54 protein-coding genes, 1 other RNA gene and 1 pseudogene (1 of these 56 cut by a window edge) are annotated in these 57,671 nt (G+C 34.5%); 32 read left to right on the top strand and 24 right to left on the bottom strand.

Annotated elements, in window-relative coordinates; translation table 11 throughout:
* From gap to KI338_RS04870, 8 genes are all read left to right on the top strand, one after another.
* Window positions 1-843 carry the 3' portion of a type I glyceraldehyde-3-phosphate dehydrogenase gene (gene gap / locus KI338_RS04905; RefSeq protein ID WP_212919830.1) on the top strand. It extends 165 nt beyond the left edge of the window, so 843 of the gene's 1,008 nt are visible here — the last part of the coding sequence; its start codon lies off the left edge, out of view; its stop codon occupies window positions 841-843.
* Window positions 844-1,012: 169 nt separating this feature from the next.
* A complete protein-coding gene (locus tag KI338_RS04900) occupies window positions 1,013-2,194 on the top strand; it encodes a phosphoglycerate kinase (protein WP_212919829.1) in 1,182 nt (393 codons plus the stop codon).
* Between the two features lie 28 nt (window positions 2,195-2,222).
* On the top strand, window positions 2,223-2,981 hold the full coding sequence (tpiA, locus tag KI338_RS04895; protein ID WP_212919828.1) for a triose-phosphate isomerase: 759 nt from the start codon (window positions 2,223-2,225) through the stop codon (window positions 2,979-2,981).
* Window positions 2,978-4,516: a 2,3-bisphosphoglycerate-independent phosphoglycerate mutase gene (gene gpmI, locus KI338_RS04890; protein ID WP_212919827.1), complete on the top strand. Its 1,539-nt coding sequence runs from the start codon at window positions 2,978-2,980 to the stop codon at window positions 4,514-4,516. The genes tpiA and gpmI overlap by 4 nt, the downstream gene beginning before the upstream one ends.
* Window positions 4,517-4,531: 15 nt before the next feature.
* Window positions 4,532-5,821, top strand: a complete 1,290-nt coding sequence (gene eno / locus KI338_RS04885) for a phosphopyruvate hydratase (RefSeq protein ID WP_212919826.1) — start codon at window positions 4,532-4,534, stop codon at window positions 5,819-5,821.
* Window positions 5,822-6,103: 282 nt separating this feature from the next.
* Complete coding sequence (locus KI338_RS04880) at window positions 6,104-7,075, top strand: nucleoside hydrolase (RefSeq protein ID WP_212919825.1); 972 nt, start codon at window positions 6,104-6,106, stop codon at window positions 7,073-7,075.
* A 204-nt stretch (window positions 7,076-7,279) separates the two neighbouring features.
* Window positions 7,280-7,546 (top strand): hypothetical protein, encoded by a 267-nt coding sequence (locus tag KI338_RS04875; protein ID WP_212919824.1) that lies wholly within the window; start codon window positions 7,280-7,282, stop codon window positions 7,544-7,546.
* Window positions 7,547-7,586: 40 nt separating this feature from the next.
* The gene (locus tag KI338_RS04870; protein ID WP_212919823.1) at window positions 7,587-8,162 is read left to right on the top strand and encodes a nitroreductase family protein; all 576 of its coding nucleotides are present in this window, start codon (window positions 7,587-7,589) and stop codon (window positions 8,160-8,162) included.
* Between the two features lie 55 nt (window positions 8,163-8,217).
* Here the strand turns inward: KI338_RS04870 and ptsP are convergent, their stop codons facing one another.
* A complete protein-coding gene (ptsP, locus tag KI338_RS04865) occupies window positions 8,218-9,930 on the bottom strand; it encodes a phosphoenolpyruvate--protein phosphotransferase (protein ID WP_212919822.1) in 1,713 nt (570 codons plus the stop codon).
* Between the two features lie 101 nt (window positions 9,931-10,031).
* Window positions 10,032-10,976, bottom strand: coding sequence for an alpha/beta hydrolase (locus KI338_RS04860; RefSeq protein ID WP_212919821.1), 945 nt, complete (start codon window positions 10,974-10,976; stop codon window positions 10,032-10,034).
* A gap of 162 nt (window positions 10,977-11,138) precedes the next feature.
* Here KI338_RS04860 and secG point away from each other — a divergent pair, with 162 nt between their 5' ends.
* The 13 genes and pseudogenes from secG to KI338_RS04795 all read left to right on the top strand — a co-directional run bounded on the left by secG (window position 11,139) and on the right by KI338_RS04795 (window position 22,323).
* Window positions 11,139-11,372 (top strand): preprotein translocase subunit SecG, encoded by a 234-nt coding sequence (gene secG / locus KI338_RS04855; RefSeq protein ID WP_212919820.1) that lies wholly within the window; start codon window positions 11,139-11,141, stop codon window positions 11,370-11,372.
* A gap of 172 nt (window positions 11,373-11,544) precedes the next feature.
* Window positions 11,545-12,000 (top strand): IS200/IS605 family transposase, encoded by a 456-nt coding sequence (tnpA, locus tag KI338_RS04850; RefSeq protein WP_212919819.1) that lies wholly within the window; start codon window positions 11,545-11,547, stop codon window positions 11,998-12,000.
* Between the two features lie 283 nt (window positions 12,001-12,283).
* The gene (locus KI338_RS04845) at window positions 12,284-13,030 is read left to right on the top strand and encodes an alpha/beta hydrolase (RefSeq protein WP_212919818.1); all 747 of its coding nucleotides are present in this window, start codon (window positions 12,284-12,286) and stop codon (window positions 13,028-13,030) included.
* A 52-nt stretch (window positions 13,031-13,082) separates the two neighbouring features.
* Window positions 13,083-15,344: a ribonuclease R gene (gene rnr, locus KI338_RS04840; RefSeq protein ID WP_212920052.1), complete on the top strand. Its 2,262-nt coding sequence runs from the start codon at window positions 13,083-13,085 to the stop codon at window positions 15,342-15,344.
* Window positions 15,345-15,516: 172 nt separating this feature from the next.
* Window positions 15,517-16,326 (top strand): zinc transporter ZupT, encoded by an 810-nt coding sequence (zupT, locus tag KI338_RS04835; RefSeq protein WP_212919817.1) that lies wholly within the window; start codon window positions 15,517-15,519, stop codon window positions 16,324-16,326.
* A 97-nt stretch (window positions 16,327-16,423) separates the two neighbouring features.
* Entirely contained in the window at window positions 16,424-16,891 is a 468-nt protein-coding gene (gene smpB, locus KI338_RS04830) for an SsrA-binding protein SmpB (RefSeq protein WP_212919816.1), read from the top strand.
* Window positions 16,892-17,111: 220 nt separating this feature from the next.
* Window positions 17,112-17,474, top strand: a transfer-messenger RNA (tmRNA) gene (gene ssrA / locus KI338_RS04825).
* Window positions 17,475-17,910: 436 nt separating this feature from the next.
* Entirely contained in the window at window positions 17,911-18,417 is a 507-nt protein-coding gene (locus tag KI338_RS04820; RefSeq protein ID WP_212919815.1) for a GNAT family N-acetyltransferase, read from the top strand.
* A gap of 119 nt (window positions 18,418-18,536) precedes the next feature.
* Window positions 18,537-18,998 carry a GNAT family N-acetyltransferase gene (locus tag KI338_RS04815; RefSeq protein ID WP_212919814.1) on the top strand — a complete coding sequence of 154 codons (462 nt, stop codon included), beginning with the start codon at window positions 18,537-18,539 and terminating at the stop codon, window positions 18,996-18,998.
* Between the two features lie 89 nt (window positions 18,999-19,087).
* Window positions 19,088-19,372 (top strand): hypothetical protein, encoded by a 285-nt coding sequence (locus KI338_RS04810; protein ID WP_212919813.1) that lies wholly within the window; start codon window positions 19,088-19,090, stop codon window positions 19,370-19,372.
* 316 nt (window positions 19,373-19,688) lie between these two features.
* On the top strand, window positions 19,689-19,904 hold the full coding sequence (locus KI338_RS04805) for a hypothetical protein (protein WP_212919812.1): 216 nt from the start codon (window positions 19,689-19,691) through the stop codon (window positions 19,902-19,904).
* A 1,132-nt stretch (window positions 19,905-21,036) separates the two neighbouring features.
* Window positions 21,037-21,351, top strand: a pseudogene (locus KI338_RS17920) (VOC family protein); the annotation flags it as partial.
* A gap of 210 nt (window positions 21,352-21,561) precedes the next feature.
* Entirely contained in the window at window positions 21,562-22,323 is a 762-nt protein-coding gene (locus KI338_RS04795) for a DUF3888 domain-containing protein (protein WP_212919811.1), read from the top strand.
* A gap of 253 nt (window positions 22,324-22,576) precedes the next feature.
* On the opposite strand, the gene KI338_RS04790 is transcribed toward KI338_RS04795, so the two are convergent.
* A complete protein-coding gene (locus tag KI338_RS04790; RefSeq protein ID WP_306345296.1) occupies window positions 22,577-23,107 on the bottom strand; it encodes a DUF1259 domain-containing protein in 531 nt (176 codons plus the stop codon).
* A gap of 602 nt (window positions 23,108-23,709) precedes the next feature.
* Here KI338_RS04790 and KI338_RS04785 point away from each other — a divergent pair.
* The 3 genes from KI338_RS04785 (at window position 23,710) to KI338_RS04775 (ending at window position 26,175) form a co-directional block, all read left to right on the top strand.
* Window positions 23,710-24,744, top strand: a complete 1,035-nt coding sequence (locus KI338_RS04785) for a serine hydrolase domain-containing protein (protein ID WP_212919810.1) — start codon at window positions 23,710-23,712, stop codon at window positions 24,742-24,744.
* Between the two features lie 243 nt (window positions 24,745-24,987).
* Window positions 24,988-25,437, top strand: a complete 450-nt coding sequence (locus KI338_RS04780) for a DUF1569 domain-containing protein (protein ID WP_212919809.1) — start codon at window positions 24,988-24,990, stop codon at window positions 25,435-25,437.
* 246 nt (window positions 25,438-25,683) lie between these two features.
* Window positions 25,684-26,175, top strand: coding sequence for a DinB family protein (locus tag KI338_RS04775; protein ID WP_212919808.1), 492 nt, complete (start codon window positions 25,684-25,686; stop codon window positions 26,173-26,175).
* Window positions 26,176-26,449: 274 nt separating this feature from the next.
* Here the strand turns inward: KI338_RS04775 and arr are convergent, their stop codons facing one another.
* Window positions 26,450-26,866 (bottom strand): NAD(+)--rifampin ADP-ribosyltransferase, encoded by a 417-nt coding sequence (gene arr / locus KI338_RS04770; protein WP_212919807.1) that lies wholly within the window; start codon window positions 26,864-26,866, stop codon window positions 26,450-26,452.
* Window positions 26,867-27,031: 165 nt separating this feature from the next.
* Between arr and KI338_RS04765 the strand changes: the two genes are divergently transcribed.
* Both KI338_RS04765 and KI338_RS04760 read left to right on the top strand, forming a co-directional pair.
* Window positions 27,032-27,526 (top strand): RDD family protein, encoded by a 495-nt coding sequence (locus tag KI338_RS04765; protein ID WP_212919806.1) that lies wholly within the window; start codon window positions 27,032-27,034, stop codon window positions 27,524-27,526.
* Window positions 27,527-27,755: 229 nt separating this feature from the next.
* Window positions 27,756-28,310, top strand: coding sequence for a nucleotidyltransferase domain-containing protein (locus KI338_RS04760; RefSeq protein WP_244853340.1), 555 nt, complete (start codon window positions 27,756-27,758; stop codon window positions 28,308-28,310).
* Window positions 28,311-28,501: 191 nt separating this feature from the next.
* On the opposite strand, the gene KI338_RS04755 is transcribed toward KI338_RS04760, so the two are convergent.
* The 3 genes from KI338_RS04755 to KI338_RS04745 all read right to left on the bottom strand — a co-directional run bounded on the left by KI338_RS04755 (window position 28,502) and on the right by KI338_RS04745 (window position 29,044).
* Window positions 28,502-28,696: a hypothetical protein gene (locus KI338_RS04755; RefSeq protein WP_212919805.1), complete on the bottom strand. Its 195-nt coding sequence runs from the start codon at window positions 28,694-28,696 to the stop codon at window positions 28,502-28,504.
* A 71-nt stretch (window positions 28,697-28,767) separates the two neighbouring features.
* Complete coding sequence (locus KI338_RS04750; RefSeq protein WP_212919804.1) at window positions 28,768-28,890, bottom strand: YjcZ family sporulation protein; 123 nt, start codon at window positions 28,888-28,890, stop codon at window positions 28,768-28,770.
* 76 nt (window positions 28,891-28,966) lie between these two features.
* Window positions 28,967-29,044: a YjcZ family sporulation protein gene (locus KI338_RS04745; RefSeq protein WP_244853401.1), complete on the bottom strand. Its 78-nt coding sequence runs from the start codon at window positions 29,042-29,044 to the stop codon at window positions 28,967-28,969.
* A gap of 594 nt (window positions 29,045-29,638) precedes the next feature.
* On the opposite strand from KI338_RS04745, the gene KI338_RS04740 reads away from it, so the two are divergent.
* The 5 genes from KI338_RS04740 (at window position 29,639) to KI338_RS04720 (ending at window position 35,547) form a co-directional block, all read left to right on the top strand.
* Window positions 29,639-30,691: a DUF3231 family protein gene (locus KI338_RS04740; RefSeq protein ID WP_212919802.1), complete on the top strand. Its 1,053-nt coding sequence runs from the start codon at window positions 29,639-29,641 to the stop codon at window positions 30,689-30,691.
* 216 nt (window positions 30,692-30,907) lie between these two features.
* Window positions 30,908-31,363, top strand: a complete 456-nt coding sequence (tnpA, locus tag KI338_RS04735; protein WP_212919801.1) for an IS200/IS605 family transposase — start codon at window positions 30,908-30,910, stop codon at window positions 31,361-31,363.
* 226 nt (window positions 31,364-31,589) lie between these two features.
* Window positions 31,590-33,119: an FAD-dependent oxidoreductase gene (locus KI338_RS04730; RefSeq protein WP_212919800.1), complete on the top strand. Its 1,530-nt coding sequence runs from the start codon at window positions 31,590-31,592 to the stop codon at window positions 33,117-33,119.
* A 258-nt stretch (window positions 33,120-33,377) separates the two neighbouring features.
* A complete protein-coding gene (locus tag KI338_RS04725) occupies window positions 33,378-34,022 on the top strand; it encodes a uridine kinase family protein (RefSeq protein WP_212919799.1) in 645 nt (214 codons plus the stop codon).
* A gap of 541 nt (window positions 34,023-34,563) precedes the next feature.
* Window positions 34,564-35,547 carry a phosphotransferase enzyme family protein gene (locus KI338_RS04720; RefSeq protein WP_212919798.1) on the top strand — a complete coding sequence of 328 codons (984 nt, stop codon included), beginning with the start codon at window positions 34,564-34,566 and terminating at the stop codon, window positions 35,545-35,547.
* A 485-nt stretch (window positions 35,548-36,032) separates the two neighbouring features.
* On the opposite strand, the gene KI338_RS04715 is transcribed toward KI338_RS04720, so the two are convergent.
* The 4 genes from KI338_RS04715 to KI338_RS04700 all read right to left on the bottom strand — a co-directional run bounded on the left by KI338_RS04715 (window position 36,033) and on the right by KI338_RS04700 (window position 39,024).
* The gene (locus KI338_RS04715; protein ID WP_212919797.1) at window positions 36,033-36,326 is read right to left on the bottom strand and encodes a hypothetical protein; all 294 of its coding nucleotides are present in this window, start codon (window positions 36,324-36,326) and stop codon (window positions 36,033-36,035) included.
* A 276-nt stretch (window positions 36,327-36,602) separates the two neighbouring features.
* Window positions 36,603-37,286, bottom strand: a complete 684-nt coding sequence (gene modB / locus KI338_RS04710) for a molybdate ABC transporter permease subunit (RefSeq protein ID WP_212919796.1) — start codon at window positions 37,284-37,286, stop codon at window positions 36,603-36,605.
* Window positions 37,267-38,061 carry a molybdate ABC transporter substrate-binding protein gene (modA, locus tag KI338_RS04705; RefSeq protein WP_212919795.1) on the bottom strand — a complete coding sequence of 265 codons (795 nt, stop codon included), beginning with the start codon at window positions 38,059-38,061 and terminating at the stop codon, window positions 37,267-37,269. The genes modB and modA overlap by 20 nt, the downstream gene beginning before the upstream one ends.
* A gap of 84 nt (window positions 38,062-38,145) precedes the next feature.
* Window positions 38,146-39,024 (bottom strand): LysR family transcriptional regulator, encoded by an 879-nt coding sequence (locus tag KI338_RS04700; protein ID WP_212919794.1) that lies wholly within the window; start codon window positions 39,022-39,024, stop codon window positions 38,146-38,148.
* A 110-nt stretch (window positions 39,025-39,134) separates the two neighbouring features.
* Between KI338_RS04700 and KI338_RS04695 the strand changes: the two genes are divergently transcribed.
* Window positions 39,135-40,205 carry a citrate/2-methylcitrate synthase gene (locus tag KI338_RS04695; RefSeq protein WP_212919793.1) on the top strand — a complete coding sequence of 357 codons (1,071 nt, stop codon included), beginning with the start codon at window positions 39,135-39,137 and terminating at the stop codon, window positions 40,203-40,205.
* 632 nt (window positions 40,206-40,837) lie between these two features.
* Here KI338_RS04695 and speD read toward each other — a convergent pair.
* The 13 genes from speD to KI338_RS04630 form a co-directional block, all read right to left on the bottom strand.
* Window positions 40,838-42,343: an adenosylmethionine decarboxylase gene (gene speD, locus KI338_RS04690; RefSeq protein ID WP_212919792.1), complete on the bottom strand. Its 1,506-nt coding sequence runs from the start codon at window positions 42,341-42,343 to the stop codon at window positions 40,838-40,840.
* Between the two features lie 791 nt (window positions 42,344-43,134).
* A complete protein-coding gene (locus KI338_RS04685; protein WP_212919791.1) occupies window positions 43,135-43,602 on the bottom strand; it encodes a GNAT family N-acetyltransferase in 468 nt (155 codons plus the stop codon).
* A gap of 71 nt (window positions 43,603-43,673) precedes the next feature.
* The gene (locus tag KI338_RS04680) at window positions 43,674-43,958 is read right to left on the bottom strand and encodes a hypothetical protein (protein ID WP_212919790.1); all 285 of its coding nucleotides are present in this window, start codon (window positions 43,956-43,958) and stop codon (window positions 43,674-43,676) included.
* Window positions 43,959-44,083: 125 nt separating this feature from the next.
* A complete protein-coding gene (gene lepB, locus KI338_RS04675; protein WP_212920049.1) occupies window positions 44,084-44,635 on the bottom strand; it encodes a signal peptidase I in 552 nt (183 codons plus the stop codon).
* Between the two features lie 311 nt (window positions 44,636-44,946).
* Window positions 44,947-45,177 carry a hypothetical protein gene (locus tag KI338_RS04670; protein WP_212919789.1) on the bottom strand — a complete coding sequence of 77 codons (231 nt, stop codon included), beginning with the start codon at window positions 45,175-45,177 and terminating at the stop codon, window positions 44,947-44,949.
* A 390-nt stretch (window positions 45,178-45,567) separates the two neighbouring features.
* Complete coding sequence (locus tag KI338_RS04665) at window positions 45,568-46,833, bottom strand: MDR family MFS transporter (RefSeq protein WP_212919788.1); 1,266 nt, start codon at window positions 46,831-46,833, stop codon at window positions 45,568-45,570.
* A 703-nt stretch (window positions 46,834-47,536) separates the two neighbouring features.
* Entirely contained in the window at window positions 47,537-48,304 is a 768-nt protein-coding gene (locus tag KI338_RS04660; protein ID WP_212919787.1) for a methyltransferase domain-containing protein, read from the bottom strand.
* A 740-nt stretch (window positions 48,305-49,044) separates the two neighbouring features.
* The gene (locus KI338_RS04655) at window positions 49,045-50,370 is read right to left on the bottom strand and encodes a glycoside hydrolase family 18 protein (RefSeq protein WP_212919786.1); all 1,326 of its coding nucleotides are present in this window, start codon (window positions 50,368-50,370) and stop codon (window positions 49,045-49,047) included.
* A 315-nt stretch (window positions 50,371-50,685) separates the two neighbouring features.
* A complete protein-coding gene (locus KI338_RS04650; RefSeq protein WP_212919785.1) occupies window positions 50,686-51,480 on the bottom strand; it encodes an SDR family NAD(P)-dependent oxidoreductase in 795 nt (264 codons plus the stop codon).
* 482 nt (window positions 51,481-51,962) lie between these two features.
* A complete protein-coding gene (locus tag KI338_RS04645; protein WP_212919784.1) occupies window positions 51,963-53,162 on the bottom strand; it encodes a M1 aminopeptidase family protein in 1,200 nt (399 codons plus the stop codon).
* 983 nt (window positions 53,163-54,145) lie between these two features.
* A complete protein-coding gene (locus KI338_RS04640; RefSeq protein ID WP_212919783.1) occupies window positions 54,146-54,487 on the bottom strand; it encodes a hypothetical protein in 342 nt (113 codons plus the stop codon).
* A 208-nt stretch (window positions 54,488-54,695) separates the two neighbouring features.
* Window positions 54,696-56,159, bottom strand: a complete 1,464-nt coding sequence (locus KI338_RS04635) for an Msr family ABC-F type ribosomal protection protein (protein ID WP_212919782.1) — start codon at window positions 56,157-56,159, stop codon at window positions 54,696-54,698.
* The gene (locus KI338_RS04630; protein ID WP_212919781.1) at window positions 56,159-57,052 is read right to left on the bottom strand and encodes a putative RNA methyltransferase; all 894 of its coding nucleotides are present in this window, start codon (window positions 57,050-57,052) and stop codon (window positions 56,159-56,161) included. The genes KI338_RS04635 and KI338_RS04630 overlap by 1 nt, the downstream gene beginning before the upstream one ends.
* Window positions 57,053-57,671 lie beyond the last annotated feature (619 nt).

Here is a 57,671-nt window from a genome sequence, read left to right as displayed (position 1 = left end):
GAAGAAATTACCGTTAATGGTTCCAATATTGTTGTAAATGGAAAAGAGATAAAAGTTCTTGCTGAGCGTGACCCAGCTAATCTTCCATGGGGAGAGTTAGGTGTGGAAGTTGTTGTTGAATCTACTGGTCGTTTTGTAGACCGTGATTCTTCTCAAAAACATATTGATGCTGGTGCGAAAAAGGTAATTATTTCAGCTCCTGCAAAAAATGAAGACCTTACAGTAGTTATGGGTGTTAACCATAATCAATATGATCCTAGCAAGCACCATATCGTTTCTAACGCATCTTGTACTACAAACTGTTTAGCTCCATTTGCTAAAGTATTAAATGATAAATTTGGTGTGAAGCGTGGTTTAATGACAACTGTTCACGCGTATACAAATGACCAACAAATTTTAGATTTACCACATAAAGATTATCGTCGTGCACGTGCGGCTGCTGAAAACATTATTCCAACTACTACTGGTGCAGCTAAAGCAGTTGCTCTAGTATTACCTGAATTAAAAGGTAAATTAAATGGTATGGCAGTACGTGTTCCAGTTCCAGATGGATCAATGGTTGATTTAGTGGCAGAGCTTGAAAAAGAAGTTACAGCTGAAGAAGTGAACCAAGCATTTAAAGAGGCTGCAGAAGGTGAACTTAAAGGTATCTTTGAATACAGCGAAGCTCCTCTAGTATCTAGTGATATTGTTGGAAACACTCACTCTTCTATCCTTGATGGCCTATCTACTATGGTTATGGAAGGTAACCTAGTAAAAGTTCTTTCATGGTATGACAACGAAATGGGTTATTCTACTCGTGTTGTTGACTTAGCTTCATACATGGGACAAAAAGGTCTATAATATAAAGATGAATTAGTGAAAAGGCGGAGGAGCAAATTCTCCTCCTTTTCTCATGTTTGTCGCAAGGTATTACTTCCATTCCTTTATGGCTTTTTATAAAATGAGTATGGACGTAACTTAAGGGAAACCTATCAAGTAATGCTTACATAATGTTGGGAGGTAAATCGAAGTGAATAAGAAGACAATACAGGATCTTGACCTTAATGGGAAGAAGGTTTTTTGTCGAGTTGATTTTAATGTACCGATGAAAGATGGAGAAGTAACAGACGATACAAGAATTAGAGCAGCATTACCTACCATCAAGTATTTATCTGAACATGGAGCAAAAGTAATTTTAGCAAGTCATCTTGGTCGACCAAAAGGCCAAGTAGTAGAAGAATTACGTCTTGATCCTGTTGCGAAGCGTTTAAGCGACCTAATCGGAAAAGAGGTTTCCAAAACGGATTCCGTTTATGGAAAAGAAGTAGATGAAGCTATTTCTGAACTTCAAGCTGGTGGCATTTTACTGTTAGAAAATGTTCGGTTTGAGGCTGGTGAGGAGAAGAATGACCCAACTTTAGCGGAAGCATTTGCTAACATGGCAGATATTTATGTAAATGATGCATTCGGTGCCGCTCACCGTGCACATGCATCTACTGCAGGTATTGCTGAAAAGCTTCCATCTGCAGCTGGTTTTCTGATGGAGAAAGAATTATCTGTATTAGGTAAAGCACTAGAAAATCCAGATCGTCCTTTTACAGCCATCATTGGTGGTGCAAAGGTTAAGGATAAAATTGGTGTTATCGATAATCTTTTAGATAAAGTTGACAATCTTATTGTCGGTGGCGGTCTTGCCTATACTTTTGTTAAAGCCCAAGGGTATGAAATCGGGAAGTCATTATTAGAAGAAGATAAAATTGAGTTAGCAAAAGAGTTTATGAAAAAAGCAGAAGAAAAAGGTGTTAATTTTGTATTACCAATCGATGTCGTTGTTGCAGATGACTTTTCCGAGAGTGCTAATACAAGGATAGTGCCTATTTCTGAGATTCCTGCTGATTGGGAAGCACTTGATATTGGTCCCGAAACGAGGGCAAAATACAGTCAAATCGTAAAAGATTCGAAGCTCATCATTTGGAATGGCCCTATGGGAGTATTTGAGTTGAATGCATTTGCCAATGGTACGAAAGCTGTTGCCGAAGCATTGGCAAATACAGATGGTTATACCGTAATTGGTGGAGGAGACTCTGCAGCTGCAGTAGAGAAATTTGATTTAGCTGAAAAAATGGATCATGTATCTACTGGTGGAGGAGCTTCTTTGGAATTTATGGAAGGTAAGACTTTACCAGGGGTCGCGGCATTAAGTAATAAGTAATGAAAATGATAAATATAGAGGTGAGAACATGCGCAAGAATATAATAGCTGGTAACTGGAAAATGAATAAAACACTTGCAGAAGCAACGCAATTTGTTGCTGAAGTAAAGAACAAAATTCCAGCAACTGATCAAGTAGAAGCAATTGTTTGTGCACCATTTCCTTATTTGGCGTCTTTAGTAGAGCAAGCAAAAGGCAGCAATGTTAAAATAAGTGCGCAAAACATGCACTTTGAAGATAACGGTGCTTTTACAGGAGAGGTTAGTCCTGTGATGTTGAAGGATATTGGTGTATCCCATGTTGTTTTAGGTCACTCTGAGCGTCGTGAATATTTTGCTGAAACAGATGAAACAGTTAATAAAAAAGCACATGCTGCATTTAATCATGGCTTAACACCAATTATTTGTGTGGGTGAAACACTTGAACAACGTGAAGCCAATGAAACGAAATCACTAGTTGGTGAACAAGTGAGAAAAGCACTAGAAGGACTTTCTAAGGACCAAGTGACTCAATCAATTATTGCTTATGAACCGATTTGGGCAATTGGTACTGGAAAAACTGCATCAAGCGAGGATGCGAATGAAGTATGCGCACATATTCGCCAGGTTGTAAAAGAGTTAACAGATGCTGCAACTGCTGAAGCAGTAATCATTCAATATGGTGGTAGTGTGAAGCCTTCCAATGTTGATGAATTATTAGCACAATCTGATATTGATGGAGCATTAGTTGGTGGCGCAAGTCTTGAGGCTGATTCTTTCTTACAGCTTGTGGAGGCTGGTGCAAAATGAGTCAAAACAAACTTGCTGCATTAATAATCCTAGATGGCTTCGGGATTCGTAATGAAGTAAAAGGTAATGCCGTAAAACAAGCGAATAAACCAAATTTTGATCGGTATTGGAATAGCTATCCACATAATCAATTGAAAGCAAGTGGAGAAGCGGTTGGACTTCCTGAAGGACAAATGGGAAATTCCGAGGTAGGGCATCTAAATATTGGTGCTGGGCGAATTGTATATCAGAGCCTCACCCGTGTAAACCTGTCCATTAGAGAAGGGGACTTTTTCGAAAATGAAGCGTTCTTAAAATCAATGCGAAGTGCGAAAGAAAAAAATAAGGCATTACATATTTTCGGACTATTATCTGATGGTGGCGTGCATAGTCATATTGATCATATGTTTGCCCTATTAAAATTAGCCAAAGATGAAGGCTTAGAAAAGGTCTATCTCCATGCATTCTTAGATGGTCGTGATGTAGGTCCACAAACTGCTAAAGCCTACATTAAAGAAACCGAAGAGAAAATGCAGGAATATGGTGTTGGAAAAATTGCAACCGTAAGTGGGCGCTACTATTCTATGGACCGAGATAAGCGCTGGGATCGAGTGAAGAAGGCATATGATGCAATGGTTTATGGAGAAGGTCCGAAATATCCAAATGCAGAAGCTGTTGTTGACGATTCCTATGCGAATGGTATTTACGATGAATTCGTTATTCCATCTGTTATTGTGGATGAGAATAATGAACCAGTTGGAAAAGTAGAGGACGAAGATTCCATCATTTTCTATAACTTCCGTCCTGACCGTGCCATCCAAATTTCACGTACATTTGCCAATGAGGATTTCCACGACTTTGATCGTGGCCCGAAAGTGCCAAAAAATCTAGATTTCGTTATGTTAACGAACTTTAGTGAAACAGTAGACGGTTTCGTTGCATATGAACCGGTAAACTTAGATAATACAGTAGGGGAAGTTCTATCACAAAATAATTTAAAACAGCTTCGTATTGCGGAGACTGAAAAATACCCTCATGTCACTTTCTTTATGAGTGGTGGACGTGAAAAGGAATTTCCTGGTGAAAAGCGTATCCTAATTAATTCTCCTAAAGTAGCAACCTATGACTTAAAACCAGAAATGAGTGCATATGAGGTCACAGATGCACTTCTTGCAGAGCTGGAAAAAGGAGAAATAAATGCAATTATCCTAAACTTCGCAAACCCTGATATGGTTGGTCATTCTGGTAAATTAGAGCCAACTATTAAAGCAATCGAAGCAGTGGATGAATGTCTAGGAAAAGTAGTGGATAAAATAATCGAGTTGGGTGGTCATGCGATTATTACTGCAGACCACGGGAATTCAGATGAAGTCGTGACATTGGAAGGAAACCCAATGACCGCACATACTACGAATCCTGTACCGGTTATTGTAACGAAAGAAGATGTGGAATTACGTGATGGCGGTATTTTAGCTGATCTAGCACCGACATTACTTGATTTATTAGATGTTGAAAAACCAAAAGAAATGACAGGTTCATCATTAATTAAAAAGTAAAAGGAGAGAGTAAGAATGCCATACATTACAGATGTATATGCACGCGAAGTATTAGACTCACGTGGTAATCCAACAGTTGAGGTAGAGGTTTACACAGAATCAGGAGCTTTCGGTACTGCAATGGTACCTAGTGGAGCTTCCACTGGGGAATATGAAGCAGTTGAGCTTCGTGACGGTGATAAGAGCCGTTACCTAGGTAAAGGCGTAGAGAAAGCTGTTCACAATGTGAATGAGATTATCGCACCAGAAATAATTGGAATGGATGTTACTCGTCAAAACATTATTGATGCACTTATGATTGAACTTGATGGAACTGAAAACAAAGGAAAACTAGGTGCGAATGCAATTCTAGGAGTATCCATGGCAGTTGCACGTGCAGCAGCTAACTTCTTAGAAGTTCCTTTATACAACTATTTAGGTGGATTTAATGGTAAAACATTACCAACACCAATGATGAATATTGTCAATGGTGGAGAACACGCAGATAACAACGTTGATATTCAAGAATTCATGGTTATGCCTGTTTCAGCTCCTACGTTTAAAGAGGCATTACGTATGGGAGCAGAAATCTTCCATTCCTTGAAAAACGTACTTAAATCAAAAGGCTATAATACAGCTGTTGGCGATGAGGGTGGTTTCGCACCTAACCTAAGCTCTAATGAAGAAGCTCTACAAACGATTGTAGAAGCAATCGAAGCAGCTGGCTACAAGCCTGGCGAAGAAGTAAAACTAGCGATGGATGTTGCATCTTCTGAAATGTATGAAGATGGTAAATATGTTCTTAAAGGAGAAGGCGTAACACGCACTTCTGAAGAAATGGTAGCTTGGTATGAAGAAATGGTAAGTAAATATCCAATCATCTCTATTGAAGATGGTCTTGATGAAAACGACTGGGAAGGTCATAAGCTATTAACAGAACGTCTTGGAAACAAAGTTCAGCTTGTTGGTGATGATTTATTCGTGACCAACACGAAAAAACTTGCTCAAGGTATTGAACAAGGTGTTGGCAACTCAATCCTTATTAAAGTAAACCAAATTGGTACACTTACTGAAACATTTGATGCTATTGAAATGGCTAAACGTGCTGGTTATACAGCAGTTATTTCTCACCGTTCTGGTGAAACTGAAGATTCCACAATTGCTGACATTGCTGTTGCTACAAACGCAGGTCAAATTAAAACTGGTGCACCATCCCGTACTGACCGTGTAGCTAAGTATAATCAATTACTACGTATTGAGGATGAATTAGCTGGCATGGGTGAATATGCTGGATTAAATGCATTTTATAATTTGAAAAATAAATAAGATATCATAGAAGTAGTCTGTGCCCTAAAAGTTGGAGAAATCTAATTTTTAGGGTGCTTTTTTTTTTATAAAGTAGTTCTTAGCTTTTTGAAGGAATGCCTTAGTAATTGTTGTAGAGAATAAAAAGGGAAGAGGAAATACAAATAAATGACTGGAGAAATTAAGAAGAAAGAACAAAGGATGAGTTTTAAGCAAAACTCCACCCCAAATATAATTGTCACGGGACAATTTCTCCAAACAATAGGTTATAAAAAGAACAATTTCCTGAGAGGAAGAAAATATGTGGGCAAGAAGGTATTACTATTTGGAGACATTGGTATTGATGATATAGTTGCATTAATATATGGCTACCTTAATGAAAATATTGATTTAGTTGGAATTGTCACCGATTATGGCAATATTCCACGTGAAAAGGCACTTGCCACCGTTCAATATTTACAGGAACAGATTTTTTCTTCGAGTGAAGCACAGAGGACAGCTATTATTGCAGGTGCGAAAAATCCGATGACAGCCGAGACAGTTGAATACTTTCCAGAGATTCATGGGGAGTATGGACTTGGACCAATTATCCCACAAAACATCCAGGATGGTATTACTTTTGAGAACTTTTTTCGAATCATTGATATTATTAATCAATATGGTGAGGAACTATATATTGTCAATATTGGCAGGTTAACTTCTCTTGCTACCATGTTTCTACTATATCCAGATACTATGAATAAAATAAAAGAAATAATTGTAATGGGTGGTGCCTTTTGGGTTCCGGGAAATGTGACCGCTGTATCGGAGGCTAATTTCCATGGTGATCCAGTAGCAGCTGAGATTGTGTTAACGTATTTTGATAAAGTGACAATCATCCCTCTAAATGTTACCGAACGGGCTATTGTCACACCTGAAATGGTTGATTATATTGATCGAATGGGAAGTATTCCTATCTTTAAACCAATGATTGATTATTACTATAACTATTATAAGAAGCGGGATCCGAATGTCCAAGGAAGTCCAATGCATGACGTGCTTACGCTGATGGCTGTCAATCTAGAGAATATGTTCACATTTGAAACATATCCTGTTCATGTTGTCCAAGCTACGAAAGGCACAGAAAGAGGGCAAAGCATTGCCGATATCCGTTCATTTGGAAATCTTGCTAAAGAAACGGAAAAAGAAATTAAAAAACACCGAATTGCCTTTGATTTTGATTATAAACTATTTTTTACAAATTTCATGACGACAATGACAGGACAACGATTTTAAAAAGTGTACTTGTAAACCTAATTATCAAAACGATATTAGAATGACTCTCCAATCACTATCATGATGGAGGTCATTTTTTGGTGGATTCTAAGTATATTTTAGATAAAATTAAAATTTATAATAACTAACCTTTATTTAGAATGGTACTATTAATATAGTTGATGGATTGTAGGGAGAATAGAAGGTATAACAAGGAGGCTGAATATGAAAACGGAGAGATTTAATGGATTAATGTCTTTATTTTCAATACTAGGAATTGTTGGGTTAATATTCATATGCTTCAGCGATAACTTCGGTATTTCTATTGCTGATGGTTGGCTGGCAAAATATGATTATGTTGACTCTTCTTTATATGAATTTAAAATAAAGGCGAATACGATTAAATTTGTAGTAACTGGTGGAATTCTTTTCAGTATTAACCTTATTGCTATCTTTCTAGTTTATTATAAAATGCTAAACAGTAGGGAGTAGATAACTCTTTGAATCTACTATGGAGAAAGGGAATGGGGACATGACAGTACTAAGAACAATAAAAGAACGGCGTAGTATTCATACTTTTGAAGAAAAAGAGGTAGATATCGAGCTATTAAGAGAGATTTTCACATATGGTTCCTATGCACCTACCCACTATATGAAAGAACCATGGCAGATGAAGCTATATCAAAGAGATGGTAAAGATACGCTTATTCATGCAATAATCAGAAGCTATCAGCGAATTGGGATGATTCGTAATAGCAATGATCCGAAAACAATCAAAATGATAGATTCCATGAAGAGTTTTCTTCACAGTATTCCCCACCATGCAGTAATATATTTTGAAAAAGAAGAGGATCCTGTCCGATATGAAGAAGAATATGCTGCTGTCTGTGCATTTATACAAAATTCTCAGCTCGCAGCTTGGGAATTTGGGGTGGGAATGCTTTGGACGATTACTCCTTATATGCATGACCCTGGATTCTATTCGGATATTGAACTAGATGCAAACAAATCGAAAATTGCTGCAGTACTTCAGATTGGTTATCCAAAGAAGGTTCCAAGGAATAAAGGGAGGACATCCATAACAGATAAAATGCAGATAATAGAATAATTATTCACAAAGTAAGAAGAGCAGGGAAATATTTTCTGCTCTTCTATTAGCTTACTTATTCTGTTTTTTCTTTTACAAATGCAACAACCTCTTCAGCAGTGGACATAGAAAGTAATTTATCCTTATAAGAAGCCATTTCTTTCTTCGAGATATTCTTTAGCTGTGTTCGAGCTGGAAGAATGGATGTAGCACTCATACTAAATTCATCAAGTCCTAAGCCAAGTAGGATTGGAATAGCAATTGGATCTCCTGCCATTTCTCCACACATACCAGCCCATTTTCCTTCACTATGTGCAGCCTCAATGACATTATTTACTAGGTTTAGGATAGCTGGATGATATGGTTGATACAAATAGGATACTTGTTCATTCATACGGTCAGCTGCCATTGTATATTGAACTAGGTCATTTGTTCCGACACTGAAGAAATCAACCTCTTTCGCAAATTGTTTCGCGATAACAGCTGTGGATGGGATTTCTACCATAATTCCAACTTCAATATCATCCGATACGGAATGTCCTTCTTGCTTTAGGTTTTCTTTTTCTTCTAATAAAATCGCTTTTGCTTTACGGAATTCCTCAAGTGTAGCAATCATTGGAAACATTATCTTTAGGTTACCATAAACACTAGCACGAAGAAGCGCTCGTAGCTGTGGACGGAAAACATGTTCATTTTCTAGGCAGAATCGGATAGCTCGGAAGCCTAGGAATGGATTCATTTCTTTTGGTAAATCAAGGTATGGTAGCTCCTTATCTCCACCAACATCCAGTGTACGAACAACTACAGGCTTGTCTCCCATTTGCTCTAAAACAGATTTATATGCTTCAAATTGCTCATCTTCAGACGGTAATTCACTTTTACCCATGTATAGGAATTCTGTACGATATAGACCAACACCTTCACCACCGTTGTTTAGAACACCTGTAACATCATTTGGAGTGCCGATATTACCGACAAGTTCAATCTGTTCACCATCAGCAGTAAATGTAGGCTCGTCCTTTAATTGAGCCCAAAGAGCTTGTTGTTTTGCAAAGTTTTCTTGTTTTGCTTTGTATTCGTTTAGTTCTTCCTCTGTTGGATTAATCACGACGTTTCCGTCAATTCCATCAATAATAACGATTTCATCTTGAGAAACGGATTTTGTTACTTCCTTCGTACCAACTACTGCTGGAATTTCTAATGAACGTGCCATAATAGCTGAATGGGAAGTACGTCCACCGATGTCTGTCGCAAATCCTTTAACAAATTGACGATTAAGCTGTGCAGTATCAGAAGGAGTTAAATCATTTGCAATGACTATTACCTCTTCATCAATTAAAGCAGGGTTAGGGAAAGAAACGCCAAGTAAATGTGCCATTACTCGTTTTGTTACATCGCGAATATCAGCTGCACGCTCGCGCATATATTCATTATCCATGCTTTCAAACATACCGATAAACATATTAGCAACATCTTCAAGTGCAGCTTCGGCCATTGTTTTATCGTTATTAATTTTGTCCTTAATTGGATTGATAAGCTCTGGGTCACTTAGAACAAGTAGGTGCGCAGAGAAAATTTCTGCATGCTCTTCACCAAGTTCTTTTAGTGTATGTGCTTTTATTTTTTCGAGCTCTTGTTTGGAAACCTCAAGTGCCTGTTCTAGACGCTGTATTTCGTTATCAGGATTATCTATTTCTTTTACAGTATAGGATAAATCTGGTGTAACCAGCTGGTAGGCTTTTGCAATAGCAATTCCAGATGAGGCTGCAATTCCTTGGATGTTCGTCATGACTTTTTACTTCCTTTCATTACAAATCTATACGTTATCTACTATATGTTACCTGTATAAAGGTATGGATTCAAGCAATACATCATCTTGCAACAAAAAGTTCATTTTGAAACCGCTTTACTGGAAAAATATGTTGCAATTTGCTTGATTATCCAGTTTAGAATTTCTTCATAGATTTCTTCTTTGTTAATTTCATTTAAAACCTCATGACGTGCTCCCTCTATCAGAGACACAGTGATATGCTCTATACCTAATGACTTGTACATGGATGCCGTTTTCCAAACACCTTTTCCATAGTTCCCTACTGGATCTTGATCCCCACTGATGATGAACATCGGCAAGTCCTTCCGTATTTGATTGTTCCGCTCTGGAGAATGAATCCATAAAAGCCCGGTCATGAGATCGAAGAAAAAGCGTGCTGTTGGGATGTACCCACATAAGCTATCCTCTAAATAAGCCTGTACGACAGCATCATCTCTTGTTAACCAATCAAATGGTGTTTTTTGATTTATTATTTTCCGATTAAAGGTCCCAAATGCTAATTTATTCATGAATGGTGATTTCTTTTTTGGAGATAGTCGGGATGCTAGTAGCTTTCCAAAAGTAGCTGTTGCCTTTGGATAATAACCAGTGCCAGATAGTATGACCCCTGCTATATCACTGGCATATGTTTGGATGTAGTTTCTAGATAAAAAGGATCCCATACTATGACCAAGAAGGAAAATAGGTTTGTCCGGATACGCTTTTTTTATCAGTTGGGTGATTTGATGTAGATCATTGGTCGTTTTTTCAAATCCATCCGCTTCTGAAAAGTAGCCCATTAGCTCTTGCTTTTGCCCTGTTTTTCCGTGTCCTCTATGGTCATTTCCATATACGTATATCCCATTTCGTACTAAAAATTGTACAAAGTCATGATATCGTTGAATGTGCTCTGTCATACCGTGAGCAATTTGGACAATGGCCTTAGGCTCCTTACTTTCTTCAAACCATTTTTCAACATATATTTCTGTTTCATCTACTGACTTCATCCAAAAGGTAGCTTTCACATGAATCACCTCTATTATTTCTATTTCTTCCATCATAATAGATAGCGCGTATAAATTCTATTTGTCTGGTCCTTTTTCGAAAAATAGCTTGATAAATTATTCAAAATTATGCTAAAGTAGGAATAGTTACTGTCCGATATGTTCAGGAGGTGTCATGGGAACATGGCTAGTTTTGTAAATTTTCTACTAGTGCTTGATGCAATTATTATGATTGTTTTAGTTCTATTACAAAGTGGTAAAAGTGAGGGCCTATCTGGAGCAATCTCTGGTGGTGCAGAACAATTATTTGGAAAGCAAAAGGCTAGAGGAATAGACTTAGTATTACACAGAATGACAATTATTACGGGAGTATTATTCTTTATTCTAGCTTTTATAAGTGCATATGTTTTACAATAGTTTAAAGTAACTCTTATCACAACTAGTGATAAGGGTTTTTTATTAATGCTTTTAAAACCACAGGCTCTGCCTGTGTGAAAATAAACCTTCTAGGGATGTAACAAAAGAATCTCCAATCGTATAATAGAGATGGCCGTCAAACCAAATCTAAAAAACGAGAGGAGATCTACTCATGTCGAGTGACAATAGTTTATCACACACCCGATGGAATTGTAAGTATCATATAGTCTTTATACCAAAATACAGAAGGAAAGTAGTATATGGTAAGTTAAGGAAAGACATCGGGGCGATTTTAAGACGTTTATGTGAGATGAAAGATGTAGAAATCATAGAAGCACATGCAATGCCAGATCACATTCATATGTTAGTGAAAATTCCACCAAAGATGTCAGTATCGTACTTCATGGGGTATCTAAAAGGTAAAAGTTCTTTAATGATCTATGATAGACATGCAAACTTAAAATATAGTCATGGGAATAGAACTTTTTGGGCTAAAGGATATTACGTAAGTACGGTAGGGCTCAATGAAAAAACAATAGCTAAATACATTCGAGAGCAAGAATCAGAGGATCGTTTGCGAGACAATATGAGTAAACGAGAATACGTCGATCCATTTAAAGAAGTATAGGAAGATAAACGGTTGACGGTCAATTCAAAAAGCCCCTTTAGGGGCCTCGTTGGTAAAGTGCCCTTATAGGGCGAAACTAAAACCGCCCGTTTTACGGGCGGATAATTATTGGTTGATAGAAAGAAAAAAATCGTAAGACCGTTTCTTCCTATTAAGGCAAGGGGTGGACCTTGTTTTCATTTATTATTAAATAAACCCGAAACATGCCTAGAAGTGCATTTCTCATGTGTAGATTAATGAATAAAGGGTACAGTATATAGTATAAATAAGGAGATTTAGTGAAATGAAAGTTATTCAACCAAAGCCATTTACTTTTGAACGAGGCCCAAGAGCCGTTTTATTATTGCATGGGTTTACAGGTCATACAGCAGATGTACGTATGCTTGGTCGTTTCCTAGAACGAAATGGTTATACATCACATGCACCAATTTATCGCGGACATGGACTGCCACCAGAGGAATTAATTCAAACAAGACCAGAGCAGTGGTGGGAAGATGTCCAAAAGGCTTTCCGGTATTTGAAGGATTTGGGCTATAATGAGATAGCTGTTGCAGGCCTGTCATTAGGTGGTGTATTCAGTCTGAAGTTAGCATATATGGAAAACGTAAAAGCTGTAATCCCTATGTGTGCGCCAATGTACTTCAACAATGAAAGTCAGCTAACCGCTGGATTCCAGGCGTTTTCTAAGGAGTATAAGCAATTAGAGGGTAAGGATGAAAACACCATTGAAAAAGAAGTCTCATACTTAATGGAAAATTCTAGCCCGATGTTTCATGAATTAGGAAAAACGATTACCAGTGTTAAAAACCATGTGGATATGATTTATACACCTACAATGGTTGTTCAGGCAAGATTAGATAAAATGATTGACACGAAAAGTGCTACATATATTTATGAGAATGTAGAAGCAGATCGAAAGGAAATTAAGTGGTACGAGGAATCAGGTCATGTTATTACAATCGATAAAGAAAAAGAACAGTTACATGATGATATTCTTCAGTTTTTAGAATCACTAGATTGGGAAAACTAACAATAATAGTAAAGTTAGTGAAGAGAAAGAGGGTGTTTTCGTGAGTGAAATAATGCTAGATCGTTTACGGGACTTTTTTAATACATATGATTCCAAACCACTGGCAGTTGATGAATTAGAAGAAATATTAGAAATAACTGATGCAGTTGAGTTCAAGGAATTAGTGAAAGCCTTAAATGAGTTAGAACATAATGGAGAGCTTGTTCGCACGAGAAAGAATCGTTTCGGATTGCCAGAAAAAATGAATTTAATCCGGGGTAAAATCCAAATGCATGCAAAGGGATTTGCCTTTTTAATCCCAGATGATGAGACTGAAACAGATGTATATATTCATCATTCTGATTTGGCTTCTGCCATGAACAATGACCGTGTATTAGTGCGAATTGAAAAACGTGATATTACTGGAAGTCGACCAGAGGGTACGGTCATTCGTATCTTAGAACGTGCTATCACAGAGGTAGTGGGAACATTTGAGGATAACAGAGCTTTTGGATTTGTTATTGCAGATGATAAGCGGATTCCCAATGATATTTTTATCCCAAAGGGAAAAATGAATGGTGCAGTCGATGGACATAAGGTTATAGCAAGGATTACGAAATATCCAGAGAACCGTATGAGTGCGGAAGGAGAAATTATTCAAATTCTTGGTCATAAAAATGACCCTGGAATTGATATTATTTCGATTATATATAAGCATGGAATTAAGATGGATTTCTCAGCGGAGGTTTTAGAGCAGGCATTAAATACTCCTGATGAAATAGATCCATCAGAGCTAAAAAATCGCCGAGATTTGCGTAATGAAGTGATTGTAACAATTGACGGGGCAGATGCAAAGGATTTAGACGATGCAGTCAGTGTTAAGAAGCTTGAAAATGGAAACTATAAGCTAGGCGTTTATATTGCTGATGTCAGTTATTATGTAACAGAAGGTTCACCGATAGATAAGGAAGCCTTTGAGCGTGGGACAAGTGTCTATTTAGTTGACCGTGTCATTCCGATGATTCCACATCGTTTATCGAACGGAATATGTTCCTTAAATCCTCAGGTTGATAGGCTTACTCTTGGCTGTGAGATGGAAATTGATCCCACAGGAAAAGTAGTTAACCATGAGATTTTTCAAAGTGTAATAAAAACGACGGAACGAATGACTTATCGTGATGTCAATAGTATCCTTGTAGATAAGGATGAGGAGCTTCGTGAGAAATATAAACTACTCGTTCCGATGTTTGAACAAATGGAAAAACTTGCGTCCATTCTACGTGCTAAGCGCATGGGGCGTGGTGCTATTGACTTTGACTTTAAAGAAGCACAGGTACTGGTTGATAAAGGTGGTAAAGCAACAGATGTCGTTATTCGTGAACGGTCGGTTGCCGAACGATTAATTGAGGAATTCATGCTAGCAGCTAATGAAACAATTGCTGAGCATTTTCACTGGATGGAAGTTCCATTTATTCATCGTATCCATGAGGACCCCGATCAAAGTAAGCTACAGCATTTCTTTGAATTTCTAGGTGGTCTTGGCTACAGGGTAAAAGGAACCGCGAATGAAATCCATCCGCAAAGTCTGCAAAAGGTATTAGAGGATGCAGAAGGAAAGCCAGAGGAAATGATTATATCCAAGCTAATGCTCCGTTCCATGAAGCAAGCGAAATATGATCCGCAGAGTGTCGGACATTTTGGCTTAGCAACGGAATTTTATACCCATTTTACGTCACCAATTCGGCGTTATCCAGACTTAATTGTCCATCGATTAATTCGGACCTATCTCATTGATAAGAGCTTGGATAGTAAGACAATTGGTACATGGAAGGAGAAGCTTCCTGAGATTGCAAGACATTCATCCGAACAAGAACGGAAAGCCGTTGATGCAGAAAGAGATACAGATGATTTGAAAAAAGCAGAATATATGCAGGAAAGAATTGGAGAAGAATTTCCTGCTGTTATAAGTTCGGTGACAAGCTTTGGGCTTTTTGTTGAATTAGAAAACACGATTGAAGGACTTGTGCATGTCAGTTATTTAACCGATGATTACTATCATTTTGATGAGCGACATTATGCGATGATTGGCGAACGTACAGGAAAGGTTTATCGGATAGGACAAGAGGTTAAGGTTCGTTGTACAAGTGTTAATATGGATGAGTATGCCATTGATTTCGAAATAGTTGGTGGCGGAAAGAAGCGGAATCTCGATGCTGCTGAGCGAGGGAAAGCTGGAAAGAAATCAGGATCACTAAACGGTAAAAGCAAAGGGAACGGAAAAGCAGTAAAAGGCTCACAAAAATCAAAGAAGCCGAAGACACGTAAACGAAAATAGTTACATTATATGAATAGCTGTATAGACTAATTCTGTCGAGTAAGCAGAATTAGTCTTTTTTATTAAATAAATTTTTATTGCACTTTTTTGCTACTCCGAATAATATAATCTTATAAATGTTTCCCTAAGTCAAAAAAGATATGTTAGTACAACATTAAGAGGAGAAGAATACATGTCACACGACGTATTGCTTGCATTTCTGTTCACATTATTTGCAGGTTTGGCAACAGGTATTGGTAGTTTGTTAGCATTTTTCACGAAAACAACGAATACGAAATTTTTATCCTTTGCACTTGGATTTTCAGCAGGTGTGATGATTTATGTCTCAATGGTAGATATCTTTTTTAAAGCCCAGGATTCCTTGGTACAAGAATTAGGAAAAGATGGTGGTAGGTGGCTAACTGTTAGCTCTTTTTTTGCTGGGATGCTTTTGATTGCTTTGATCGATCGCTTTGTCCCAAAAGGCTCGAATCCTCATGAAATCAAAAAAGTAGAGGATATGAAAGCCAATGGTGCGATAACTAACAATCCTGAATTATTAAAAATGGGGGTATTCACCGCTTTAGCAATTGGGATTCATAACTTTCCAGAAGGAATAGCAACCTTTGTTTCAGCTATTCAAGATCCGGCACTAGGACTTGCAATTGCTGTTGCAATCGCGATTCATAATATACCAGAAGGAATAGCTGTTTCCGTACCAATCTATTTTGCAACAGGTGATAAGAAAAAAGCCTTTAAATTTTCATTCTTGTCAGGACTTGCAGAGCCTATTGGGGCATTAGTTGCATTTCTAATTCTAATGCCATATTTGTCGGACATCATGTTTGGCGTTATCTTCGCTGCTGTTGCTGGTATTATGGTATTTATCTCACTTGATGAGTTATTACCTGCTGCAAAGAAGTTTGATGAAGCCCATGTGTCCATCTATGGGGTAATAAGTGGAATGGCATTAATGGCTTTAAGTCTATTATTGTTACAATAGATAGAGGTGGAATATCATCGTGATGTTCCACCTTTTTATTGGAATACAGAGGATTATTTGGTAAAATGAATCCACGGAAGTTTTAGGAGGGCTAAAGATGCCTAAAGGTGAAGGTAAAGTAATTGCACAAAATAAAAAAGCATCCCATGATTATTTTATTGAAGATACATATGAAGCTGGAATCGTATTGCAAGGTACAGAAATTAAATCCATTCGTGCAGGACGGGTAAATTTAAAGGATTCCCATGCTAGAATAGATAAACGTGGGGAAGTTCAGTTAATCAACCTGCATATTTCGGAGTATGAACAAGGGAATCGCTTCAATCATGATCCGACACGAACAAGAAAATTATTACTACATCGCAAGCAAATTGATAAATTAATCGGTCTAACCCAACAGGAGGGCTATGCCCTTGTCCCTTTAAAAATTTATATCAAAAATGGTTTTGCTAAGGTATTGCTTGGTTTAGGTAAAGGGAAAAAGAAATACGATAAACGTGAGGATTTAAAGAAAAAACAAATGAAGCGAGATATTGATAGAGCCATCAAGGATTATAATCGTTAATAGGTAACCATCAGCTAGTGTATAAACGTAGCTGATGGTTTGATTATTTGTGAAGGAAACTGGAAAACGATTGTGACGTTGGGAAAACATCCCACGCTATACGTCTTGAAAATGTCGTTTCATATGATATAATAAGTATGTCGCTGATACGTCAGTGATATGAAACTTAATAATAATAATAATTAAGCTCGATTATTTATCCCGAGCGTTTTCCTTTTATGGGGGCGTTACGGATTCGACAGGGGTAGGTCGAGCTCAGGTTGCGCGTCGAGGTTACGACTCGTAAAACGTTAATCGCCTAAATATAACTGGCAAAACTAACAATAACTTAGCTTTAGCTGCGTAAGCAGTCTTTAGCTGATCCTTCCTGCTCTCGCCCGTGGAGCAGATTGAAGGGTCTCAACTAGAGCGGGCTTTTACGGCGTCCACCGTCTGAGGATGACCGTAGAAACTAATCAGACTAGCTATTTGGAAGCCTGTTGGTAGGCTGAAAAGCTAGCGAAAGATAATATGCCAACTACACGTGTAGACGCCTGAGTGCCGATACCTTTGGACGTGGGTTCGACTCCCACCGTCTCCACCAATACATATGTTGGTGGTTTTTTTTTTTGTGTGAGACATCAAGCATAAGTTTTCAAAATGGAAAGCTTATGCTTGATTTTATTTATTGAAAGCATAAGCTTGAATTCTGATATACTTATAAATGCAAGAAAGATAAAATACAGAATGACCTAGTGCTGGACATAGTATTTCCATTGAATAATAAAAAGAGTAGTAGTAAATGAGAGACTGTTTACTAACTCATATTTTCTCGATAAACAAATAATAGTAGTCTTTAGAATCCAAAAGTGAGATTATATTTGACTTTTTCAAGTACACGAATAAGAAAATTAGTGTAAACTAAATTTACCGAATAGTCAAAACCCCGCAAGAGGATATAGTTTCTAAGAAATGTATTTAAACTAACGGATCAGATTAATGCAAGAATAGGGCAAAAAGGTATTTGGAGGATAGAAAACATGAAGAAAATAATAGAAACAGAGAGACTGTATCTTAGGGAACTAGTAATGGAGGATGTACAAGAGTTATCTAAAGTTCTTTCGGATCCAGAATCGATGCAATATTATAATGAGCCGTTTAATGAGGAGAAGGTAGAAAAATGGATTCAATGGAATATTGATAATTATAAAAAATATAACCATGGTTTGTGGGCAGTTATTCTAAAAGATGGGGAAAAATTTATTGGAGACTGTGGCATTACAATGCAAGCAATAGAGAATGAAATAGTACCGGAGATTGGTTTTCATATTATAAAGAAGTATTGGAATAAAGGGTATGCAACAGAAGCAGCAATTGCCTGTAAGGATTATGCTTTTGATGTCCTGAATTACCCCAAGATATTTTCGTACACTACACTTGAAAATATATCATCACAGAAGGTTGCGCAAAAAATAGGAATGCAGACATATAAGATGTTTGAGAAAAATGGTGAAAAACAAATTGCTCAAGTGATATTTAATATATAAGAGATAAGATATTTTCTTTAGCAATTAAATTCTTAGAGGCTTTGAAGAAATATACTTAAACCAAAGGTTCAGTATTGATTAGCGTGAAATAAATTTTTTTGGCTTAGGAGGTGAAATAAGTGAATATTAGATTTGCAGAGACAAAGGACATTCATCAGTTAATAAAAATGAGATGGGATAATACCATCGAATTTGATGAGAGCAAAAAGGACGAGTCTTATGAAGAGTTTGAAAAGGAATGTCAAATATTTTTAGAAAATGCACTAAATAGTAATCAGTGGTTTATTTGGGTTGCAGAGGATAAGGGGAAAATCATTTCACATATATACATAGAATTAATACATAAAGTACCAAGACCTGGTAGAATTACTCATCCATTTGCATATATGACCAACGTGTATACGATTCCTGAATATAGAAGTCTAGGCGTAGGAAGTAACGTATTAAGTTCAATAAATAAATGGATTAAAGAGAATAAATACGAATTTGTAATTGTATGGCCAAGTGATGAAGCAATCAATTATTACAAGAAAAATGGTTATGTTCATTGTAAGGAACCTATGGAATACTTTCCTTCTTAAACCAACGAATGCACCGGCTTTATAAGATAAACTAGGTTATTGCACCAACAGTTCAGAATGGTTGATATTATATAGGAGGATGGTAAATAGTGAAAAAATTGATAACTAATACTAATTTTGCATATCTAACAACTGTGTTTATTTTAATAGCTGTTATTTATAGTTTTATTGTCAATGAACCAATTTACAAAGTAACAACATTCTTATTCGAAGCTACGATTATAGTATCTATCATTACAGTTGCAATTCACCTAAATGCCTTAAAGGAGAATAAAGTGAAGAAAAAACTTATTTTACTAAGCCTTGTGGTTCCAGTTACTGTCATAATTTATTATGTGGTAGGGGTTATCTACTGGTATAACACTGGAATGTGAGGTTATAGAAAGTTTATAAAGCTAAACCAGCTAATAGTTTTCAAGATTTTTTCTAAAAAACTAAAATAGCTTATGATATATTAAATGCGTATGCCACATAACCTTTCTAACTTCGTTGAATGGAAGAATCCGTAAAACGGTTGAATTGTAGGTGTGAGATATAAAATTTATTGCATACAGGTGTGGTTTTCCTATATATTATCGACTCTATGTAAAAGTTATAGTATTAATAGGACTGGTTTGTCTAATAAGAAATTACAATAGGAATGGTAATTTTCTATAAGACATTATTTATGATATGAGAGAGGTATTATAATTGAAAGAATTTATTGGTACATTATTGGTTTGTATCGTTATTTGTTGGATTTTTGCATTTTTCTTTTTCGGTCTTATTGTAGAAAATATATGGGTTTTAATTATTTTTATTGCATTGGTATTAGCGGTGCTAATTACAATTCTTATCAAACAGGATGCCAGAATTGAAGAATTAGAAAAGAAAATGGAAGCGTTATTGAGTAATAAACAGGATTAAGGAATAACTGTGAATTATTCTACTGAAACAGAAGGAGAATCACTTCAAAGAAAAGTAATTGTACCAGTTATTAAACTAAAAGAGCAGGTTAATGGAAAAGGAACTATAATGAAGGACTATTAGTGATGGATCAAGATACGGAGAAGCAAACTTTAGAGGAATTAAAAAAATTAAATAGAACATTGGACAATATAATTTATACGATCGATTACATTGATAGAGATGGAAATCCAAGTTTTATTATACTGGATTTAATGAAGTCATTTTTAATAAGAGTTGTTATTTTGGTCCTTCTTTAGCTGTTGCAATAATAATATTTCAAGTTTACAGTTGGTTATTCGACTTGGCTGTAGCTTTTTATCTAGAACAATTTTTTCTTTTATGTAGTTATTTGTTTAAGTTAATAAGTATTTTAAATAATTGCACATATTAGGTTGAATTTTTTAAGGAATTACTTTGTATCACTATATACATAGAATATCTATATATGTAGATTATATAGATATAGTAACTGAAATAGGGAATTTCACATAGGGTGTTAAATAGGCCTAAACAGGATTGAAAAAAATCGTTGATTTAACAACATTTTTGATTGAAAGGATTTATTTAAATGGTGCAAGAGTACTAAGGATACGTCATGTTAATACGGGGTGAAATTATGGGCTTTTGGTATTTCTTAATATTATTTGTGGGAATATTATTAGTTTTTAAGGGGCTACGTGGAAATAAAAAAATTAGTTTGGTATTTATAGGGATTTTATGTATTGCCTTCTCTATATTTATGTTTTCTCCAGGGAGTGCTAAAATCATTTCGGAATTATTAAATTTAGATTAAAGTATAGAAAGATTTTAACTCACTTAATAGGTATTTTTTATGAACCGATGCTTTGCTTTAACAAGGTGATCGTTGATGATCGCTCCTTTTTAGGTAATATTTTTGCAATATTGTGTTAATGTTAAGGTGCGCATTTAAGGAACAAACAGGGAGTTTTATTGAAGAAGGATTTTAATATCACTGGATAGAGTTATTTATAATAATGCATTAAATAGGAGAGATAAAATTATTATGGAAAAGGGAAAAATTGAAAAGTCACTTACAGTACTTTTGGTATCAGATTAAGAGAAATCTAAGAAATACTACGAAAATGCGTTAGGATGCGAAGTAAATGAGCAATGGGCAGTTCGGGACGATTTTAGATTAGGGTTTAAATTAATCCAGGCAAAAGCGTTAGATGATGTTAGACCCAATAAAGGCATTTGGAATACATACGCTTATGTGAAGACACACGATGAACTTGATGCATTGTATGATGAATTTAAATCCAATGGTGCAATTATCGCTTCAGAACCTAAATTATCAGAATTTGATTGGGGTGTTTGGAAGGAATTTTCAATTAATGACTTAGATGGATATATAATTGGCTTTGGTTCAGGAAGTAAAAAATAAACAAAATTGATTCCATGTAAAATAAGCGTTGCTACGCACTTCCTTTCAATTTAGTATCTAGATAGTAGGTATAAAGCTAACGAGGATATTTATTCAGCAATCAAAGCCAAATTCAAGAGTATTTAATTGTGAAAGAATTTGGTAATCAAAATAAAGGCTATATTTTTCTGTAAGGGTAAATCTAAACCTAAAATAGTTTAGGTGGTTGCTATGACAAGAAAGTTTTTCCTTGTACTATCAATTTGGTTGTTGATCATGCTTTTCCAGCCAAATAGCACTAATGCCGAAAAAAATATAATCGATAATAGATTATTGCTCGACACTTTGGTTACTTTATTGAACCCGTACATATCAGGAAGCATAGAACATTATTATGGATATCATAAGTCTTATGGTTTACATGACATAAAAATCCTCGATATATCAAGGGAAGAAGAGAGTGAATTCAGTTTTACAGTCAAGATTCAAGTAAATACCTTTGATGAAGCTCATAATCCTCCTTATGGTAAAGAAATAATAATACTGGAAGTCGATGTGGACAAAGTTAGAGTAATTAAATTCATCCATGAAGGGGATGTATGGGAAAGGAAAATAACAGATTTTTATGAGGAAGTTATTTCAGATATAATACAAACATATAAATTAAACTTAAATTCCTTTAAAAAACTTAATTACGAGCAATTGACGTTCAAATCAGAAAAACAAAAGGAATACAAATCTCTTTCAGATATTGTAACCGAAATCATAGAAAATGAGCTAACTACCGAAATAAGTACCCCTTATAATCCTTATAAAAATGTAATAGCCCCTGTTACTTTTATTAAGGGTAATCAGGGATACATTCTTTTTAAAAAGGCAGATGGGACAAACATTGTTATAGAGGTGTTTAAGTTAAACGATAAATGGGTGGTTGTAAACAAGGAAAGTAAACAAGGTATGAAAATGAAATATGCTTTGCTCTGGTATATGTAGTTATAAGGTTCAATGAGTGAGATACGCCAAGTATTTCATTAAGGAAGCAATTGGGTAATATCATATGCTAAATCCTCTTAAAAGAAAATATTTAATAAAAAATAAAAAGTAGCTAAAAATTGATTTAAAAATAAGTATGGTTAAAGTCATATGGGACTTTAACCATGAGTTTTCAAATATTAATTAAGGAATAGTTAAGCTGAGATATATCCATTTGTGACAGTTACTAAAAATTTCTCAACTGGCTTGCTACTTAAAAAAGTCTTGCTTCTCTTGCGGCTGCTCTACTTGCCCTCGCAAATTCAGCAGGACTCATTCTTACATCCTCCCAATGTAAATACATTAGACGAGGTTCTTCAAACAACCAGTGGTTATGAAATGCTGTCACGATAATTCCTCTTCTTTGTAATGCATGGATCATTGGATTGACTTCTCTTTGTAGGACTACAGATTCACCTAGGTTTAGACCATTATCTTCAAAGGATAACATAAATGGAAGAGCTAATGGGGAGCGGGTGCGACGACCTAAAATAGTTGCTCTAATATTTCTGAGTCGCATAATAACACAGACAGGATCTGCAGTTACTACCTCCCCACCAATAATATTGGCAAGCTGCTGGCAAGATGGCTTATGCCTTCCTCTCATATTACTATGACTACTATCTCTATGCCTTTTTATTGTCCTATGAATCTTTGAATCTGTAACTGATTCAAAAAAATCATCTAAATCAAATTCTGTATCATTGCTTTCGGAACCTGTAAAATCGTTACTTCTTCTGTTCACTTATATCACCTCTCTTTCCAGTTACCTCTTAATAGTGTATTCAGATATATTAGACAAGAATAGACATGTTATCTAGCACAAAAGCACTTTTATTTCATCAAAACCTATTAAAATATTACAGATAACTATATCAATTTAAAGAAGAAATTAATCTGCCGATGGTTGTACACTAATAATTGGTTCTTGGGATTGTAATTATCTTTTTGAAATATAATGCCGTATTTTTATAGAGGTTAAGAAGATTTTTTTTGAATTTGTCGAAAAAAATCAACGAATAAAAACTTGAAGAGAAAATAGATAAAAACAATGAGAGAAAATGAATTTATTAAGCAATGGTGTGATAATTGACGACTTGTTATAGCTTATTTTGCTAAGGTTATTCTAGAAAGGAATGGGAAAGTTGAAGTATTAGTAACTGAATTGTATAAATATAATAGAGTATTGCTAAAATTATTTGAGTATGCTACACTCACAATAGTTATACAGGTGACATAAGTGAGATAGCTTATGTTGGTGTCCTTAATGGTTAAAAACAGTTATGTTGCACAGTGCCTCCAATCATATTGGGGGCATTTTTTATTTTTCAAAGGAGAGTGGATAAATTGCTATTAAAAAAAGATTATACAAACTTGTTTGAAGAAGTACATACTCATGTAAAGGAAAGTGCTGAAAAGCTGGGGGCGAGTGGTGCCGCTCTATTTATTATCCATAACGACAAAATCGTAACAGAGTCTTATTTTGGTAAACAGTCGCTAGCTAAACATTCTCGAGATGTTAAAGCAGATACTCAATTTCACATTGCATCAGTAAGAAAGGCTTATATCGGTTTTGCTGCTGCTTACGCTATTTATCATGGATACTTTTCCATTAATGATCCGATTCAACGGTTTGTTGAAGACTCTCATTTACCTGCATATAAAGGTGTAACCATTCGTCACTTATTAACCCACACACATGGACTTAAAATAGCTGATGGTAAACTAGTAAGTGAGTACAAACCAGGTGAATCTTGGGCATATAGAGGTCCTAGTATTGAGTTGTTAACAACGATTATCAAAAAAACAACGGGATATTCCGTTGCTGATATTGTAAAAGAGCAGGTCATTGAACCACTTGGATTTCAATCGACAGAATGGATTAAGATGAGTCAGCCTCATTCAAAAATTGCAAATACGATTCGAGATGCGGATAACATTTTTTGGACTGAGACGGATGTAGTAGATGGTTCTGGAATGAATATGTATGTGTCTGCAAAAGAGCTTGCTTTATGGGGCTACCTTCATTTAAAAGAAGGGAAATGGGGAGAAAAACAGCTAATTCCTAGAGAAATCATTCAAATGGCAACATCCATTCAGACTCCTAACCCGAGACTTCCGATACAAAAGAATGGATTTTTATGGTTTGTAAAAGAAACGAACCATTCCTTTAACCAAATAGGCGATAAAGTACCAAAAGGTTCCTATCAATTACTCGGATACACAAATGTAGCTCTACTCGTCATTCCAGATGTAAACGTAGTAGCAGTAAGAATGTTCAATCGATATGGTTCATCTGAAGGATATGATTATCTCAACGACATTCGGTCTTTTGGAGACACTGTTTATAAATGTTCGATAAAAACAAGTACAAAGCACTAATGGAAGGTATTTTTGATAGGAGAATTGTTCCATAAAGTTGAGAATTACTATAAGACCTTGATAAATTAGAGCCTATTTTATTATTCTGCTAAAGGATGCAATATTTTTAAAAAGTAATTGAAATTTGGTATATTATGTTATAATTTTTGTGATATTTTGAAGGGGAATTTCTATCTAAGAAGTGGAAAAGAGTCTATAGAATTTTGTGGGGATGTAGAGGAAGATTGGTAAAGGGGGAAGCACATGAAAAGTATCTTTAATCAATTGCATACAGAGGAAATTCTAGACCGAATTAACAAATTAAGTCCAGATTCAAAACGCCAATGGGGTAAAATGGATGTTGCTCAAATGCTGGCACATTGCTCATCCTTTCAAGTCATTGCAATGGGAAATGCTTTTCCTTCGAGAGGTTGGCTAGGAATATTAATTGGACCATTTGTGAAACCAATTTTTTATAACGATAAGCAATTAGCCCAAAATATGTCCACAATCCCAACCATTTTGATTGTAGATGAAAAAGAATTTGAAACAGAAAAGGAAAAACTAAAACAAAAAATTATCGAATTTCAAAAAAATGGTCCAGAGAAGTGTACAACTCATCCACATCCTTTTTTCGGTAAACTTACTTCCGAGCAATGGGGAAAAGGAATTTATAAGCACCTTGATCATCATTTAAAACAATTTGGTGTTTAATAATCCGAGGGGGATAGGTTTTTCACTAACAAGATCAGAATCGAAATAAAGGATCAATAAATTAATGATCCTTTATTTTTTATGGTGAATGTTTTGAATATTGTGTTAGTATTTAGTTGACGGTTATTCGATTAACAGAGTAGTAGTTGGATAATGTTTGTTAGGAATTTCAGAACTACATGTCACAAAGGAAGCTTTGACCAAAGTGACTATCAATTAAAGGGAATAAATTGGAGGGGATAGAAAATGGATGTAAAGACACTTTTGTTACAGCAATGGGCAAGCTGCTTAGATGAAGAAGATTGGTTTCCGCCACTGGAAAAAGTACTAGAGGATATTACTCTTGAACAGGCGATTTGGAAGCCGGTTGAGGAATTGAATTCCATTTGGGAAATAGTTTGTCATTTACTTTTCTATGAAAAGAGATTTCTGATGCGGTTTCTTGGTGAAACAGTGAATGAACCAAAGGCAGAAAATAATGATGCTACATTTCAGTTACCTTCTGAAACGCTAGAAAATTGGATAAAAACGAAACAAGAGTACGTTTATGTTCATCGTGAACTTGAAAAACTCCTAGCAAAATCAGAACATGAAGATTTGTATAGACAAGTCCCAGGAGAAGATCATTCATTAGTGCTTGAACTGAAGAGTTTAGCAATGCATGACGCATATCATATTGGGCAAATCGTATTCCTAAGTAAAATGCAAGGAGCTTGGCCAGGGAAACGCAGCTTTTAAAATCTTTATTAGATTTACAGTTATTCCGCTATAGAAGCATTTTAAATAAAGTAAAGGGCCACTACATATGATGGGTCCTTTTTTGCTATGATCTATCTTTAAAATACTAAGCTAGCACACAAGACATTGGAAAAGTGTATAGTTCGAATGAATTTGTCAAGATTTTGTAAAGCTGACGATTATGGGTATCGTACAAAAAAGCAAAACCAAAAACCAGTTGCAAAAGCAAAGTGATTTTTGGTTCCTTCATCGTTATCAAATAGATATTTAGGTACTAATCGTATATTACAGCCTTACCTTGTTCACGTAACGCTTTTAACGAGGTAAGCATATGATTTATTTCATCATCGGAATGTCTTTCCCATGAACCTAATTCAGCTACTATTTTCAATGGAGATTTAGACCGATAAGAACGTGTTGGGTTTCCCGGAAATTTCTTGTCTGTTAGGTTCGGATCATTTTCAAAGTCACCTAATGGTTCTACGATATAAATTCTTTCTTTTAAATTAGATTTTGCTAATTCGGCACCCCATTTAGCAGCATCTAATGTTGCAGTAAAATAGATATAGTTAGATTTTTTATCTTGATAATTTGATAAATGTTGTGGTTCTAATAGATCGCCAATTTTTAGTTCTGCTTTCGTACCATGGAAAAAAGGACCGTTATCTAAGACGGCTTTTTTGTCATTCATACAGATATACCTCCCATCTTTTTGTGTATACAGTATAATATATGAACAGCAAAATGAGTAGTCTATAATAAATTTTCTTGAACTGGGCGAAAGGTGCATAGAGTTTCCATAAGTATGAAGAGATTACTACCTGGTTATTGTTGGAAGTAGATTGCGAGGTGCCTCATGAATAATATTCCATTAAAAAGTAGATTAAAAGAATTACTTGTTGATTATCTAGTCATACTCGCATACTTATTTCTATTGTTAATTATCAATCTAGGATTCATTTTCTTCTTGTTAGAGGAGTTCCCAGAATATACAGAACTGCAGACCCAATTGCTAGCCACATTTACTTCAGTCATACCAATTATCTTTGTATTTTCATATTTAGATTACTTCAAAAATGGAACTGTAGGAAAAAGAGTATCCGGGCTGAAACTGACTTACAAAAACCGTAATTTTAGTTCAAGTTTGATTAGGAATATCATCAAGTTTTTACCTTGGCAGCTAGGACATATCGGTGTTATTCATGGGATGTACAATGATTTTTCGATAACCTCGATTATCATCATGAATAGTGGTACCCTGCTTGGGTTAATATTGATATACATGGGGTTATTCAGAAAAGATAAACGTCATTTGGGAGATTTAATAGCAGGTACAAAAGTAGAGCAGTAGCAATAGGATTCTATATAACTATATTACGTTATAATGGATTGATACAGCACTTTTTAGGAAAATGCAATCTTACTTTGAGTGGATAAGATATTAAGGGCATTACCCTCAAGAAATCATGCACTCGGTATTAAACAATTGGGATAGAAGCGTAGAATAATCAATACATAAATTACTTACAAATGTAGATAGTAATAAAACTGAAATATTAGTAAACGTTAGGAGAATCTTATTGTTAAACACTTTATCTATTATCGGTAAAGAAATAAATAAAACCAACATTTCTTGGGGAGTGGGCGGATCTCTACTTTTAAGTTTTTATCAATTAATCGATCGGCCTAATGACATCGATATTTTAGTAGATGAACAGAATGCTGAGCAATTAAATGAATTATTGTCTAATATTGCCAGAGCTAATGAAGTGATCCATTATGCTCCATATAAAACTGTTTATTTCTCAAAATATAGTATCGATAACATTAATATAGATGTAATGGGTGGGTTTGCTATTGAACATGATGAAGGTATTTATAAATTGCCGTTTAATAAGGAATCGGTTGTAGCACACAAAAAAATTAATGGGGTAGAAATTCCACTCTGTTCACTTGAAGATTGGTATATCTTATACTGGTTGATTCCTGGAAGGCAGGAAAAAGCTATTCTTATTGAAAATTACTTTAGAAATATAGGAGTTAGTCACCCTGAACTTTTATGGGAAGCACTAAATCAGCCATTACCAATTACAGTCAAAGAGAGGGTGGAAAACTTATTAAACTATATTAGCTAATAGTTTTTAATATTTTCTATGAAATCATATTTGAAAAGATACTCTATTCATTTAAAGTCATAAGAGTTACTTAGACATACATTAATAATAGGAAAATTACTAGGGTTAATGTAAAGTTATATCTAATGTCACTTATTAAACCGGTCAGAGTAACAAAAGCCCCTCCGAATGAGAAGGGCTTTTGAGTTTGATTAAAATATACGTCTTCTAAAGCGAAACGAAAAGACAAAAATAACTGCTGCAAATGGTACAAATCTTCTTCTAAAGCCTGATATTAAAAAGAACCCGCCTCTAGGAGGATCTCCACCAATTACTCCACGATATACCCTTCCGTCACGCATTCTTACTTCAACAGGTTCGCCTCGATATCTCATCATTGGGTTCATTTTTCCACTTCCTTTCTTTGTGGGTTAAACAAAAGGACAGAAGTATCTGTCCTTTTGAGAGGGATGTTCACTCAATATGACCAATATGAGGCTCCTACAATAATAAGCAAAATAAACAATACAACGATTAATGCGAAGGAACTACCACCACCATATGATGCTCCACCATAATTACCGCCTGATCCATACCACATATATACATTCACCTCCACAAAATGATTTGGAGTTCTTTCTTACATAAGCGGATTATTGATTATAAATTAGAAATAATTAATAGCCACCTCCCGTATAAGAAGTACCTACAATGATAAGCAAAATGAACAATACTACAATTAAAGCAAATCCCATTCCTGAGCCATGCATATTAACACCCCCTGCTCATAAATTGGATATTCTAATCTATCCACTATTACATTATGTAAATACTTATTTTATGAAGTAGATAAACGTGTAAAATAATAGAAAATCCATGTTTGTCTAATAGATTTATACCCTATGAATAAAAGCGTATGTACAAAGACATACGCTTTTTTGGAGGTGATCCATATGATGCCGCTGTAGGATACGGCTACTATAAACTATGTAAAGATTATTAATCTGTTTGGACGTCTGAATTATTATTTATAGATTTTAGATTTTATATGTAATTGTTTATAGTAAAAATACCTTACCAATAAAGTCAGATGAACTATAATTGGTATATTTATGTAATAGATATTAGTCTATTACATTTGTTTGTTCATTATAGACTTTACTTCATTCCGAATTAGCAATACTCTTGATACGAACATCATTGAAAAAACTATGAAAGAAAATAATTTTCAAAGACCCTCTTTATTGAGAAGAGACTTATCAATTGACGTAATGTACGGATTGCTCATTCATAAATTTTTCCTGTTCCGGGCATATTATTCTGTGACGAATGGAATAGGAGGTTGTCTTATGGAATACGCCGATAAAGAATTAAATCCATTTCATGTTATGAAACCACTTAGTTTGAGTACAAGAGAACAGGATGAATCACAACCTTTAACAGTTATTGAAATGGGTAAATTATGGACTACTTATGTTGGAAATAGTATGTCAAGTCAAATCCTCTCTTATTTTCTTCAACAGTGTGAGGATGAGTATATTAAGAAGTTATTGGAGAATGCCTTAGCATTAAGTAAGGACTTTTTGCAAAGGGTTGGAAAATTTCTAGAGGATGAAAATTTCCCTATACCAGCAGGTTTTACTCAAGAGGATGTAAATCTTGGTGCCCCGCGTTTGTACGAAGATGAATTTTATGTACATTATTTAAAATATGTAGCTAAGGGTGGTATGAGCATATATGCAGTGGCAATCCCGTTGGTAATAAGGGAGGATATAAGAGAATTTTTCATTTATGCAAATCAATGTACATCTATCCTTTTGGGGCAAATTAATAATATTTTATATGGCAAGAAATACACTGTAATGCCTCCAATCATTCCAACACCTGAGAAAAATGATTTTATAAAAAACCAAAACTACTTAAACGGTTGGTTTGGAGATGTCAGACCACTACATGCCATGGAGATTGTTCATCTATACGATAACATTGAAAATAACACAACAAGTAAAGCTTTATTATTAGGATTTTATCAGACCGTTAAAGACGAAAAGATAAAGGCTTTGTTTAAACGAGGCTTAGAAATGACTGATAAGGCAGTGAAGCAATTTAGTGAAAAGCTTCATGTTGAAAACTTACAAACACCTTCATACATAGACCATTTGGTAACAACATCCACTTATTCTCCTTTTTCGGATAAAATAATGGTATATCATAAATTCGACATGTTCTCTATAAAGATGCGGTCATTTGGGAACGCATTGGCGGTAAATGGAAGAAGAGATATAGCTGCATTATATGGAAGAGCGATGATTAACGTTGGATTATTTGTCGATGATGCTGCAAATATCTTAATTGATAAAGGCTGGCTGGAATCACCACCAAAAGCATTCGATAGAAAATAATTTTGATGGCTTACAATAGCTAAGATTTGTTACCAATGACACAAAACTACTAAATGTAAAAACCTTGTTGAATCAAGGTTTTTTTATTAATGCTTTTAAAACCACAGGCTATGCCTGTGTGAAAATAAACCTTCTAGGGATGTAACAAAAGAATCTCCAATCGTATAATAGAGATGGCCGTCAAACCAAATCTAAAAAACGAGAGGAGATCTACTCATGTCGAGTGACAATAGTTTATCACACACCCGATGGAATTGTAAGTATCATATAGTCTTTATACCAAAATACAGAAGGAAAGTAGTATATGGTAAGTTAAGGAAAGACATCGGGGCGATTTTAAGACGTTTATGTGAGATGAAAGATGTAGAAATCATAGAAGCACATGCAATGCCAGATCACATTCATATGTTAGTGAAAATTCCACCAAAGATGTCAGTATCGTACTTCATGGGGTATCTAAAAGGTAAAAGTTCTTTAATGATCCATGATAGACATGCAAACTTAAAATATAGTCATGGGAATAGAACTTTTTGGGCTAAAGGATATTACGTAAGTACGGTAGGGCTCAATGAAAAAACAATAGCTAAATACATTCGAGAGCAAGAATCAGAGGATCGTTTGCGAGACAATATGAGTAAACGAGAATACGTCGATCCATTTAAAGAAGTATAGGAAGATAAACGGTTGACGGTCAATTCAAAAAGCCCCTTTAGGGGCCTCGTTGGCAAAGTGCCCTTATAGGGCGAAACTAAAACCGCCCGTTTTACGGGCGGATAATTATTAGTAATTCTCCTGAGATTTATCAATGAAATGTCAATAAATACTAGAACTATTGGAAATACTGAAAATGACATTGGAAAGCAGCATAATGACATTCATGGATTAGGAGTGAAGAAAAATGGCTCAATCAAAAGAATTGCCACAATATCCAGAGCCTTATTGGCGTGACGGCATAGATTTTCCGCATTTTTCCAAGCTAGATGAAGATATTCAAGTTGATGTGGGGATAGTTGGAGGCGGTATTGTAGGCATAACCGCAGCGTATTTACTTTCTAAACAGAATAAAAAGGTAGCATTAATTGATGCTGGAGTTATTCTTAATGGTACTACGGGACATACTACTGCAAAAATAACGGCTCAACATGATTTAATCTATGATGAACTGATTCAGCATTTCGGAAAAGAAAAAGCGAAATTGTATTATGAAGCACAAATGACTGCAAGGAGCTTTATAGAAAATACGATAAATGATCTTGGAATTGATTGTGATTATGAGAAACAGGATGCAATTGTTTTTACTAATTCGAATGATTACATAATGCAATTAGAAAATGAAAAAAAAGCCTATGATGATTTAGGGATTGAAGGAGAATTAACAGACAATATACCTTTAGAAGTTCCATACAAAAAGGCTTTGATTATGAAAGACCAGGCTCAATACCATCCACTCAAATACTTAACTACTTTAGTAGAGGAAAGTATCAAGAACGGTGTGCAATTTTATGAAAATACAACGGCAGTAGATATTGAGTATAATAAGCACCCTGCTATCATTACGAGAGATGGTAAACGAATTGTAAGTAAATACGTTCTAGTTGCTTCACATTATCCTTTTTATGATGGATTAGGCTTTTATCCAACAAGAATGTATGCGGAAAGAGCCTATGTGTTAGCTATAAAGTCCCAGAAAAAATATCCAGGTGGAATGTATATTACGGCAGAACAACCAACTCGTTCCATTCGTTCTGTAAATATAAATGGGGAAGAGGTATGGTTAGTTATTGGTGATAACCATAAAACTGGTCAAGGAAAATCGACTATTGAGCACTATGAAGCATTACGTGATTATGCCGAGAGCAATATAGGAATTGAAGAAATAGTATATCGCTGGTCAGCCCAGGATTTAACAACTTTAGATAAGGTACCTTATATCGGAAGTATCACATCTGAACAAGATAATATTTATGTAGCAACAGGATTCCGTAAATGGGGGATGACAAACGGTACCATTGCGGCCAAAATGTTTTCTGAGAAAATAATGGGTCAAGATAATCCTTATGGAGAACTTTTTACACCTGCACGTTTTCAGCCAGATCCTTCTCTGCGTAAATTTGCATCGATTAATGCAGATGTGGCAAAGCATTTAATTAAAGGTAAACTAGAATTTACCGAAAATAATATAAGAGATTTATCAGCAGATGAAGCAACCATAACACGTATCAATGGTAAACGAGCTGGTGTCTATAAGGATAAGGATAATAAAGTATATGCTCTAGATACGACCTGCACCCATATGGGCTGTGAGGTAGAATGGAATTCTGGTGAAAGAACTTGGGACTGCCCATGTCATGGGTCAAGATTTTCTTATACTGGTGAAGTAGTAGAAGGGCCTGCAAAGAGACCCCTTGAGCAAATTAATATAGACTAAGAAAAACGGAAGCATGCAGAGTTTTAATATTCTTATTGAACTCTGCATGTTATTTTTATGTAGTGAAAATAATTAGAATTATATGCTACAATAAGAAAACTACTGTAACGCTTCAATGGAAATGATGTTCTTATTTACTTACATACGAATCGTAGGTTTTGTTATTATATTTAACTATAATGGCATAACTGTTAAGTCGTTAATAGGTTAGGTAAAGGGATATCGAAGAAAATAATAAATGGTACAATGGAGGAATTTATGGAGAGGCTAATAAAAGAGATAGTAGATAAAGTGGATAATACTAGTCATAGAATCATGATTGGTATATCTGGTCATGGTGCATCCGGAAAAACAACCTTCGCAAAAAAGCTTATCGAAGTATTTGGGGAAAATAATGTAAATTACCTTAACACAGACCCATACATTATTGATTCAGCTGTTAGGAAAAATACCTTAATAGATTATGAATATAATAATCAAAGGTATCGCTATAAAATGACTGCATGTCATCCAGCTGCCCATCATTTACTGTCCTTAGAAAGGGATGTGATGATGTTGAAGGAAGGAATGGATTTATATACGATAGGAACTCATTGGAGCGCGAGTACGTTACTTACGTCTAAGAAAAAAGTAACTATTGTAGAAGGAATGAGTGTTGCTTTCATAAAACCTAGTATATTTGATATCACTATATATTTTTATACGGATAGTCATACGGAATATGAGCGAAGAAGTGTTCGCGATATAAAATACAGGGGAATGGATATAAATTATTTAAAACAATCTCATAATGAGCGCAGAAATCAATATGATGTATTTATGCATCCTTTCCACGAAAATTTCGATGTTGTTGTGAAGACAGCGAATGGTGAGGTAATTGTAGAAAAAATGATATTAGTGTAAAGAAATCACTGGAATAATATTGATACATAACGTTTCTTTATATTCTACAAGAGTTGTATACATAGAGTACTGTCTAATTTTTATTAAAATTATAAATTTTACTGGATATGCTATTGAATTATGAATTGTTTAAATGGTATAATATTCCTATAATTTGTGAAGGGAGTGAGATTAAGCAATGACTAATTTAATGAAGATAACCTTGGAAATTAATTGTATTGCCTCTCACTCATACGGAAGAATCTATTTTAATTTTTGATTTATAAATAATTAGTTTATGGCAATGGCAGCATCCGCTTTTTGCAACAGAACGTATCAGCCACAGGGTTATATTATTTACCCTGTGGCTTTTTTATTATTTAAATTCCTATGAGCAAGAGACTCTCATAAAAAAATTTCCAGTTATTCTTCTAAAATTTATAACTGGAGGGAAGTATGCTATTTCAGACAAAGTAAGTTAGTAGTTACAAAATTATTAGCTGGTAACAAAGATCACATCGAACGTTGATTATTAAAAAAGCAAATAGGGAGTTGTCTGTTTATGTTGAAATTAAAATATCTCTTTAATAATGTGGATTTAGCCGAAATGCTGTTAAGAAACTGGGAATATGATAATCAGTCTCTTGATATGTTTAAGTACTACAGAATATCGTCAAATGCTATTTATCCTTTTCAGGTCCATGGCAAGACGCAGCTTTTAAGATTTTCTCCAAAAACAGAGAAAAACGGAGATAATATTTTAGCAGAACTCGATTTTATTACTTATCTACGTTCCAAACAATATGGAGTTTTGGAAACGGTTGTATCCAAAAATGGGAAGGAGCTTGTCGAAACACGAACACCATGGGGCGAATATTATGCCTCTGTATTTAAACGTGTAGCAGGGAAGCAACTCAATTTAACGGACTTAAGCGAGGATATTATTTTCTGCTATGGAAAAGCTTTAGGGAAGCTTCATCAATTATCTAGTGAGTATAATCCCAGTAAATACAAACGATGGTCATACAATGATGTGTTAAATTGGATTTATACTATTCTAGTTGATTTTCCAAATGAAGAATCGGCTTTGAGGGAAACTAAGCTATTACAAGATTATTTTGCTGATATTCCAATGACAAAAAAGACCTTTGGATTGATTCATTATGACTTTGAATATGACAATGTATTCTATGATGAGAATACTAAATCTTGTAATATTATTGATTTTGATGATTCGATGTATCACTGGTATGTAATGGATATTGAGCAATCACTTACTAGTTTACAAGATTGTGTACATCCAGAAATGTATCAGCAGAAAAAACAATACTTTTTGGATGGATATCGTACTGAGTTCGAGATCTCTGATGATATGATGTCACTAATACCTGCTTGCAGACGATTTGCTAATTTGTACGGATATGCTCGAGTAAAAATATCCGTACAAGATCAGTGGGACAATGAGCCAGAATGGTTAAAAGACTTACGAAAGAATTTATCAGAGGCGATGAAAGAGGATGCGTTGTGCTTTGGAATGGCAATGTAGTATTGAGGGATCTTTTGTCGTGTAGTAGTTATACTACAATTAATGCTTAAATAGCTATTAATGAAACATTGAAAAAAGCCTTATTTCCTGGTTTAAATGGAAAATTAAGGCTTTTTTTCTATTTTTGGAGAATAAGTCCATCAACCGACTTATATTCTATTGGAATCTCTTAGAAGGAACAGATAATGACATGATAAGCGAAAGTGCCGTTTATTAAATTCTTATCAGGTAAGTATCCATCTGAAGCACTAGCGGTCTTAGTTAAAAGAACAAAAAATATTGTTACATGAAAAAATGAAAAGTCTGTTTTGAGATAGAATTAATTAATATTTTATGCCTTACTTACAATTGTTCCATCTTCTTTGGTCAGGTAATGAACCACGGCGAAATCGTTAACTGTTGCACCAAAATGAGAATACATTACAGTATGTTTAGGGTTTAGATATGCCTCTTTTCGCTCTTCAAAGAAGTCTTTATCATACCATTCAACGCCAAATCGAACAGTATTGCCCTTGTACGATGCTATCGACCAGTCCCATGGATTTTTCAAATCGACGATCTGACTCCTTCAAGTGGGCAATGCATACGTCTAGGTCCTCCTTTGAATGGAGTTGAACCTCAACCTGTGACCAGGCATAAACTTTCTTGCCTTGTGCTTGTCGACGTCCTGACTCTGCACCGGGTGTAACTACGGTCCAACCATCTTCTGTAACATAAGGTTGGAAAACGTCTTGTTGACCGATTCCCATGATATCCTCAGATTGGTTTATGTCTCTCATAATATTCCTCCCTAATTGACTCCATAAAATTTCATTATAATTTATTTCTATAAACGAAAAAATATTCCAGTAAAATGCGATTACTAAAATAAAACTATTTGAATAATATGAAACCAATTGTACCAGCACCCTCTATAACTAATTCAGTGAGGCTATAATGAATTGCCTCACTGGCCGTTAATGAAACATTGTAAAAAGCCTTATTTCCCAGTTTCTATGGAAAATAAGGCTATTTTCTTCTATTTTTGAGAAATAGTTCATTAGCAGACTTAATTTCTATTGGAATTGCCTAGAACGAACAAATAATAGCATGACGAACGATATTACCATAATTGATATTACCCAAGCCCAAGCAAGATTTGTATTACCTGAATCCATTGCAATATAAATTGCTGTCGGAACAGTCTGTGTCTTACCAGGGATATTGCCAGCAAACATTAACGTTGCTCCGAATTCTCCTAAAGCACGAGCAAAGCTTAAGATACATCCCGATATTAGTACCCTGGAAGCAAGGGGAATAGATATAAAGAGAAACACTCTCCATTCATTTGCTCCATCCAGCCTTGCAGCAGCTTCAATATCACTATTTACGCTTTGGAATGCTGCTTTTGCAGACTGATACATCAATGGAAACGCAACTATTGCAGAAGCAATGACTGCAGCCCACCATGTAAAGATTACCGGTTGATTAAAAATCCATTCTATTATTCTACCCATTAAACTGTTTCTACCAAAGACTACAATAAGTAAAAATCCGACAACAGTAGGGGGGAGAACAATAGGGAGCATAATGATAGTTTCTAAAATGGACATTCCTTTAATTTGTTTTCGACTAAAATATTTCCCTATCAATGTACCTAACACTATAACGATAATGCCAGAAACAGTTGAAATTTTTAGTGACTGCCAGATAGGACTCCAAAATTCATCGGTTAACAAGCTACTGTGTAATAAATCCATATTCCTCAAAGACCTCAATTGCTTCTATACTTTGTAAATAGTTTAAAAATTGTTTGGCAGCTTCATAGTTTTGGGAATGCTTAACAATTCCTACAGGATACTCAATAGGAATGTGGGTAGTTGAATCAATTGTATCAATGATTGCAATTTTGTCAGAAATAAGTGCATCTGTTTTATAGACTATACCTGCTTCCACATTAGCTGTCTCTACATATGATAATACTTGGCGGACATCTTTAGCAAATACTAGTTTAGGCTCTAAATCGTTCCACAAGCCACTTTTTTCAAGGGCTTCCTTAGCATATTTCCCAGCTGGAACCGTCTCTGGAGTACCGATAGAAATATGATCAATTTCCTTATGTACTAAATCAGTTAAGCTTTTAATCGGATATGCATTTTCTTTTGGCGTGATTACTACAAGTTCGTTGAATAAGAGAGTAGTACCGTCATCCGGTGTAATTATGCCTTCGGTGATGAGTTTTTGAAACTTATCGTTAGCTGCCGAGAAAAATAGATCAACGGGAGCACCTTGCGATATTTGCTGTTGAAGGGAACCTGAACTTCCATAATTAAATTTTAATTTAACGTGTGGGTTGTCTGCTTCATACTTCTTCTGGATAATTTCTAAGGACTCCTTAAGACTAACAGCCGCTGAAATAGTTAATTCAATAGATGTGTCATTGGCTAGAGAGATGTTAGATTGTTTATTTGAAGTACAGCCAGCTATGATGAAAAGCATTAAAACTATACCTATATAACGAGAATATTTTTGCATGAACACACCTCATCTGAAATCTATCATTTTAGTTATTTTTAGTTTACTATAATTGTGAAAATTTATCTTGATTGTACAAGATAACTAGCTAAAGTGGAAGGAAGCGATAAAATTCATTAGCTCCGGATCAAATTGATGGTTGTTTTTATATAAAAAATACATGCCAGCTCGAGGCGTTTCAATAAAGTGAACAGGTATTTCTAATAATCTACCTTCAATTATCTCCTTATTAATACTTGATAGAGGGAGAAAGCTAACCCCCATACCTTCCAGTACAAATCGTTTTGTAACGTACGTTTGATTGACTTTCATCATTCGAAGGGAGGGAATCTTTAAAAGGAGTTGTTCTTTTAGCTTTCCCCAGTAGTAAGGATGGTTATCGGTAAACAATATATGTTCTTCTAATATTCCCAAGCCATCTAAAATAGGGCCAGATTCAGCATCGTACCCGTCATGACGCATTACTAAAACAACATTTTCCTCATGAAATTGAATTGTTTTAATAAGACTAGACCCTGGTAGGCTTGATAGCCCTACATCAACATCACCATTTTCTATTTGCTGTGAAATTAGCCTTGATTCCATCACTTGAATAGTAAATTCAACATTCGGGTGTGTGGCCATATATTTATGCAAAATAGTAGGTAAAATTGTATCGGCAAGTAATGGTGAAATAGCAATTCGAAGTAGCTTATGATACCCTTGTTTAAATTGATTCATTCTGTGAAGACTTTTTTCAAATTGCGAGATAATCTCTGAAGCCTCGTGATAAAACATTCTACCAAACTCCGTTAAAACAATATTTCTACCATCTTTATGAAATAATTGTCCACCCAATTCTTTCTCTAACTGCTTTATTTGAAAGGTAATTGCTGGCTGTGTTAAATATAATTTTTCAGCCACCTGACGATAATTTTCATATTCTGCTGCAAGGATAAATGTTTTTAGATTCTTAATATCCATCTAGCACCTCAATTAATAAGAATTATTTATTATTATATTAAAAAATATTAAATTTTAATAATGTTTTTACTTTATTATAATGTAAGCAAAGGGAAGAGGGAGTGGTCAAAATGTTTCAACCAGGATTAAAAAATGTTACAGCAGTACAAACAAAGCTGAGTAACATTGATGGAGACCAAGGTCGATTAAGCTATCGTGGTAAGGAAATTCAACAATTAGTAGAAGGTTACTCTTTTGAGGAAGTTGCATATTTTCTTTTATACGAGGAATTTCCTGACCCAATTACAAAAGAGGAGTTTGAATCAAAATTAAAGGATTATCGCTCTCTTCCAGATTATATGGAGAGAATCCTTCTTGAACTACCGATTGATATGGAAATCATGGATGTACTGAGAACACTCATTTCGTCTCATCACATAAAGCATGGTGTTGAAATAGAAGAATCTGCGTTAAGGCTAATTGCAGTCATTCCTACAATTATATCCTACCAGTATCGTAGAATGAACCATCTACCATTTTTGAAACCTGATAAATCATTAAATCATGTGGAGAATTTAATTTATATGCTAAATGAAGAGACAAACCATATTCACGCAAAAATACTAGAAACTTACCTAATATTGACAATGGAACACGGTTTAAATGCATCTACATTTGCAGCAAGGGTGACAATTTCAACAGAAAGTGATTTAGTATCCGCAATTACTAGTGCAATTGGAACCATGAAAGGCCCATTACATGGCGGCGCACCATCTGGAGTGATTGAACTATTGGAAGAAATTGAAACAAAAGATAATATATGTGAAATAATTCACAAAAAATTAAGAAACAAAGAGCGAATTATGGGATTTGGTCACAGAGTATATAAAACAATCGATCCACGAGCTGAAGCATTAAAATACACAATTTCACAACTTGATCAATTACCAGAATGGGTTGAATTAGCATTTGAAACGGAACTAAAAACAATAGAGATATTAAAAGAAGTTAAACCAAACCAAAATCTATATACCAATGTAGAATATTATGCAGCAGCGATTATGAAAGCATTAAATATTAATCCAATGTTATTTACAGCGATTTTTAGCTCAAGTAGAATAGTTGGTTGGTGTGCACATGCAATCGAACAAATGAGTAATAATACTATTTTTAGACCAAATGCTATGTATATAGGAAAATAATAATTTCAGCGCTATAAAATTAAAAATATTTTATAGCGTTTTTTGTTTCCGTCTCAATATCAGGAGTAAACTTTAATTATGAGATTAATAATATTGATTCCATTGTAAGTTCCTATAAGATATATTATGTAAACTAGATAAAACAAATACCAAAGTCATCAAGGCGTATATACATATTGCTAACGAATCTCACAATAATACTTACACCTACCTTTTTTTAGGTTTTTCTGTGAATTTTGTTTTTACTTTGCCTTGTACATTAAAGACCTTCAGGCAACTCTACTTCACTAAGAAGTTCACCACATGTAAAACAATTACCCAATACTTCTTCAAGTGGGATAACATTCTCATAAGTATATTTTAATTATTTTTCAATTTCGGCTTCACTAAAGCTTTTCATGTAATTCTCCTTTCTTTATTTTTTAAATAATTTAGTAAAGAACCCGTTAGTTTAAGTGTATCACATCACATTACACATCCAAATTAGATATATTATAAGCAATGTCACAACTCTAAAGTTACGACACCAAATAGAACTGTTATAGTTTTAATCGAAAACAGGAAAAGAAAAAAACTTGTTTTTCTTCTCCTGTTTCATTTTAAGGGCTTATAGGACAGCCCCTCCATTTTTTCTATTTACCCCGATGCACGTAATGCTGTGTGGCAATTCCTGCATTAAATTGCGCAGTAATAAATTGAACAGCCTCTTGTAGAGCTAATTTACTGTTACAAGTGAAAACATCTATTGCCGTATAACCGTACTCTGGCCACGTATGAATCGTTAAATGTGATTCTTGAATAATGACTACACCGCTAACCCCGTAAGGTGAAAAATGATGGAAGTGTTCGGTCACAATCGTTGCCTTTGCTTTAAGGGCAGCTTGACACATAATCGATTTAATTTGTTGCACGTCATTGAGTAATTCAACATCGCAATCATGCAACTCTAATAAAATTTGATGTCCTAATGTATGCTGGGATTGTGTCTTATCTACTGTTCTCTTAATTTGTGAAAACTTATTATTTTTACAACTCGGGCAACCACTGGATTGAAGCTGAGCAATAGTGGTGTATTGATGTCCAACGCCGACAGTAATTGAGTGCTGACAATGGGTACACTGATAAACCACAGATTTCCGTTCAATTTCTCCTGTGTAAATTGGTTGCGTAAATTTACGCTGATTAGTAATATAGGGAATCATTTGCTCTGTTGTTTGTAATACGAATAATTGACTTTTGGCGCCTAAAATTTGTGAACCTTCATAGGTGTTTATATCGTATTTAATACTGTCAATAACAAAACCCATAGCACATAAGCTTTGCTGTATTTGCGACTGCTTTTGGTAGCTTCGCTTAGCGTAGGAAAAAAATACATGCCGCATTGCTTCTGGCTTTAGTGCGTTAATTGCACGAGATAAAAAAAGCTGTGAGCCAATCAAGGTATACGGGGTATCTGTGTATACGCAATCAAACTGATGGGCGTATTTTTTAGGCAAAGGCTCCTGAACGTTATAATAATCTGTTTTAATCGGAAGCTCATAGTCCTCAGCTATTTTGTTAATCGTATATAAAATTCGCCTATCAATATCTAACACAACAATTTTAGTTGTGGAATGAGGAGCGATTTTCTTTAGTAAAAACGCTAGTGCAATACTGATGAAATCATCATCGCCTAAACACAAAATTCCCTTATTGAGTAGCATCGTATAGTCTAGTGCGAGCAATGCACGTTTTATGGCTGTCTCAACTGTACATTTTGATTGATCAATTGCTACATCAGCTGTAGGTCTAGCGTCATAAATCGTGCTTAATTCGCTTATATTTTGTGTAATCCATTCCGTACGAAATGCATCATCAGTCGTTAATTGAAGGTAGAGTTTAGTATCAGCACCTAAGAGTTGAAAATATTGCGAGATAGCAAGCTGACCCTTTTTCGTTAAGCTATGTTTGCCCCATCCTCGCTTTGCGAATTCTTTCTTCATTGCTGAAACGATTGGTATTGGTAAGCCTGTCGTATGAGCTAAAGATTTAGTTGTGCAATTTTTATGGAAATATAAATCAAGTAGAGCTTTTTCTAATGTGTAGTAATTTTCTTCAAGCTGCATATCAGCTGTAATTTGTTGTAATTGTTTTTGCATTGTAGATTCGTCCTCTCAATTTTAATAAGTAAAAAATTAAAATTGTCTAGATCAACGAATAGAAAAAAGCGCGACTAAAATTAGTCGCGCCAAATGTTTATACGAAGCTAACTAATTCTAATCTTGCTTTTTTTCATAACAAATAACACCCCTATATAGGAGGTTTGTTTAACAAAATTAAGCTATTACGTTGATTTAGATTAGAATTCTACAATTAACAAAAAGTTCACCCTTTAATACAATAGTACGTCAACTATATAATAGATATAAAAATTTTGCAAGTCTACGTATAGCATCGATTGAAAGTGCAATAATTCCTGGAAAATGAATTGAATTGGCGATACGGAATACTTATATAGGCAACATTTTAGTGTTATTAGTCAGATACTGTTCTGACGAATTGCACAATTATACTCAAAAATTACGTTTATTTTATTAAGTAAAAGCGACTATCCCCTTTATACTTTTCAAACCTTTCAAATACTGTAGTTTCATCATTTACATAGCTATAACCAGCTAACCTTACAGCATACCTACCTGCACTTTCTCCAGTTAAATTTTGATTGATATTTGTTCCCTTTTGTTTTGCAGGTTCTATAATATTTTGAGAAGGAAATACCCAGTGTGCATTTGCTCCTTCAGAATAAAAGTATTATTGTGCAAGTCGTCAATTGCTCCTTATTCTCTTTTCTTATCACTCTAAAGTATCTAATTCCAAGTCATTTGTTTCTGCTACGTACCATTAGCTGGTTAATCCAATAAAATTAAATAATATGTGTTTCAAAGTATTGTTATAACAATATGGAAAAAGTGGGTTCATCGAAGGTCATTTTATTGTCATCTGAAAAACCATATTTCAAATAAAATAATCTTCCTGCTTCATTTTCAGGATGAACCGTTAAATTCAGACGGTTACAAGAAGGATTGCTATTTTTAATATGTCTAATTAATTCATTTAATGCTTTTCTGCCCAATCCTCTTCTTTGAAATCTTTTATCTATGAAAAAATGAAACAGCCAATAATCATCTTTACTATCTGGTGTATAATGCAGATTGAAAAAGCCTACCATCTTATTTTGATTGTAAATTCCATAAGGCTCTACCATCTTTCCTCCTGGTCTTATATATGCTTTAGCAAGAGCAATAGCAACAGGAGGATTAACAGATGCAACAAACCTTTGTTGTGCATCGTGTATGGATAGTTCAAGTGCTTCTCTCCAATTATCTGAAGTTATTAATCTAATACATATTTCCGACATAGTACACCTCATTTTAAAAAACTGTTGTCTTCACATACCCTGTTTTTATAAGTTCTTTTAATCTATCTTGATCACGTATCCATAGAAAAACCTATTATTATCCCTAAAGGAATGGAAATCCAAGTAATTATAAGTGAAATAACAAAATAGGGTATTATATCCTTAAAAAACTGAATCAAAACGAATATTGCACCAATCCCCCAGATAACAAGAATTATGAAAAACTCTGGTGCAACATATGTTTTGTCTGTGTAATTTTCAGAAATGGCTCCGCCCGCAAAAAACATAGATATCATAAGAGCAATAGAACCACTTATTAAAAGGTTACCCAGTGCTATTATCTTTCGTTTACTCATGATTTTCCCTCCCTTCGTTTCGCAAGGATACTGCTCTTTGATTCAACAAGTCATTGCCCTTTTCATACTAAAGTTCTCATTCGTAAAAAATATGGGGTATAATAATCTTTCATGTAAGTTTAACTCTACTTACTAATAATCTTTATTTCTTTAAGAGGATAATAGACAATATTTGTTGTTCCTATTACCATTTCCATTGGAATAGCCCCCAGGTGACGACTATCTGTACTATCTCTTCTATTATCACCCATAACGAACAAATGACCTTCTGGAACTACATCATCGCCAATTGGAGTTTCGCGTAATGTAAATGAACCGGTTAGAGGTCCATCCTCTACTTTTCGTTTGAGTTCGTCTAAATACGGTTCATCGTAAGGTGTTCCATTTATATACAATGTATCATCTTTATACTCAATGCGGTCTCCTGGTAATCCAATCACACGTTTTATGTAATCTTCACTTTCTGATTTATGGAATACGACGATATCAAATCTTTCAGGTTCACCTATTTTTGTTACAATCATTCGTTCTTTATCTTGCAAAGTAGGTTCCATTGAATAGCCTTGAACTACAACAGGAGTAAATAAAAAGGTACGGATTATCAAGGCTATAATAATTGCTATAAACAGTGCCTTAATCCATTCCCATAGCACATCTTTGCCTTTTGTATTTTCCATTCCCACTCAACCTCTCTTTATCCAATGTTCATCTGTAACCCTTCAATAGTAGTAATCTAAAATGTCTAAATTTTATATGGTGTCAAATAAATAATATAGTTAAATTAGAAATCAACTTATAGGAGGGAATTCATTTTAAAAACCATTGTTTTACTTTCACTATCCTGCCCAGATCGTATTATAAGGGTAACCAGAATTTACTGGTTGAACATACTTTAATTGAAGAACCCCTAATCCCATAATACCATAATATTCAAAAAACTTTAACAAAGAAAAAGACGACCCTCTTTACAGTTGGATCTTTTAAACAGTTATCCAAAGTAATTATGAAACCACCAAACAATAAGAATCATACTCACTATTCCCCAAGCTGTAGTACTCACCATCCACCAAATAATGGATTTTGCTTTTGCTGAACTTTCCTCGTCTTCCATACCTGCTGTTATAAAAGCGAGCTTATTTTCCATTCCTTTTTTCATTGAAGTGAAAAAAATAAATCCGATTATTATGAAACCAATGGTAATCCAAAGTAATAAGTCCACCTGCTATACCTCCCTTTTTTGTTAACAAATTTCATTTCAATCTTCTTTATACAATTATCTAGTCGTTAGTTAAAGTACTTTTCTTCAAATTCTATCTATACCTTATCATAAAATTTAATTTATTCAGAGTAATCTTGGGGAATTTATTATCAATTGGTGTAATAAATGTTTCTCCACATTCCATTTATCTCAATAACTGTTATACTACAGGTGTGAAGAACTGCTTTTTTAGCATCTACTCCTGAAAAACTTCATGTGCTCTTTTATTTCATTGTTTGCGTATTCTTTCCAATTAACCTCTTTTAAATCACTATTTGATTTAGCAGGATCCTTCTCTGTACTAATTCATTAATTTAGTCGTTTTATATTCCGAATAAGTACAATTCAAAATTAAAAATCCCTATTTTTATTGTTTGCAGTATAGTTCTCTGGCAAAATCTTAAACACAAAAACATAAATAATTGCACTAATCAAAGCACATACCATAATAAATCCAAATATTAAAACTGGCGATAAAGAAACAGAGAGAATGACGGTAAAAGGAGCAATTAATCGACCTAGAGAATACTGAAGATCAGATGCTCCCATATACTGTCCTCTTGCATGTTTAGGTGCATATTTACTGACAAAATTTTGCACAACTGGACCATGTATTATCTCTCCAATTGTCAATATAACTGTAATACCAAATAGTAACCAAGCACTTGTTGTAAATCCCACTAAAAACATGCCTATTCCAGATAAACAAGCTGAAAGTATAAGTGAATTTCGATCGCTCCAGCTATCCAGCATTTTGGTTACTGGAATAACACATAAAACAAATAAAAGCCCATTCAATCCTATCATCCACCCAAATACTTCCTCACTACTTAGTGCGACTGACCATTCCCCAATTGAAAACAGCTCTTGAGCCGGTACAAAATTTCGAACATATATGGCTAAATAAAGATCCAATTGCATAATTGAAACGGTTATGAAGATACCACCAAGTATATAAAAAAAGAACACCCTATCTTTAAGAATTTCGCAATAATTGACAAATTGTTGCTTTACAAGCAATAGCAACGTCTTGCTTTCTGCATCCTCTTCCTCGTGCTCTGGCATTGTTTCCCTAATAATGTATAATATTGCAATAGAATAAAGTAATGTAACCACTGTACAAGCCCATAAAAGCTCACTACGATATTGGAAAAATAAAACCGCACCTATAATTGGACCAAGAACTGCACCAAGATTATTAGCCGATGCAAAGGTTGCAAACACACTTCGCCTTTCTTCATCTGGTACAAGATCGGCTACCATCGCAGTACTAGCTGGTCTATAGAATGATTTCCCAAGGCTAATTCCAATGAAAGCTACATAATCGAACCAAGGTGAAAAAGAAAGTGCAAATAAAGCAAAAAATGCTGCCTGCATAAATGCACCAACTAGCATGATCTTACGTCTTCCGAATTGATCAGTTACATAACCTCCAATCATTCCTCCAAATATACTAATTATTGAGGGGGCAGTCATCATAATACCTGCTTCAACCACGCCCAATTCATCACTAAAGTAAATCGTAAGAAATGGAAAATACATCCAAAACAACATGTTAAATAACGTTTCTCCAATAAGTCTAGTTTTTAAATTAATATCCCATGATAGCCATTTCATATTAACTCTCCTCTTACTTGAGATTCCTGGCCAGGTATAATTAACAATAAAATAATTTTTTCGGAAAATATAGACTTATATTTAAAAATCATTTATACTAATATTATAAAAGTTAGCCAATAGGCATCTTTAATTTAGATGTCACATGAACAGAACGTATGATCTCGAAGCAATTAATTATAAAGTAAAGCTCCTCTTCCCACTTATGGTTGAGGAGCTTTTTGTTTTGTTTTGGTATGATATCAAAGTTTATGATTTTTTGTTTAACAAGTGATAGTTTACCCTGCAATTCTTTCTATTCATTAAAGGTAATTTAAACTATTTTCTAGATCTAATTTTAACAATTTATTAAACCTTTTAGGATTAACTAAAACCAGATTGATACAATGATAAAGCTTTGACGTTTCTACCTAGCAGGTATCTTTCTTTTCATACAGATATATACTCCTTTATATCTGTATGATCTTGTTCTTTAATCCCTTCTCTTATAACTCTAACAGTAGTCTTTAAGCAAAGGAAAACCTCTCCACTGTATGGGCGGTTAATTGAACTATCGTATCATTTTTCTACTAATTGCTTTGTTTTGTTTTGTGTAAAGCCATTTGGTTTAATAGAATAATTCCTGCATCTCTTATTATTCATTAAGAATTGATAAAAAGCTAAATATCCGTTTTGATTTTTTTCAAAACGGGTTTAAATTATTTTATAAAATTGGTTTGTTATTACATGCAACTATTATAAATCGATGCTCAAAGTTTAAAACGTAGCCATTTAATGTTAACTCATTATAAGCATCCAGTAGTTGTACAAAGTTTTCATTTACATTAAACCCTGGAAATTCCCATTCAATAACTTTTGCATAGTAAATTAGCGATTCCATGTTAAAAAACTTTTGGTAAGGAAAGTATTCATTAGCGAATATAATCTCAAAATCACTTTCCTCTAAATCATGTTGTGTATTTTTCAAATTTAAGTTCCTAAATCTTGGTTGAAAGTCTGGAATAAGCATATTTGATAAACGGTTTCCATTTTCTCCGCCAACCTGTTGAGTAATGAATATACCGTTTGGTCTTAATACTCTTTTTACTTCATTAATATTAAATGATTCATGTCTATTAATAATAATATCAAAACGATTATCATCGTAATCAATTAGGTCATCGTCATCAATTGGAGCCAAATTTATCCCCAAAGGAACTAATTTTCTCTTTAAAAGTTCAATATTTGGTTGCCAACCTTCTGTTACTGATGTTTTATCATAAGGATGATTTAAGGACAGAAGAAATTCTCCGCCTCCCGTACCCATATCCAGTAGTTCTAAATCTGAAGACAAATATTTATTTATGATTCTAGCATAATCCCATGGGAGAGTTTCATTTTCCCAGCCGTCCTTTATATGAGAAAAATCCCAGCCTTTAAATTTCACTTTTTCATATTTTGTCCATTCTTTTTTAAACGCATTGATATTCATAATAACTATTCCTCCACTTTTTTATTTACAATGTGGACGATACAGTTAACTGATAGATGTTTAGGTTAAGCTCGATACAGACTCCATCAGATTTACTAACTGTATCGAGTAATTAATTCGTTTCATTTTATTAAGTTCCCTCCTTATAAAATATTTCTTCATTTTAATTTTAATTGTAAAATTACATTTTTTCTTATTAATTTAGAAATATCAATCTATTTAATATATTATCATACCTTGTTTTAAAAATACAGTTAGTGGGTACTTTTTCACACGCTTTCCTCACAACTCTCGATTATTTAACGCTTGTATTAAAAGAACAAGGAAATTTTCACCATTGAATTATTTCCCCCTTTGGATACAGTCTCCAAGGGGGATTCGAATAGGATAATCAATTAAAAGGATATAATGAATCAGTTCTTATAATTAATAAAAAGTTCCAACTTGTACTTTCGTTTTTCTACAAAAAAATGGCGACTAAGCTTCTATGTTCACCTTGTTTAAATCATCTCCCCGTCAGTATTTTCTATTTCCGTCAATAGCTATACTTGGCAAAGTCCGACGATATCGTCTACAGCAATTCCAAGTATCATCTTTGAGCCATACTTTCAAACAAAACACTATGATTGTGTCACTGCAATAATAATAAAAAACCAATAGAATTGAGGAATAAAAAAATCCTGCATTCAGTACAGGATTAATTAGGAAGAGGAATCATTCAGTCCCTCTACTTTAGAGGCTTATTTAACAATACGAAATTCTTCCAGTAACATTTTTTCCGTTTGTGGCATCGTGAGTCCTAAATGCCAGCATCCCATTCCAGCTAATCCGTATTCCTTAACTAAACGGAATTTAGCGAGAAGACTACGAGGATCTTCAAACCAAACTTCATGTATTTTACCGTTTTTGTCAACATATCGAAACCACGGGGCACCCGCATTTTCATCATAATTTATGTTACTTTGATAACCCGTATATAAATCAATTGCATGCTGGGTGGAGTATGAAGTACCTAATTTTTCATCCCCTGTGATTGTCCAATCATAAGCATATTGTGGAATACCTAGCATTAGTTTAGACTTCGGAACAACGGATACAGCATAGTTTAATGTTTCTCTTACTTTATCAATCGGAGCAATAGGGCCCGATGGACCACCTGGCCAATGCCAATCATATGTCATTAAAAATATCCTATCCAAATACTTACCTAACGTCTCATAATCATAAGCGATAGAGTAAGACGGGACCTGGTCTCCTTGTTTTGGGGGAACAGCCATCAAGACTTCCATGCCTGAAGGATGCAGTTTAGCAGCTAGTTCTTTAATAAATAGATTTAGGTTTTCTCGATCCCTCGCTCTAATCTGTTCAAAATCAATGACTACTCCTTTATAATCATGGCTGTCCAGAAGCAAATATATATTATTAATGAATATTTTTCTTTGACTCGGATTACTTATCAATTTGTGTGTTAGTTCGGGATCAAATCCCTTTTCGCTCAGATTGGATAGTGTAGCATATGGGGTCATGTTTTGATTCCAAGCCATTTTATGTGCTTCGTTTTCCGCTATTCCAATAATATTACCTTGATCATCGGAATGATACTCAAATAAGAAAACACTGGTAAGTGTACTTTTATAATTATTAAGCATCCATGCATTTGTATTTTTATCTTTTGGAACAAAGTACGTACCAGTCCAAAGATCCATTTTGGACTGTCTAGGTATTTTTAATTTTTGCCCTGGGATAATGACTCGGCTCTTTAATTTATTGTGGTTGATTAATTTTTCTTCACTAATGGCATGACGGTATGCTATTTCCCAAATACTATCTCCTGGCTGGACTACATAAGTTGAACTAGGAATTAATAGAGACTGGCCAAGTACTAATTGAATATCTCTGGCTATGCCATTTAATTTTGCGAGCTCATCCTTATTAACACGGTATTGTTTAGAAATTTTATATAGACTATCGCCTGGTCTCACTTCATGAATCACTTGTGCATGGGAAATCGTTGGAAATAGTAACATAAAACAAAAAATAACTAGAAATAATATTTTCGTATTCATCAAGACCCTCCTGCTGATGTTCTTTTGCATAGTATCAACTGATTTCAATCTAAAATCACAGGTTTTAATTTCCATCTAAGCATGGAAGGTTACATTTTCAAAAGTCCTATATTATTTATTTTGTTCCCCCTGTTATTAATTTACTCGCGAGCCTATATCGAATAAGTGGTTGATAGGTCCAATTGTATTGACGGAATTTGAACAAGCTTAAGTATCGCTTCAACTCCATATTTTCAGGTGACTATCCCTAACAAAATAAATTTCTCTATGATACTTTAGCATTGGACGATTAGTAGATATACATTACTTTAGTAATTAAAAAACGCTGCGTACTAATCCCCCATCTATTCGTAATGCGGAGCCATTAATAGCGGATGAAAGAGGACTACTTAAGTATGTTACAAGATAGGCAATTTCTTCTGGCCGAATAAGCCTTTGAATAATGGAGGTTGGTCTATTTTCTTTCATAAATCGCTTTTCAGCCTCTTCCATTGTTAATTTCTCATTTGGATAAAGGCTATTTAACATCGATTCGACTCCTTCTGTTAATGTGGAACCAGGCATAACAGTATTGACAGTCACGTTTGTTCCTTTGGTTAACTCCGCTAAACTGCGAGAGAGTGAGAGCTGCATCGTTTTAGTCGCACTATAATGTGCCATTTCTAAAGATGGCATGATTGCTGCCTCGCTAGCGATAAAGATGACTCTGCCTTCTCCTTTTCGAATCATTTGTTTTAGGTACCAGCGAGTAAGGCGAACGCCACTCATGATATTGGTCTCAAAAAACTTAAACCAATCTTCATCTGGAATAGCAAAATATTCAATGGGCTCAAAGATTCCCAAATTGTTTACAAGAATGTCTAATTCAGCGTATTGCTCAATTACCTTTTGGCACCCTTGTTCTGTTCCTAGATCAGCTACTACTGACTGAAGATTAGCATGAGGATATTTTGCTTGGATTTCTTTTATTGTTTGATTAATTTTTTCTTCACGACGTCCATTAATAAGTACAGTTGCACCTTCTGCGACTAATGACATGGCGATCGCTTTTCCAATTCCAGATGTTGAGCCGGTAACTAGTGTCGTTTTTCCTTTTAAATTCAGATCCATGTAGGTCCCTCCCAGATTCTAGCTTTATGCTGTATCCATGATTAAATTACATGAATATTATTAGTAGTATGGATTACTTCTTATACTTTTAACAGAGAAGCTATCTATAGTAAGAACATCTATTTTGGACATTGTAAAATTCTTATGTCAAAGCATTACTTCCCACTGTTTTTATAAACCTTCAATGTAATATATTTTGAGTTAATACAATTTTATATAACTATTTAGTTGTGCAGCTGATATAAAATATGCTCACCTAGTCAACTTATGCTTCATTGCTAGTGAGTATATGTCCTAATACTATTCTCCCATTTGATTCATCTTTAAATAGATTTATAATAGTTAAATTCGAGCAACTATCTTCAGCATTACTCTCCTATTTGCCATATAAGAAAACAATAAAAACGTGATACCTCACCTTTTTAAAGGATGGTATCACGTTTTGTTATAATTAATAGAGTTCTTTTTCTAGCTTCTTTGCTCTATTGCTTATTATTAAAATAATCTACATACCCACTTGACAATTCTTCTAAGGAACCATAGGTTTCTTCCAAAGCTTGAATAGCTCGTTCAAACACGATTTTTTCTCGATCTGGATTATCACTATCTACGACTTCGTCTTTCTTCAGGATTTTTGTCATATCTACATATTTTTCAATTCCGTTTGTTTGTATTAAATAATCTGTTATTAAAAAACCCATCCCATAAATATCAACATCATCATCTGTATAATTTAGGTCTTTTAGATTATCTATAGGTTTTATTTCTTCCATATTTTCTAAAATTATAGATTCTCTTTCAGCTATTTTTGAAAAATCCAATTGTGGTTTTCCAGAATTATCTTTCGTTACTGCTGTTGAAACAAAAGTCGCTAGACCTTCCTGTAAAAAGGTAGGGGTATTGTCGTTTGCAAGATCTGAAAACATCATGTGCACTATTTCGTGTTTCATCAATGAATACGTTGATTCGGAGTAACTTCCTTGAACCAAAAATTTAAGTGAAATAAATGGAACAGCAACCCCGTATAGATGTGGCCATCCGGTGGAAGCTGAAATTTCTTCAAGCGATGTATAAAGCTTAATATTTAACTCCTCAGGCTCCCACCCAAATGTTTCGGTGTATAAATTAACTAGATCCTTTATATCCGCTAGTATAACTTCTGCGTCATTCTCTATGAAAGGAAGATAGTAGAGATTTATTGGTCCATCTACTATTTTCTTAAAAGCAAGATCATTTACTTTCCACTTTCCATCTATTTTATTAATCGGATATGTAATATGATTACTGATATCTTCATCGTTTAACTTCATATTAATTTTTAACTCTAAGCTTCCGTGATCCAATGATTCCAGGGTTATATTATTAATCCCGACAGAAATCTCCCAGCCTTCATTTTTCCTTTGTATTAACTCCTTCACCCAAACTTCTTGTTCCTTGTAGAATAACTCATTGGATTCATCTTGATAGGACATAAATTTTGTTTTATCATTATTTTCCACCGCTGTTAGCATTTCTTCAAAATAATTTCTAGCACCATTTTGTTCCTTTTCCAATGCTTCTTTGTCTACTTTCTCTACTTCATCTACTTTGTTCCCTGTATCTTTTTCTTTTTCTGTGTTTGGCGAACTGCAGCCTGCTAACAATCCTATGATTACGCAAACTGCTATTGCTCTCTTTAACATATTAATTCCCCCTTTAAGTTCATAATTATACTATTCATACAACTATTTTGTAAATTATAATCAATTCAGGCAGTTGTTAAATATGATGCCAGGATTGTTCTTTTGTTAAGCAAAATTTTTACTAGAGTAGGATCATTATTAATAAAAACACTATTTATAATGAAAAATTTAGCAAAAATAGAATGGAATTTTCATAAATCACTTAGATAAGGAACGTTGTAAAAACGTGTAAAGACATCACATTTGTGTTTTACAAAATGGACACAAATGTGATGTCTTTTAAAATTGCGAATTTCTATTCCATGACTGCTCGAATTTCTTTTTATTGTTTTATTTCAACTCATCATTATTCCTTAGTCAAGCAAATGCGGGACCATACAATCCATACTAGTTCGAATTATTAAACTCTATCATTCTGTTACGTTATCAAATTGACTATTAATTAACTTTGAAATTAAATTCACGTCAATTTTTATTATTTATTTTCCCCCTTTCATTTAATAACAAATTTGTAGTTAAAAAAATTTACAAACTATATCCCTTATTTTCTCGGCCATAAGTAAGGTGGCACATATTGGACCATAGTATTGCATATCGTTGACCAATGTTCTTCATTAAGACTATTCACTGTTTGCTCAGGCACAACATTAATTTCGGCCCTAACTTTTTTCGCTTGTGGTGCAGTAAAAATACTTCTTAAGAAATTATTAACTGGCAGGGTAGGATATTTCAATCCGTATGATAATAACCTTGCAACGTTTTCACATTTTTATAAGAAACTAGTGGCTGCTTCTTTCTCACTATGGAAATCATTGCTGTGTCAACTCTTGGTGGTGGCGAATAATTATCTCTCGAAATTCCTTTTTCGACTCTTATGTCAAACCACATTCTCCAAGCCATCACATACCAATCTTTAACTGATTTGGATGTAAATCGTTTGGCTGCTCCTTTTCCATAATAATAATCGCACGTTGAAGACTCTATTATTTAGCTAGGCTAATTGATAAGTATCTTGTTGAACAAATCAAGAGTACCCTTATATTATTTTTCTTATAAATAGTTCCAGCGCCTTCACTCCAATCAATCTCCCATCCTTCTTTTTCCAACTCTTTCTGATATCTTTTAGGAATACCATCTTCTTCAGATGCCTTCGACCAACTATATGCTATAAAGTTTTTCTCTTCTTTGATTACTTTGGCACCCTTTGGAATAGGAAAATTACCAAATTCCTCCTCCTGCTCAAATGAAATATGAGTTAGAATAAAGTAGCCAAATATTAAAGCTATAATGATTCCAAGCAATCTAAGTAATGAGTTCTTATCCAAATTTACACCTCCATTACAAGAAGAAACAACGACTGGTATTATAAAGACTCTAACTTTATGTAAGAAAGGAGTCATACATCATGTGTACCACTCCTTCATTTATTATAGTAACACCTCCCTTCCCTCATTTCCATGCTAAATATTAGCATGCCTATTTTTTTTGGAGTTCGAAGAAAAGAGTAGACTATACCTGTTCATCGTATTAACATTAGCTTGATAATACTAACTTTTTATCGGATATCACATAAATATAGTCAGCAACTTTATCAAGAAAGCTACGATCATGTGACACTAGGAGAATAGTGCCTTCATACGCTTTAATGAATCGTTCCAACGCTTCAATACAAAATACATCAAGAAAGTTTGTCGGCTCATCCAAAATAAGAATATTGTATCTTCCTAAAAATAGTTGACACAATACGAGACGTACTGCTTCTCCACCGCTTAAGTTACGAACATCCTTTTTTAAATCATTTCCTGTAAAACTCATGGAATGCAAGACAGAACGAATCTTACTCTCATCGTAATCACTTCTTTCTTTCATATATTCCAGTACCGTTTCTTCTTTGGTAAACTGATAATCCATTTGTTCATAAATACCAAAAACAGCCTTAGGTGAAATAGTTATCTCCTTCCCCCTCAGTAGGATATAGCGAAGCAACGTAGTTTTACCTGAGCCATTTTTACCTGTGATAGCAATGGTCTTGCCTAATGGAAATTGAAAGCTTGATGTATCGAGAAGCGTATTCTCCCCTACCTTTAGCGTTAACCGATCTGCCATGATCGGAAATTTATTGTGTAATTGAAGAGCACTGGACTGCTGAAATCGAATGCGTTTATCTTCTCTAGGTGCCTCTACCACTTCAAGTTGTTCCACTCTTTGTTCGATTGCTTTTGCTGCTCGTTGAACTGCTTTTTGACTTGTATCCTTGGACTTCGTCATGAACATTTTGTTTGCCTTTGCTTTTGTTTCTTTTTTGGACATATGACCGTTTGCCTGTGTAATTTTTTCTGCCTTCTTCATTTTTTCTTCAGCAGCTTTCGTTAGACGTGACTTCTCTTTAACATACTTTTCATGTAGATCCTGCTGCTGTTTTTTCTGAAGTTCTTTTTGAGCTGCATAATCAGAATAATTGCCTGTATATTCGGTTACAATTCCATTCGCTACTTCCCATATCTTCGTCACAAGTTTATCTAATACATACCTGTCATGACTTACAAGTATGAGAGCACCGTAGTAATATGTTAATTCATCGATAAAAAATCGAATACCTTCGTCATCAAGATGGGTTGTTGGTTCATCGATTAATAATCCTTCATGATAATTTGAGAATAGTTGGGCTAATTTTAGCCTCGTCTGTTCGCCACCACTAAAATTTCCAATATCCGTTTCTGGGATTGCCAGTTTGCCTTTAAGCTCGTAATCTACTTCAGTTTCTTGTGACCTTGTTAGTTGATCAAAATAGGCAAAGTCTATAAATCGTTTCACTCGCCCTTTATCTGGCTTTAATTGGCCATCCATAAGTTTCAACAAGGTACTTTTACCTGCTCCGTTCTTACCAACAATACCAATTCGGTCAAACTGGTGAACAGAGAGTTGTGGGATAGTTAATACTACTCTATCTAAAAAAGTCACTTCAATATTTTCCATTTCTATACATACATTTTCCATTAGTATCTGTCCCCTTTCGTCTTCTTGTTTATTCCTATTAAAATATCTAGATCCACAGTAACAGCAGAAATACCTTGATTTATGATTCGATTCATATCCCTTTTACTTGTATTCCAAGCTAAGGGAGACATTTGTACTAAATGAATTAGTGCTGTTTGTGTTAACTTCTTGGTATACTTGAGATTAATCACATCTAGTAGATGGAAATGATTATTGAACAGTGCGACTGTTTTATCATTTTTATAAGACTTTTTATCTGTATTATTGAACAACGCTTCTCTTAATTCTTTTAGATAATGAGAACGAGGAACAATCTTAAGAACGATACCATCTGAAACTAAAATCCTTTGGAATTCTTTATAATTTGCAGGAGATAAGATATTTAAAATAACATGGCACGATTGGTCAGCTAAAGGTGAGTTTGCTAAATCACCAACAAGCCATATGGATTCTTTATAATTACTTGCTGCCATTTTTATACCATCTTTTGAAATATCTAATCCAATTCCTGTAACGGCTAGATTTTCAGCATTATCTATTATTTTTTGTAAATGTGAACCCTCACCACAGCCCGCATCAAAAAACATGATTTCACTCATTGAGTCTTCTAAATATTCCTTAATAATTTCTAGTATTTTCTCGTGAAGGAGAGAAAATAAATCACTTTCCTTAATTACACTTTTTCTTGCTTTAAATAATTCTTTGTCATAATGACTATTTACAGAACGAGTCAACAAGTTTATATAGCCCTGTTTCGCTAGATCAAACGTATGTTCATTTAAACAAACGAGACTCTTTAAATCCATAACCTCCATAGGCATGTTACAAATTGAACAACGTAATACATGAACAAATTTACTAACCATTTCAGCACTTTTTTCTTTATTGGTCATAGCTAATCTCCTTTTCAAATAAAAAAATCACAAGCATCTGCTTGTGACCTGAGAGTAAAGGGAAGAACCCCATCCTTATTCTGTTAGAAGATTTTTAAAAGAAGGCAGCAATATACCTACCTTCGAAAGACCTTAGAAAAGCTAATTTAGACAAAAATAAAGAAAGGCAGAAAAGCTGCCTTTCACTACATTACATATTCTCCACATATATACTTAGCTAATCCGGACCCACTTTAAAAGATAATTAAGTAAGGTAACAAATTGCCTGAAAATGGTGAAGAACTATTTCACATATATGAAATGAAGATTATTAAAAAAGGACAGACTAATCCCGTTTACTCTGCATACCCAAGCAGAGCCTTTGACCGTATTCAATTACTGGTTCAAAGTCGGGAATCGTAGTCTACCTGCACACATCATTTTTTAATAATCCTCCTTAACATTTATAAATTCCTTATTCATTATATATTGTCATTTCGTAATAGTCAAAGGGTAATAGCGTTTTATGTTCCAAGACCATAGGACGATATAGTGAAATAGAATAAAATTTATTATCCCTTTTACATTTAACTTTACTAACTATGAAGTTCGTAAACACTACAAAAGTATGTTACTAAAT

Origin of the sequence: Ornithinibacillus bavariensis (assembly GCF_018333235.1) — a bacterium.
Taxonomy (GTDB): Bacteria; Bacillota; Bacilli; order Bacillales; family Amphibacillaceae; genus Ornithinibacillus; species Ornithinibacillus bavariensis.
Note: the sequence above shows the minus strand (reverse complement) of the source record. Positions and strands in the feature narration are given on the sequence as shown.

What these genes read in the sequence shown, in the direction of transcription:
- tpiA (WP_212919828.1), top strand. Translation starts at nt 2,223, where the DNA reads ATGCGCAAGAATATAATAGCTGGTAACTGGAAAATGAATAAAACACTT.
- gpmI (WP_212919827.1), top strand. Translation starts at nt 2,978, where the DNA reads ATGAGTCAAAACAAACTTGCTGCATTAATAATCCTAGATGGCTTCGGG.
- eno (WP_212919826.1), top strand. Translation starts at nt 4,532, where the DNA reads ATGCCATACATTACAGATGTATATGCACGCGAAGTATTAGACTCACGT.
- KI338_RS04875 (WP_212919824.1), top strand. Translation starts at nt 7,280, where the DNA reads ATGAAAACGGAGAGATTTAATGGATTAATGTCTTTATTTTCAATACTA.
- KI338_RS04870 (WP_212919823.1), top strand. Translation starts at nt 7,587, where the DNA reads ATGACAGTACTAAGAACAATAAAAGAACGGCGTAGTATTCATACTTTT.
- ptsP (WP_212919822.1), bottom strand. Translation starts at nt 9,930, where the DNA reads ATGACGAACATCCAAGGAATTGCAGCCTCATCTGGAATTGCTATTGCA.
- secG (WP_212919820.1), top strand. Translation starts at nt 11,139, where the DNA reads ATGGCTAGTTTTGTAAATTTTCTACTAGTGCTTGATGCAATTATTATG.
- tnpA (WP_212919819.1), top strand. Translation starts at nt 11,545, where the DNA reads ATGTCGAGTGACAATAGTTTATCACACACCCGATGGAATTGTAAGTAT.
- KI338_RS04845 (WP_212919818.1), top strand. Translation starts at nt 12,284, where the DNA reads ATGAAAGTTATTCAACCAAAGCCATTTACTTTTGAACGAGGCCCAAGA.
- rnr (WP_212920052.1), top strand. Translation starts at nt 13,083, where the DNA reads ATGCTAGATCGTTTACGGGACTTTTTTAATACATATGATTCCAAACCA.
- zupT (WP_212919817.1), top strand. Translation starts at nt 15,517, where the DNA reads ATGTCACACGACGTATTGCTTGCATTTCTGTTCACATTATTTGCAGGT.
- smpB (WP_212919816.1), top strand. Translation starts at nt 16,424, where the DNA reads ATGCCTAAAGGTGAAGGTAAAGTAATTGCACAAAATAAAAAAGCATCC.
- KI338_RS04820 (WP_212919815.1), top strand. Translation starts at nt 17,911, where the DNA reads ATGAAGAAAATAATAGAAACAGAGAGACTGTATCTTAGGGAACTAGTA.
- KI338_RS04795 (WP_212919811.1), top strand. Translation starts at nt 21,562, where the DNA reads ATGACAAGAAAGTTTTTCCTTGTACTATCAATTTGGTTGTTGATCATG.
- KI338_RS04780 (WP_212919809.1), top strand. Translation starts at nt 24,988, where the DNA reads ATGAAAAGTATCTTTAATCAATTGCATACAGAGGAAATTCTAGACCGA.
- KI338_RS04775 (WP_212919808.1), top strand. Translation starts at nt 25,684, where the DNA reads ATGGATGTAAAGACACTTTTGTTACAGCAATGGGCAAGCTGCTTAGAT.
- arr (WP_212919807.1), bottom strand. Translation starts at nt 26,866, where the DNA reads ATGAATGACAAAAAAGCCGTCTTAGATAACGGTCCTTTTTTCCATGGT.
- KI338_RS04765 (WP_212919806.1), top strand. Translation starts at nt 27,032, where the DNA reads ATGAATAATATTCCATTAAAAAGTAGATTAAAAGAATTACTTGTTGAT.
- KI338_RS04755 (WP_212919805.1), bottom strand. Translation starts at nt 28,696, where the DNA reads ATGAACCCAATGATGAGATATCGAGGCGAACCTGTTGAAGTAAGAATG.
- KI338_RS04750 (WP_212919804.1), bottom strand. Translation starts at nt 28,890, where the DNA reads ATGTGGTATGGATCAGGCGGTAATTATGGTGGAGCATCATATGGTGGT.
- KI338_RS04745 (WP_244853401.1), bottom strand. Translation starts at nt 29,044, where the DNA reads ATGGGATTTGCTTTAATTGTAGTATTGTTCATTTTGCTTATCATTGTA.
- KI338_RS04740 (WP_212919802.1), top strand. Translation starts at nt 29,639, where the DNA reads ATGGAATACGCCGATAAAGAATTAAATCCATTTCATGTTATGAAACCA.
- tnpA (WP_212919801.1), top strand. Translation starts at nt 30,908, where the DNA reads ATGTCGAGTGACAATAGTTTATCACACACCCGATGGAATTGTAAGTAT.
- KI338_RS04730 (WP_212919800.1), top strand. Translation starts at nt 31,590, where the DNA reads ATGGCTCAATCAAAAGAATTGCCACAATATCCAGAGCCTTATTGGCGT.
- KI338_RS04725 (WP_212919799.1), top strand. Translation starts at nt 33,378, where the DNA reads ATGGAGAGGCTAATAAAAGAGATAGTAGATAAAGTGGATAATACTAGT.
- KI338_RS04720 (WP_212919798.1), top strand. Translation starts at nt 34,564, where the DNA reads ATGTTGAAATTAAAATATCTCTTTAATAATGTGGATTTAGCCGAAATG.
- KI338_RS04715 (WP_212919797.1), bottom strand. Translation starts at nt 36,326, where the DNA reads ATGAGAGACATAAACCAATCTGAGGATATCATGGGAATCGGTCAACAA.
- modB (WP_212919796.1), bottom strand. Translation starts at nt 37,286, where the DNA reads ATGGATTTATTACACAGTAGCTTGTTAACCGATGAATTTTGGAGTCCT.
- modA (WP_212919795.1), bottom strand. Translation starts at nt 38,061, where the DNA reads ATGCAAAAATATTCTCGTTATATAGGTATAGTTTTAATGCTTTTCATC.
- KI338_RS04700 (WP_212919794.1), bottom strand. Translation starts at nt 39,024, where the DNA reads ATGGATATTAAGAATCTAAAAACATTTATCCTTGCAGCAGAATATGAA.
- KI338_RS04695 (WP_212919793.1), top strand. Translation starts at nt 39,135, where the DNA reads ATGTTTCAACCAGGATTAAAAAATGTTACAGCAGTACAAACAAAGCTG.
- speD (WP_212919792.1), bottom strand. Translation starts at nt 42,343, where the DNA reads ATGCAAAAACAATTACAACAAATTACAGCTGATATGCAGCTTGAAGAA.
- KI338_RS04685 (WP_212919791.1), bottom strand. Translation starts at nt 43,602, where the DNA reads ATGTCGGAAATATGTATTAGATTAATAACTTCAGATAATTGGAGAGAA.
- KI338_RS04680 (WP_212919790.1), bottom strand. Translation starts at nt 43,958, where the DNA reads ATGAGTAAACGAAAGATAATAGCACTGGGTAACCTTTTAATAAGTGGT.
- lepB (WP_212920049.1), bottom strand. Translation starts at nt 44,635, where the DNA reads ATGGAAAATACAAAAGGCAAAGATGTGCTATGGGAATGGATTAAGGCA.
- KI338_RS04665 (WP_212919788.1), bottom strand. Translation starts at nt 46,833, where the DNA reads ATGAAATGGCTATCATGGGATATTAATTTAAAAACTAGACTTATTGGA.
- KI338_RS04660 (WP_212919787.1), bottom strand. Translation starts at nt 48,304, where the DNA reads ATGAATATCAATGCGTTTAAAAAAGAATGGACAAAATATGAAAAAGTG.
- KI338_RS04655 (WP_212919786.1), bottom strand. Translation starts at nt 50,370, where the DNA reads ATGAATACGAAAATATTATTTCTAGTTATTTTTTGTTTTATGTTACTA.
- KI338_RS04650 (WP_212919785.1), bottom strand. Translation starts at nt 51,480, where the DNA reads ATGGATCTGAATTTAAAAGGAAAAACGACACTAGTTACCGGCTCAACA.
- KI338_RS04645 (WP_212919784.1), bottom strand. Translation starts at nt 53,162, where the DNA reads ATGTTAAAGAGAGCAATAGCAGTTTGCGTAATCATAGGATTGTTAGCA.
- KI338_RS04635 (WP_212919782.1), bottom strand. Translation starts at nt 56,159, where the DNA reads ATGGAAAATGTATGTATAGAAATGGAAAATATTGAAGTGACTTTTTTA.
- KI338_RS04630 (WP_212919781.1), bottom strand. Translation starts at nt 57,052, where the DNA reads ATGACCAATAAAGAAAAAAGTGCTGAAATGGTTAGTAAATTTGTTCAT.